This is a genomic window from Mesorhizobium sp. L-2-11 (genome assembly GCF_016756595.1).
In the GTDB taxonomy this organism is placed as follows: Bacteria; Pseudomonadota; Alphaproteobacteria; order Rhizobiales; family Rhizobiaceae; genus Mesorhizobium.
In genome coordinates this window covers 4,133,564-4,191,234 of sequence record NZ_AP023257.1, presented here as the reverse complement: position 1 = coordinate 4,191,234, position 57,671 = coordinate 4,133,564, and the positions used below count along the sequence as shown (strand labels likewise).

The 57,671-nt window shown below is 59.8% G+C and carries 52 protein-coding genes and 1 pseudogene (1 of these 53 cut by a window edge); 36 read left to right on the top strand and 17 right to left on the bottom strand.

Features of this window, described 5'->3' with window-relative positions; genetic code table 11:
* The 5 genes from JG739_RS20085 to JG739_RS20065 form a co-directional block, all read right to left on the bottom strand.
* Positions 1 to 12, bottom strand: partial view of a hypothetical protein gene (locus JG739_RS20085; RefSeq protein WP_202363069.1) — the start only. 1,239 nt of this gene lie to the left of the window's left edge; only the first 12 of its 1,251 coding nucleotides appear in the window; its start codon is at positions 10 to 12; its stop codon lies beyond the left edge, outside the window.
* A 343-nt stretch (positions 13 to 355) separates the two neighbouring features.
* Positions 356 to 559: a hypothetical protein gene (locus JG739_RS20080; RefSeq protein WP_202363068.1), complete on the bottom strand. Its 204-nt coding sequence runs from the start codon at positions 557 to 559 to the stop codon at positions 356 to 358.
* Between the two features lie 118 nt (positions 560 to 677).
* Positions 678 to 911: a hypothetical protein gene (locus JG739_RS20075; RefSeq protein ID WP_202363067.1), complete on the bottom strand. Its 234-nt coding sequence runs from the start codon at positions 909 to 911 to the stop codon at positions 678 to 680.
* 621 nt (positions 912 to 1,532) lie between these two features.
* Complete coding sequence (locus tag JG739_RS20070) at positions 1,533 to 1,757, bottom strand: hypothetical protein (protein ID WP_202363066.1); 225 nt, start codon at positions 1,755 to 1,757, stop codon at positions 1,533 to 1,535.
* A gap of 716 nt (positions 1,758 to 2,473) precedes the next feature.
* Complete coding sequence (locus tag JG739_RS20065; RefSeq protein ID WP_446720570.1) at positions 2,474 to 4,186, bottom strand: hypothetical protein; 1,713 nt, start codon at positions 4,184 to 4,186, stop codon at positions 2,474 to 2,476.
* Between the two features lie 370 nt (positions 4,187 to 4,556).
* Here JG739_RS20065 and JG739_RS20060 point away from each other — a divergent pair, with 370 nt between their 5' ends.
* From JG739_RS20060 to JG739_RS19975, 18 genes and pseudogenes are all read left to right on the top strand, one after another.
* Positions 4,557 to 4,862 (top strand): hypothetical protein, encoded by a 306-nt coding sequence (locus tag JG739_RS20060; protein ID WP_244749491.1) that lies wholly within the window; start codon positions 4,557 to 4,559, stop codon positions 4,860 to 4,862.
* Between the two features lie 201 nt (positions 4,863 to 5,063).
* Positions 5,064 to 5,816, top strand: coding sequence for a hypothetical protein (locus JG739_RS20055; protein ID WP_202363063.1), 753 nt, complete (start codon positions 5,064 to 5,066; stop codon positions 5,814 to 5,816).
* Positions 5,817 to 5,833: 17 nt separating this feature from the next.
* A complete protein-coding gene (locus JG739_RS20050; protein ID WP_202363062.1) occupies positions 5,834 to 7,168 on the top strand; it encodes an alpha/beta hydrolase in 1,335 nt (444 codons plus the stop codon).
* A gap of 198 nt (positions 7,169 to 7,366) precedes the next feature.
* Positions 7,367 to 9,442, top strand: a complete 2,076-nt coding sequence (locus JG739_RS20045) for a mechanosensitive ion channel family protein (RefSeq protein WP_202363061.1) — start codon at positions 7,367 to 7,369, stop codon at positions 9,440 to 9,442.
* Positions 9,443 to 9,569: 127 nt separating this feature from the next.
* Positions 9,570 to 10,064: a hypothetical protein gene (locus tag JG739_RS20040; RefSeq protein WP_202363060.1), complete on the top strand. Its 495-nt coding sequence runs from the start codon at positions 9,570 to 9,572 to the stop codon at positions 10,062 to 10,064.
* A gap of 3 nt (positions 10,065 to 10,067) precedes the next feature.
* On the top strand, positions 10,068 to 11,300 hold the full coding sequence (locus JG739_RS20035) for an HlyD family secretion protein (RefSeq protein WP_202363059.1): 1,233 nt from the start codon (positions 10,068 to 10,070) through the stop codon (positions 11,298 to 11,300).
* Positions 11,301 to 11,857: 557 nt separating this feature from the next.
* Positions 11,858 to 13,495 carry an arylsulfatase gene (locus JG739_RS20030; RefSeq protein WP_202363058.1) on the top strand — a complete coding sequence of 546 codons (1,638 nt, stop codon included), beginning with the start codon at positions 11,858 to 11,860 and terminating at the stop codon, positions 13,493 to 13,495.
* A gap of 72 nt (positions 13,496 to 13,567) precedes the next feature.
* Positions 13,568 to 14,122 (top strand): hypothetical protein, encoded by a 555-nt coding sequence (locus JG739_RS20025; RefSeq protein WP_202363057.1) that lies wholly within the window; start codon positions 13,568 to 13,570, stop codon positions 14,120 to 14,122.
* Positions 14,119 to 15,120, top strand: coding sequence for an HAD family hydrolase (locus JG739_RS20020; RefSeq protein WP_202363056.1), 1,002 nt, complete (start codon positions 14,119 to 14,121; stop codon positions 15,118 to 15,120). The genes JG739_RS20025 and JG739_RS20020 overlap by 4 nt, the downstream gene beginning before the upstream one ends.
* A gap of 77 nt (positions 15,121 to 15,197) precedes the next feature.
* Complete coding sequence (locus JG739_RS20015) at positions 15,198 to 16,106, top strand: formylglycine-generating enzyme family protein (protein ID WP_202367542.1); 909 nt, start codon at positions 15,198 to 15,200, stop codon at positions 16,104 to 16,106.
* Between the two features lie 66 nt (positions 16,107 to 16,172).
* Complete coding sequence (locus tag JG739_RS20010; protein ID WP_244749490.1) at positions 16,173 to 17,531, top strand: DUF3300 domain-containing protein; 1,359 nt, start codon at positions 16,173 to 16,175, stop codon at positions 17,529 to 17,531.
* Between the two features lie 20 nt (positions 17,532 to 17,551).
* Positions 17,552 to 18,538, top strand: a complete 987-nt coding sequence (locus tag JG739_RS20005) for a DUF2950 domain-containing protein (RefSeq protein ID WP_244749489.1) — start codon at positions 17,552 to 17,554, stop codon at positions 18,536 to 18,538.
* 134 nt (positions 18,539 to 18,672) lie between these two features.
* Positions 18,673 to 18,840 carry a hypothetical protein gene (locus JG739_RS20000; protein WP_202363055.1) on the top strand — a complete coding sequence of 56 codons (168 nt, stop codon included), beginning with the start codon at positions 18,673 to 18,675 and terminating at the stop codon, positions 18,838 to 18,840.
* A 182-nt stretch (positions 18,841 to 19,022) separates the two neighbouring features.
* Positions 19,023 to 19,766, top strand: a complete 744-nt coding sequence (locus JG739_RS19995; protein ID WP_202363054.1) for a hypothetical protein — start codon at positions 19,023 to 19,025, stop codon at positions 19,764 to 19,766.
* Entirely contained in the window at positions 19,675 to 21,606 is a 1,932-nt protein-coding gene (locus JG739_RS19990; RefSeq protein WP_202363053.1) for a DUF3604 domain-containing protein, read from the top strand. The genes JG739_RS19995 and JG739_RS19990 overlap by 92 nt, the downstream gene beginning before the upstream one ends.
* A gap of 117 nt (positions 21,607 to 21,723) precedes the next feature.
* On the top strand, positions 21,724 to 22,602 hold the full coding sequence (locus JG739_RS19985; RefSeq protein ID WP_202363052.1) for a peptidylprolyl isomerase: 879 nt from the start codon (positions 21,724 to 21,726) through the stop codon (positions 22,600 to 22,602).
* 98 nt (positions 22,603 to 22,700) lie between these two features.
* The gene (locus JG739_RS19980) at positions 22,701 to 23,621 is read left to right on the top strand and encodes a HupE/UreJ family protein (RefSeq protein WP_244749488.1); all 921 of its coding nucleotides are present in this window, start codon (positions 22,701 to 22,703) and stop codon (positions 23,619 to 23,621) included.
* Positions 23,622 to 23,630: 9 nt separating this feature from the next.
* A pseudogene (locus tag JG739_RS19975) lies at positions 23,631 to 23,966 on the top strand (DUF2950 family protein); the annotation flags it as partial.
* A 91-nt stretch (positions 23,967 to 24,057) separates the two neighbouring features.
* Here the strand turns inward: JG739_RS19975 and JG739_RS19970 are convergent.
* Together JG739_RS19970 and JG739_RS19965 are read right to left on the bottom strand one after the other, a co-directional pair.
* The gene (locus tag JG739_RS19970) at positions 24,058 to 25,707 is read right to left on the bottom strand and encodes an alpha/beta hydrolase (protein ID WP_202367539.1); all 1,650 of its coding nucleotides are present in this window, start codon (positions 25,705 to 25,707) and stop codon (positions 24,058 to 24,060) included.
* A 1,282-nt stretch (positions 25,708 to 26,989) separates the two neighbouring features.
* A complete protein-coding gene (locus JG739_RS19965; protein ID WP_202363049.1) occupies positions 26,990 to 27,292 on the bottom strand; it encodes a hypothetical protein in 303 nt (100 codons plus the stop codon).
* A gap of 229 nt (positions 27,293 to 27,521) precedes the next feature.
* On the opposite strand from JG739_RS19965, the gene JG739_RS19960 reads away from it, so the two are divergent.
* From JG739_RS19960 to JG739_RS19925, 8 genes are all read left to right on the top strand, one after another.
* Positions 27,522 to 28,664, top strand: a complete 1,143-nt coding sequence (locus JG739_RS19960; protein WP_202363048.1) for a helix-turn-helix domain-containing protein — start codon at positions 27,522 to 27,524, stop codon at positions 28,662 to 28,664.
* A 295-nt stretch (positions 28,665 to 28,959) separates the two neighbouring features.
* The gene (locus JG739_RS19955) at positions 28,960 to 30,702 is read left to right on the top strand and encodes a putative bifunctional diguanylate cyclase/phosphodiesterase (RefSeq protein WP_446720505.1); all 1,743 of its coding nucleotides are present in this window, start codon (positions 28,960 to 28,962) and stop codon (positions 30,700 to 30,702) included.
* 176 nt (positions 30,703 to 30,878) lie between these two features.
* Positions 30,879 to 31,400 (top strand): ubiquinone biosynthesis methyltransferase UbiE, encoded by a 522-nt coding sequence (locus tag JG739_RS19950; RefSeq protein WP_202363047.1) that lies wholly within the window; start codon positions 30,879 to 30,881, stop codon positions 31,398 to 31,400.
* Positions 31,397 to 32,575 (top strand): class I SAM-dependent methyltransferase, encoded by a 1,179-nt coding sequence (locus JG739_RS19945; RefSeq protein WP_202363046.1) that lies wholly within the window; start codon positions 31,397 to 31,399, stop codon positions 32,573 to 32,575. Before JG739_RS19950 ends, JG739_RS19945 begins: the two co-directional genes overlap by 4 nt.
* Positions 32,572 to 34,956, top strand: a complete 2,385-nt coding sequence (locus JG739_RS19940) for a SpoIIE family protein phosphatase (protein WP_202363045.1) — start codon at positions 32,572 to 32,574, stop codon at positions 34,954 to 34,956. The genes JG739_RS19945 and JG739_RS19940 overlap by 4 nt, the downstream gene beginning before the upstream one ends.
* 2 nt (positions 34,957 to 34,958) lie before the next feature.
* A complete protein-coding gene (locus JG739_RS19935; RefSeq protein WP_202363044.1) occupies positions 34,959 to 35,519 on the top strand; it encodes a slr1658 superfamily regulator in 561 nt (186 codons plus the stop codon).
* Between the two features lie 18 nt (positions 35,520 to 35,537).
* Positions 35,538 to 35,876, top strand: coding sequence for a slr1659 superfamily regulator (locus JG739_RS19930; RefSeq protein ID WP_202363043.1), 339 nt, complete (start codon positions 35,538 to 35,540; stop codon positions 35,874 to 35,876).
* A 343-nt stretch (positions 35,877 to 36,219) separates the two neighbouring features.
* Positions 36,220 to 37,419, top strand: a complete 1,200-nt coding sequence (locus JG739_RS19925; RefSeq protein WP_202362577.1) for an IS256 family transposase — start codon at positions 36,220 to 36,222, stop codon at positions 37,417 to 37,419.
* Between the two features lie 326 nt (positions 37,420 to 37,745).
* Here the strand turns inward: JG739_RS19925 and JG739_RS19920 are convergent, their stop codons facing one another.
* Positions 37,746 to 39,068, bottom strand: coding sequence for an NAD(P)/FAD-dependent oxidoreductase (locus JG739_RS19920; RefSeq protein WP_202363042.1), 1,323 nt, complete (start codon positions 39,066 to 39,068; stop codon positions 37,746 to 37,748).
* Between the two features lie 1,206 nt (positions 39,069 to 40,274).
* Between JG739_RS19920 and JG739_RS19915 the strand changes: the two genes are divergently transcribed.
* From JG739_RS19915 to JG739_RS19900, 4 genes are all read left to right on the top strand, one after another.
* Entirely contained in the window at positions 40,275 to 40,886 is a 612-nt protein-coding gene (locus JG739_RS19915; protein WP_244749962.1) for an ATP-dependent DNA ligase, read from the top strand.
* Between the two features lie 259 nt (positions 40,887 to 41,145).
* On the top strand, positions 41,146 to 41,364 hold the full coding sequence (locus tag JG739_RS19910) for a DUF3072 domain-containing protein (RefSeq protein ID WP_202363041.1): 219 nt from the start codon (positions 41,146 to 41,148) through the stop codon (positions 41,362 to 41,364).
* A 141-nt stretch (positions 41,365 to 41,505) separates the two neighbouring features.
* Entirely contained in the window at positions 41,506 to 42,966 is a 1,461-nt protein-coding gene (locus tag JG739_RS19905) for a phospholipase D-like domain-containing protein (protein WP_202363040.1), read from the top strand.
* 153 nt (positions 42,967 to 43,119) lie between these two features.
* Complete coding sequence (locus JG739_RS19900; RefSeq protein WP_202367536.1) at positions 43,120 to 43,920, top strand: endonuclease/exonuclease/phosphatase family protein; 801 nt, start codon at positions 43,120 to 43,122, stop codon at positions 43,918 to 43,920.
* 608 nt (positions 43,921 to 44,528) lie between these two features.
* On the opposite strand, the gene JG739_RS19895 is transcribed toward JG739_RS19900, so the two are convergent.
* Both JG739_RS19895 and JG739_RS19890 read right to left on the bottom strand, forming a co-directional pair.
* Positions 44,529 to 45,884 (bottom strand): IS5 family transposase, encoded by a 1,356-nt coding sequence (locus tag JG739_RS19895; RefSeq protein ID WP_199202942.1) that lies wholly within the window; start codon positions 45,882 to 45,884, stop codon positions 44,529 to 44,531.
* 180 nt (positions 45,885 to 46,064) lie between these two features.
* On the bottom strand, positions 46,065 to 46,577 hold the full coding sequence (locus tag JG739_RS19890; protein ID WP_202363039.1) for a PTS sugar transporter subunit IIA: 513 nt from the start codon (positions 46,575 to 46,577) through the stop codon (positions 46,065 to 46,067).
* A 524-nt stretch (positions 46,578 to 47,101) separates the two neighbouring features.
* On the opposite strand from JG739_RS19890, the gene JG739_RS19885 reads away from it, so the two are divergent.
* Positions 47,102 to 47,632 (top strand): hypothetical protein, encoded by a 531-nt coding sequence (locus JG739_RS19885; protein WP_202363038.1) that lies wholly within the window; start codon positions 47,102 to 47,104, stop codon positions 47,630 to 47,632.
* A 4-nt stretch (positions 47,633 to 47,636) separates the two neighbouring features.
* Here JG739_RS19885 and tnpC read toward each other — a convergent pair whose 3' ends face one another.
* From tnpC to JG739_RS19870, 3 genes are all read right to left on the bottom strand, one after another.
* Entirely contained in the window at positions 47,637 to 49,277 is a 1,641-nt protein-coding gene (gene tnpC / locus JG739_RS19880; RefSeq protein WP_183445373.1) for an IS66 family transposase, read from the bottom strand.
* A gap of 76 nt (positions 49,278 to 49,353) precedes the next feature.
* On the bottom strand, positions 49,354 to 49,698 hold the full coding sequence (tnpB, locus tag JG739_RS19875; protein ID WP_183445374.1) for an IS66 family insertion sequence element accessory protein TnpB: 345 nt from the start codon (positions 49,696 to 49,698) through the stop codon (positions 49,354 to 49,356).
* Positions 49,695 to 50,081, bottom strand: a complete 387-nt coding sequence (locus JG739_RS19870) for a transposase (RefSeq protein ID WP_183445375.1) — start codon at positions 50,079 to 50,081, stop codon at positions 49,695 to 49,697. The genes tnpB and JG739_RS19870 overlap by 4 nt, the downstream gene beginning before the upstream one ends.
* A 110-nt stretch (positions 50,082 to 50,191) precedes the next feature.
* On the opposite strand from JG739_RS19870, the gene JG739_RS19865 reads away from it, so the two are divergent.
* Complete coding sequence (locus JG739_RS19865; protein WP_446720504.1) at positions 50,192 to 50,485, top strand: ATP-binding protein; 294 nt, start codon at positions 50,192 to 50,194, stop codon at positions 50,483 to 50,485.
* On the opposite strand, the gene JG739_RS19860 is transcribed toward JG739_RS19865, so the two are convergent.
* A complete protein-coding gene (locus JG739_RS19860) occupies positions 50,475 to 51,362 on the bottom strand; it encodes a LysR family transcriptional regulator (RefSeq protein WP_244749487.1) in 888 nt (295 codons plus the stop codon). The two genes, JG739_RS19865 and JG739_RS19860, sit on opposite strands and share 11 nt — an antisense overlap.
* Before the next feature lie 107 nt (positions 51,363 to 51,469).
* On the opposite strand from JG739_RS19860, the gene JG739_RS19855 reads away from it, so the two are divergent.
* Positions 51,470 to 51,766: a hypothetical protein gene (locus JG739_RS19855; protein ID WP_202363037.1), complete on the top strand. Its 297-nt coding sequence runs from the start codon at positions 51,470 to 51,472 to the stop codon at positions 51,764 to 51,766.
* Between the two features lie 319 nt (positions 51,767 to 52,085).
* On the opposite strand, the gene JG739_RS19850 is transcribed toward JG739_RS19855, so the two are convergent.
* Together JG739_RS19850 and JG739_RS19845 are read right to left on the bottom strand one after the other, a co-directional pair.
* Positions 52,086 to 54,131, bottom strand: a complete 2,046-nt coding sequence (locus JG739_RS19850) for a family 16 glycosylhydrolase (RefSeq protein WP_202363036.1) — start codon at positions 54,129 to 54,131, stop codon at positions 52,086 to 52,088.
* Between the two features lie 743 nt (positions 54,132 to 54,874).
* A complete protein-coding gene (locus tag JG739_RS19845; protein ID WP_202363035.1) occupies positions 54,875 to 55,027 on the bottom strand; it encodes a hypothetical protein in 153 nt (50 codons plus the stop codon).
* Positions 55,028 to 55,140: 113 nt separating this feature from the next.
* On the opposite strand from JG739_RS19845, the gene JG739_RS19840 reads away from it, so the two are divergent.
* Together JG739_RS19840 and JG739_RS36200 are read left to right on the top strand one after the other, a co-directional pair.
* On the top strand, positions 55,141 to 55,320 hold the full coding sequence (locus JG739_RS19840) for a DUF3606 domain-containing protein (RefSeq protein WP_202363034.1): 180 nt from the start codon (positions 55,141 to 55,143) through the stop codon (positions 55,318 to 55,320).
* A 220-nt stretch (positions 55,321 to 55,540) separates the two neighbouring features.
* On the top strand, positions 55,541 to 55,936 hold the full coding sequence (locus JG739_RS36200; RefSeq protein WP_342216416.1) for a hypothetical protein: 396 nt from the start codon (positions 55,541 to 55,543) through the stop codon (positions 55,934 to 55,936).
* A 257-nt stretch (positions 55,937 to 56,193) separates the two neighbouring features.
* Here the strand turns inward: JG739_RS36200 and JG739_RS35420 are convergent, their stop codons facing one another.
* Positions 56,194 to 56,892 carry a hypothetical protein gene (locus JG739_RS35420; protein ID WP_244749486.1) on the bottom strand — a complete coding sequence of 233 codons (699 nt, stop codon included), beginning with the start codon at positions 56,890 to 56,892 and terminating at the stop codon, positions 56,194 to 56,196.
* A gap of 458 nt (positions 56,893 to 57,350) precedes the next feature.
* Here JG739_RS35420 and JG739_RS19825 point away from each other — a divergent pair, with 458 nt between their 5' ends.
* Complete coding sequence (locus JG739_RS19825) at positions 57,351 to 57,650, top strand: DUF1236 domain-containing protein (RefSeq protein ID WP_202363032.1); 300 nt, start codon at positions 57,351 to 57,353, stop codon at positions 57,648 to 57,650.
* Positions 57,651 to 57,671: the final 21 nt, after the last annotated feature.

Below are 57,671 nucleotides of genomic sequence, written 5' to 3'. Positions count from 1 at the left end.
TGCCGTGGTCATCGCGTCGGCTTCGTGCTCCGATCCTGAAACCTAGGAGTTTGTTTCACCAAACGGTCCGCCTTCAGACTGTTGCGATCAAATTCAAACCACCTGGAGTTGAATACGATTGGAGGTAGCGCAAGTTTACCTCATCCGACTTACAGGCGACGAGAGCTGCGGTTCAATCATGGCATCCGGCGTCCGTCAAATCTGTTTCATGGCGCAGCCATGCTCGGCCAAGTTGTTTCCGGGCGATCGCAGCCCCCGTGATCGTCCAAATCAATTCATCAATTCGCCAAAACCCTTTGGAATCACGCGGAAATCGAACCTGGCTCTTAACCGCATGAGCAGCGTTGAGTTACCGTTATGCCCCATGCGAGGTCAATAGCTTGTGCTTTTCGAAGATCGCCAGTTTCTGCGGATAAGTGATCCGCACCTTGGCGTTGCACCCGTCACATCTGAAGTGGGCGATCGTTTTCAGCGCAGAGCCCTTCCTTACCGCCGGATAGGAGCAATCCGGACAAGCGAATGTGAGGGCAACATCAGTGAGGTCTTCGGCTAAACCCATTTCCATCTCCTTCGAAAGCGCTGTGGCTACACTCTCGCGGAAGGCAAAAAGCAATTAAGATGCCAATCCGGCTGTGCCAAAGCGGGACTAGAACGATTCGCATCGGAATGCCGCCAAGCTAGCGCGCCTTTTCTGCGCCCATTGAACGACGAAGCGACGTGACCTCCTCCAGCAGTTCGCGCTCATTGGTGGTAATGTTTCGGAAGACTGCGACAATCATCACCGCCAAGGCTTCGGCATCCCGGCTCAAAGGGTCGATGTGTTCATCTGCGCAAACCTGATCGTACACGCGTTCGCAAATAGCCAAATCGTGAGGGCTGAGGCGGGTGCGACTGAAACGCCGGTGCGGCATTTGCGAACCTTCGAGGCTCGCTGCCCGTGCAAAGGAAGCGGGCCTTCGCAACAAACGCGACTCGTCGAGTGGTTGTTCCCGGCTACAAGCTTTTGTTACGCTCCATGCGACTACGCCAAAGTGCCTTCGTGGGATGGCGCATAAATTCGTCTGTTGTCGTCATTTGACGACTGTTCAAAGCGGTATCCGTTGAGCATTCTCAGCGCCAAGCGCGGGGGCCGAGATGTCTTTCAAGCAGAATCCAATGGATCATATAGCGGACGATCCCATTATCCGCTGCGATATCGCAGATCGGGTATCGAAGGCCGCCGAGAGCGACGGAAATCTGCCGATTGCGTGGCACATTTACAGATCGCCGCAAGTTGCGGAAAAAACCTATCAAACCCGTGCGTCTGTTGGTCCAATGCATGTTGCGCAAAAGCATGCCCTCGGGCCTGACCATGCTCCTGACACGAGGGTGTGCAGCCGAGCGGCCGGCGCCGCTTGGGGGGCGTGGGGTAAGAACGCTTGACGGCGCCGGCCAGGCGGATTGGGGGGTCCGCCGCGTTTCATAGTACCGATTTTGGCAAATCAAGTAATTCCGTTATCGCGGAATGTCACGAGCCGGTCGATCGACAACGCTCAGTGCTTTGCATCCTCGTCGTCTTGGACAGAGCCATCGTTTTCATCTGCCAGGCCTTCAAACCCGGCCAGCTGCCGGTCGGCCACTTCTTTGGCGAGGCCCACCAAGGCGTCGACCTCTTGCATCTGGTCCACATGACCGCCGTTAGCGACGTGTTTCCGGATCCTCTTCAGTTGGTCAGAGGTTCGTCGCAAAGTTTCGGCGATTGACAGCTTCCTGGCCACGCCTGCATCTCCTGCATCTCAACCAACCCTTCAGACGAGCAAGCGTTCCGGCGGGAAGGCTTTTGATGCAAAAAGTTGAGACTCCATCGACCCGCTCGATAGCCCTTCTTCAACTGTGAACGGGCCGTCCTGGCATCAAGGTGCGCCGCAATGGGTCAACACGTCTGGCACTGCAATTGCATGGGCATCAATGGGGGCGAGTGGGGGGCCCCGCCGCTTCGCAAATGGAGCGGCGGGGCTTTTTTGCGTTGTCAGCTACTCACTCTTCAGCGGTGTTCAATGATGCAGCACCTCGCCAAGATGATGCCTCTGGTGCGCTGGTCGGTTCTAGTCCGGATCATCCTGGAAGTCCGCGCCTTCCATTGAGCAAGTTCGAGCGGCCCGGCAGCCCTATGAGGGAGGACTATCAGCAGGCCGCCGGGCCTTGACCGCCAGCGGGCTTAAGAGGAGGCGCAGTGCTGGCTGAGCAGAACATGCGCTCAAGACAACGCAATAGCATCATTCGAACGAACACTTTCGTCCATCCACATCTCATTTTTTTGATGACGCCGGCTTCGCCGCCGGGCAGGTGAGGGGCGGGCGCCGCTGATTTCTGAGTCGCCCCCGGGGACCGCCGCCATAAGCCGCCGGACTGCTTGAGCTTCCTCGAGACGACCCGGAGTCGTTGGGCAGCTCTGTGCGTAACAATTAGTCGGATCCTATCTGCAGAATTATGGTCAGTCTGCGATGCCAAGGCCCGCTTTCCTTAGCGAGCCGAGGAAAAACTCGACATCTTGCGAACGGGCCAACCGCGCCGAAACCACCTGGCGCATGTTCTTCACCAAATCAGGTTGATTTTGGTTCAGCCATGCGACCTCGCGATCAGCCGCGATTTTGTATCCTCCCTCGCCGAAAACGGCAGCGGCAAGCAAATGATAGACCGGATTCGACGGAAATGGCGATTTGTTGATCCACATAGCTGCCTGCGAATAATCCCCGCTGAAATAGGAGCAAAGGGCCAGATCCACGTCATAGTAGCCTGACCCCGGGTTCTTCTGACGCGCCTCCGCTATCAACTGGCATCCGTCATGCCAATTTCCAGAAACCGCCAGGCGCTCTCCATATTCGCCCATAAACTCGGTGTCGTTCGGGTTGATGGTCAAAGTCTGCTTGCCCACTTTCAATGCGGCATCGATCTCCTTGTGGAAATAGAGCGCAACCATTTCCGCCTGGCGTCCCCGGATGTTGACAGGATCAAGCCCCACAGATCGCCTTGCCGCCGCCAAGGCGCGATCGAGCGCAGCGGCGGACTCTGCGGGGTCGCCTGAAAACTCGAATCGGTAGTCATCTATGTAGATTAGCGAGAGAAGACCCCAGGCGGTGGCGTAGGTCGGAAAGCGGTCCACCGCCTTCTCAAGGCACGCGCGTACCGATGACCGGCTTTCTGCATCGACACCGACCCGATATGCGTAGAAAGAAAGCGTGCAAGAGTAGGCGGCCCAATCGTCGGGCGGATTGACGACGTGGAGATTGGCGTCTGCCTGGAAGATGACGCCATATGCCTGGGCCAGGCTCGATGACACATTACGCGCGATGTCCGTCTGGACGTCCATAAGCTGCGCCACTTTCAGCCCGCCATCATAGCTTTCTGCCCACAGAACCGAGTTGTCCGCCCGGTTGAGCAGCCGGACCCGAAGCCGGAAGGCATCGGTCGACAGGTTCACGCTTCCGGCCAGGACAAATCGTGCCGGCGAGATCGATGGATCCTCCCCCTTTGCGGCCGACTCCACGACCACGATATCCTTGAACTTGGAAAGCTGGCTGACGACTTCCTGCCTCAATCCACTCGCGATGGCCGCCGCGGCGTGAGTGCCGTTCAGATCGTCAAACGACTCCACAAGCACCCGAGGCGTTTCCGGCGCGCCCACTCTGACGGAGGTCCACCACCACGCCAATACAGATGCGCCGGCCGCGAGAACGGCCACAAGGACAGACGGCAGCAGCAGCCGCGACGGCGACCGCCGGACCGGAAGTTGAGCGACAACGGCAGAAACAACGGGTGTCGGTGGGTCCGCCAACAACGGTTGCGAACGGAGCGAGAAGGTTGGAACGTAACCGCCTTTCGGGATCGTGATGAGAATAGGATCGTCGTGTCCGGCAGTCAGGTAGTATCGCTCGAGCCCGCGCCGGAGGTGGCCAGCCTCGATGCGGACAATCGGATCCGTCTGCGGGTCGAAGGACATGTCACGGCCGAACACTTCGACTGCGATCGAATAGGCCTTGATACGATCACCGCGACCCGCCAGCGTCTCCTCCACCACATGGCTGAGGAAGCGGCGCTCGCGACCGGTTGCATCGAAGTCCGCGCTGTTGAGGATCCGGGCAAGCTGGGCACGACAAACCTCTGGGGCGAGCCTATGCTCCCTCCCTGCGGCTGGTTCGGCCCGGATCACCTTGGTTCCCTCACCTGACGTTCTGGGGTGACTACTCCCAGTTATATTTTATTTTTCGCCGGTTACCTCTGGTGCGTAATTTATATCCGCGAGCCTGTTCTTGCAATACTCCTAATAGTCTGAACGGATAACATCCGGGTGACGGCGGCGGTTCACGCAATGCAGTGGCGGATGACAACGGATAGATAGGCAGGCGACCTCACCGGCAGCGGAGTTGGAATTTGCGATTTTTTTAGAGCTGGCGCCGATCGAACTCACTACGGGATGTTCAGAAATTACCCTGTTGCCCACGTAACTTACATTCCGCAGCCGCCTCCATGCGATAGGTTACGGTGGTCCAGGGGAAACACGAATCTGCGCCATGAGGATGGACGACGAACCGGCTGATAGACAAAGAGCGGTCTCGGCGGCGGTCCGTCGGTTCCCGCAATTTGAATTGGCGATCCATCGGCTGATGGACCGAAGTGAGAGCTTTCAGGATATGTGCGAGGAACTTGGAGAAGCCGAACTCGCACTCTCGAGGATCGATAAGATCCCGCCGGCATGGCGCGAGTCCAGACGAGCCGAATGGCAGGAACTGGTGGATCGGTTGGTTGGGGAAGTCGGAGCCGTGCTGCACGCGGATGCCGCCCGGAAACCGCATGTCATTCCTTGGCCGCCACGCCAGAACTAAGTGGAGGCTGGCTTGGGATTTCTGTCTGGCAATCGACCTCTGCAAACATTAGCAAAGCAGCGCGAAGACATATAATGTTGTCACGGCGGGCGCGATCGCATCGGGCATGAAGTAAAAGTCGGAATTAGAGGGGACTTCGATATGGGCATCATCCGAACTCTCGTGTTGGCTTCGGCGGGAATAGCGGCAGCGCTGTTTGCGGTGCCGGCGATCGCTGCTGACGCCGCGACGCAACTTCCTGAAGCCGCGCCCGTGCCTGCTGAAGCCGTGCCGGCCTGGACCTTCACCGCAGAACCCTATTTCTGGATGGCAGGAATGAAGGGCAGGGTCGGCGTCAGGGGCCTGTCGCCGGTAGATATCGACGTCGATTTCGGCCAGATCTTCGACCACATCGATTGGTCTCCCCCGCCGGTCATGCTTGCCGGCGAGGCGCGTAATGGCCGTTACGCTCTGTTCACCGACTTCATCTACCTGGGACTCGAGGCCGATGGCACGTCGCCCGGCCCATTGGCTCTTTTTTCGGCCGAAGCGAACATGAATACGGTGGTGTGGACCTTCGGCGGCTCCTATCGGGTCGTCGACAATGGCACCGCGACCTTGGACGTTCTGGCCGGCGGACGGCTTTGGTACCTCGATGCGGATCTGACCGTTACTGGCCCTCTCGCGGTAAGAGAGGCCAGCGGCAGCAAGACTTGGGTCGACCCCATTATTGGTGTGGCCGGCGATATTGCTCTCGGCAGCGGTTTCGGACTCCATGGCGAGGCGGATGTCGGTGGCTTCGGCCTTGGCGCCGACATCGATTGGCAAGTGCAGGGCACGCTTCAATACCGGTACAGTGATTGGGTCACGCTGGAAGCGGGATATCGCTACCTTGCCGTAGATTACGACGACGACCGATTTGTGTTTGACATAGCGATGCAGGGACCAATCATCGGCGCCAGATTTCGGTTCTGATTGGATCTGAGTTGGGGATGACTTCGAAACGGGAGAAGAGTTTGGGAAACTGTTTCGTGAGCCAGCCCAAAGTCAGGCGTATCAGCGACGTTTTGTTGGCGTCGGCGTTGGTTGGCCTGCTGTGGGGGTGCGCGTCCCGTCCGACGAATGTGCTGCTGCCCGTGGCCGATAGCTCGCCTTCCTCAAGCAAGGTGGAGATGCTGGTCACAACGACACGCAGTCGTTCCTCCAATCCCGCACAAATGTATACGGGCGAGCGCGGACTGGCCCCCTCGTTCGCCGAAATTACGGTGTCAATCCCTCCGGCATCGGTCCGCAAGGTTGGAGAGGTCGCATGGCCCAAGAAGCTGCCGTCAAACCCGGCGACCGATTTTGCAGTCGTGCAGGCCCAGGAATTGACGCTCGAGACAGCGAAGGGGTGGCTTAGCGCCTCTGTCAGGAAGAGCCCGGATCACAGCGTCCTCGTCTTCATTCACGGATTCAACAATCGCTTTGAAGACGCGGTCTATCGATTTGCGCAGATCGCAAAGGATACCGGCACGCAGAGCGTCCCGATCCTGGTCACATGGCCCTCCCGAGGCAGTGCGCTGGCGTATGGCTACGATCGTGAAAGCACCAACTACACACGAAATGCGCTTGAACTGCTGTTCCAATATCTCGCACGCGATCCCCAGATAAAGGAAGTTTCGATCCTCGCCCATTCGATGGGCAACTGGCTTGCGTTGGAAGGCTTGCGCCAGATGGCCATCCGCAACGGCGGTCTTCCGGCGAAGTTCAAAAACGTCATGCTGGCCGCGCCTGACGTCGACGTCGACGTGTTTCGCACTCAGATTGCCGACATGGGCAAACAGCACCCGCAGTTCACCCTCTTTGTCTCGCAGGACGATCGCGCGCTCAAAGTTTCGCGACGGGTCTGGGGCGATATCCCCCGGCTCGGATCGATTGATCCGGAACAAGCTCCATACAAGGAAGAACTCGCCAACAACAACATAACCGTCATCGATCTGACGAAAATCAAATCCGGAGACCGTTTGCATCACGGCAAGTTCGCCTCGTCACCGCAGATCGTGCAATTGATTGGGGCGCGTATGGCCGGCGGCCAGACGCTGACCGACAACAGGATAGGCCTGGGCGACACGATCATTCATGCAACGACCGGTGCGGCGGCAGCGGCGGGCAGCGCGGCAGGGTTGGTGATTGCCGCACCTGTTGCAGCGGTCGATCAAAACAGCAGAGAAAATTTAGGCAATCACATCGGCGCATTGACGGGTTCCCAGACCACCAGCCAGAAATCGAGTGCTGGCAAGGAATGCGTTGGCTCCGCTCCGTTCACAAAAGATTGCAAGAAGTAGTTCTTGGTTGGCCTGCGGAGTTGGCGAAGCGGACCTTCAAGTTTAGCAAGGTGCTGTATTTATGCACCTTATCGTTTGACGAAACATCCTTGCTGACGTCTCCCCGGAGACGTAGCATGCAGCCGGCACAGTTGTCCTTAGAAGGGGAGGAGCCGCTATGTGCGGAAGCAGATGCGGCATTCAAAACTCGGGGGACTCATGAAGAAAATGCTGCGCCTTGGGTTCTTGCCGGCTGTCGTTGTGCTCTTGCTGGCGCTCTTGCCGGGAACTTCGCTAGCTCAACAGCCTTCCCCCGACCTTCCGCCTGAAAAGGCAAAGCAGTTCCTCGAGCTTTTGTCCGATCCAGAACTAAAGGCATGGCTCGAAGGAAAGATTCCAGCGGCCACGGACGAGCCCGGCCTGTCCATTTCAGAGGACATCTTGAGCCTGGAGGCGGGTATTCGTGCCCGTATCGGTGCGCTCGGCGCCGCGATCCCGCGCCTGCCGGAAGAACTGTCGCGCGCTGCCGAAATTGTCTCGCGTGACGTGAACTCTGGCAGGCCAGGGCTGGTTATGGGCATCCTGGCGATCTTGATCGCGGTCGGTTTCGGAGCCGAGTGGGCGGTCCGACGAGCGCTCGCCAGGACGAGGAGCGCGGTTGTTCAGGAAGACGCCGGACAAGCGATCCTCTTCGAGACTGTCGCCCTGCTGACTTTTGCGCTCGCCAGCGCCGGTTCGTTCTTGGCATTCGGATGGCCACCCTTACTCCGCAGGATCATTCTGACCCTACTTCTTGCGTTCATCGCGTTCCGTATCGTTCGCGCGGCAGCCCGATTGCTGTTTGCGTTCGGCGGTGCGACGAGCGATCCCTCGGACAAGCCGACTCCGCTTTTCGAAAGCGAAGCTTCGACCCGTTTCTGGCGTTGGCGAGTGAGCCTTGTGGCCGGGTTCCTGTTGTTCGGCTGGGCGATCGCCAACCTCATGCCTGGCCTGGGCTTCTCTCGAGAGGTTGCAGAGCTCGCCGCCTTCCTGTTCGGGCTTGGCATTCTGGCGACCGCAATCGACGTCGTCTGGCAACGGCCCGACGGGCGAGGCTCTCTGGTCAAGCAATCGTTTCTCACCTTGTTCCTGATCGTGCTCTGGGGGGCTTGGGTCGCCGGCCTGCTCGGCATCCTGTGGCTTGGGATTTTCGCCCTGGTGCTGCCGACAGCCTTGCGCGGGGTCGGCGCCGCGGCTCAGGCCTTCGCCGGCAGGTCGAAACGCAGCGGCGCGATGGGCGTCGCACTCAACGTGCTCATTGTCAGGGGCGCCAGGGCGGCGGTCATTGCCGCGGCGGTCGCATGGCTCGCCTATATCTGGCGGATCAGGGCCGCGAGCCTTGCCGGCAGCGAAACCGGCGGCTTCCTGATAACCGGGCTGCTCAACGGCATCATCATTTTGCTGATCGCCGACCTGCTCTGGCAACTGTCGAAGGCCTTGATCGAATATCGGATGAACCTCGCGCCGGCGGATGGAAGCGGCGCGGATGAGCTGGCTCGCAGCGGCCGGCTGCGCACGCTGTTGCCGATATTCCGCAACGCCCTTGCCGTGTTCATAGCCGCGGTCACCGTGCTAACGATCCTCGCTGGGCTCGGCGTGCAGATACTCCCGCTGATTGCCGGCGCCGGCATCTTCGGCATCGCCATCGGCTTCGGCTCGCAGACCCTGGTCAAGGACGTGCTGAGCGGCGTGTTCTACATGATGGACGACGCCTTTCGGGTCGGTGAATACATCCAGAGCGGCAGCTACAAAGGCACGGTCGAATCCTTCAGCCTGCGGTCGGTGCGTCTGCGTCATCATCGCGGCCCCGTCTATATCGTCCCGTTCGGTGAGCTCGGGGCGGTCCAGAACATGAGCAGGGATTGGGTGCTCGACAAGATCACGATCGGCGTGACCTATGATTCCGACGTGGACCTGGCGCGCAAGCTGATCAAGAAGATAGGCCAGGAACTGGCAGCCGATCCTGAATTTGCGGCTGACACGATCGAGCCGCTCAAGATGCAGGGCATCGACAACTTCGGGGACTATGCGATCGTTCTCAGGATGAAGCTGATGACGAAGCCCGGGACCCAATTCGGCATCAAGCGGCGCGCACTCATGATGATCAAGAAGGCCTTCTCGGAAAACGGTATCAAGATCGCGGTTCCCACCGTTCACGTCGAGAGTGGCGGGGAAACTGCGGCCGCTGCTCATCAGGCCTACGAGGCCTCGAAAAAGAGCAACGCCGCTTTGGAGGTGGTGAGGGACACGCCGTAGCGCTGGGCGTTATTGTCACCGGTGAGTACTGATGAACGGGAGTGACAGCGTCGACCCGAGGGTTTAGATTGGATTATACTTCCCGGGCTGTCGAGAGCGCCGCAATCCGGCGCGCAGGGGTTGGGCGATGGAAGAGATACATCCCGCTGCGGTGAAGCATCTGCCGCCGTTCATTACGCCTCCCGGTCAGACTGACATTCTGTTCGTCGTGATGACAGTCTTCCTCATCGGCATCGTCCTTATCATCGGCAGCCTTTACCTGCGCCTCCATGCGCTTCCCGAGCAGGTGGCGCATCGAACCCATAAAGTGCAGATGGACATTGTGGCGATCCTGGCGGTGATTTCGCTCTTTACCCACAATCACCTGTACTGGATCGCGGCCCTGCTTCTCGCCTTCGTTCAGTTGCCGGACTTCACGACGCCGATCTCCTCAATGGCCAAATCCCTCGAGAAGCTCGCCCATGGCGGCGACCGCCGCAGGGAAGAACTGACGGTGGTCCCGGAGGCGGCAATGGCCCAGTCCCTCGAAATGCCCATCCACGACGCCCGCCGCAGCGAGGAGACGCTAAAGGTGGTTCCGGGGACACCTCCCTTGACCGATAAGCTGGAAGCGCGGAGCTGAGCGATGTTGGAATTGCTGCTATGCTCCATGCTCACCATCTTCCCGGACTATCTTTTTCGCCGCTACGTCCAGGATAAACGGATCGGCCGGGAGATCACCTTCTACTCGGTGTGGTTCGAGCTCCGGTGGGGGATCACCGCTTGCCTGATCCTCACCGTCTCCCTCATCACGCTCATCTTCTACTTCCATCCCGCCACGACGGCTGTCACGGCGGTATTCCGGACCGTCACCATTCTCCCAGAGACCGGTGGCCGCGTCGCCGAGGTCTTTGTGGGCTTGAACGACAAGGTCGAGGCCGGCCAGCCGCTGTTCCGCCTGGACAGCTCGCAGCAGGAAGCGGCCCACGAGTCGGCTCGCCGAACCATCGCCGAAGTCGATGCTGCTACCGAAGTGGCCCGGAGCGAACTGGCGGTGGCGGACGGGCAGATCCGGCAGGCCGAGAGCGCCCATCGTGACGCGCTGGCGGAGCTCGAAACCAAAACCGAACTCCGGGGCCGCAACCCGAATACCGTTCCCTTACGGGAACTCGAGCGGCTGCGGGACGTCGCGGAAGGTCAGCAGGGTGCGGCTGAAGCCGCGCTGGCGAACAAGCAGGCGCTGCAGACCAAGATCGCTTCGCTGCTGCCGGCGCAGAAGGCAAGCGCCGAGGCGGCACTCGCCCAGGCACAGGTCGAAATCGACAAGACACTCGTTCGGGCCGGCGTTACCGGAACGGTTCAGCAGTTCACGCTTAGGCCTGGCGACGTGGTCAATCCGATGCTGCGGCCCGCCGGCATCCTGGTCCCCGCCGAGGCGGGCCGACTGGCGCTCGTCGCCGGTTTCGGGCAGATCGAGGCTCAGGTGATCAAGACCGGCATGATCACCGAGGTCATATGCATCGGCAAACCCTTCACCGTTATCCCGATGGTGGTGACCCAGGTTCAGGACGCGATCGCGTCCGGTCAGTTCCGGCCCACCGACCAACTGATCGACGTGACGCAGACGGCCCGGCCCGGAACCATCACCGCATTCCTGGAGCCCCTCTACGCGGGTGGGCTCGAAGGCGTCCCGCCGGGCGGCAGTTGCATTGCCAACGCCTACACGAACAACCATGACGAACTCGAGTCGGATAACCTGGGTACCCCGCGATGGCTGTTTCTGCACATGGTAGACACGCTCGGAATCGTGCACGCCGCGATCCTGCGGATCCAGGCGCTGCTGCTTCCAGTGCAGACCCTGGTCTTGACGGGCCACTGACGCGGAGGAACGCGTGCAAGGAGGTCGGCTAGGTCTCGTGGCCAATGGTGATCGCGCCATGCTGGGAGGTGGCGAGGACATCGAGATCTCGGGCGGACGGAACACCGCTAGACAGGATGGTCCCCGAAGAAAGCTGTGGCCACCGATGTAACGGGGGTGTTGGCAGAACATTCCTGTCGGGTCGCGCGGATGAACACGGTATCCATCGAGACAGGATCTCCGCGGTCGAGAGTCGGCCTGACCGAGAAAGGTATCGATGATGACCGTACGTGGCCCAGAACGAAGGGGCTTCCTTGGCTCATCGAAAAAAGCCGAACTTACCGCAAGGACCGACTCTTGCGCAGGCCGAGCCGATTCTGCCCGTAGGTTACCGTTAATTACCTTCCGTCCCGAGCGGCAATAGGCAAACCTCACGAAGGACGATTTTGAAGAAGGCATGGCTGAAGCGTCCTGCCACGAGTTTCGTCTCGTCGATAGAACGCGGAGCATTGCTTTCTCGCCAGGGAACCGAAAACTCGGCTCATCTTGGGCAAAGCGGTACAACGGGAGGACGTCAGATGAGTGACAAGCACGCGAATCCAGACCGACAACCGAACCGGCGCGACATTTTGCTGACCGGAGGATCTGTGCTCGCCATTTCGGCCGTCGCATCCGGAATCGCCCCGAGCGCGAAAGCTCAAGCGGCCGGCGCAAAGCCCAACATCCTCGTCATTTTCGGCGATGACGTCGGTTATTGGAACCTCAGCGCCTACAACCGGGGCATGATGGGCTATCGCACGCCGAACATCGATCGGATCGCCAGCGAGGGGGCGATCTTCACCGACCACTACGCCCAGCAGTCCTGCACCGCAGGTCGTGCGGCGTTCATCACAGGGCAGTCGTGCTTCCGTACAGGCTTGCTGAAAGTCGGCCTCCCGGGTGCCAAGGAAGGGCTGTCGGAGAAAGACCCGACGCTCGCGGAACTGCTCAAGCCGCAAGGGTATGTGACCGGCCAGTTTGGCAAGAATCATCTCGGCGACCGCAACGAGCATCTGCCCACCGTTCACGGCTTCGACGAATTTTTCGGCAATCTCTATCACCTCAATGCCGAGGATGAGCCGGAGCATCCCGACTACCCGAAGAATCCCGAGTTCAAGGCCAGGTTCGGTCCGCGCGGCGTGATGAAATGCAAGGCCAGTGCAACTGACGATCCAACGGAGGATCCGCGCTTCGGGCGGGTGGGCAAACAAGAGATCGAGGACACCGGCCCGCTGACGAAGAAGCGCATGGAAACCGTAGACGAGGAGTTCCTCGGCAGCGCGCTCAACTTCATCGACCGCTCGAACGCCGACGGCAAGCCGTTCTTCTGTTGGTTCAACACCACCCGCACACACATCTACACGTTTCTCAAGGAGGCCTCGAAGGGCAAGACCGGCTTGGGCATCTATGCGGACGCCATGGTGGAGATGGACGGCATGGTCGGCCAGCTTCTGGGCAAGCTCGATGACCTCGGCATCGCCGACAACACCATCGTCCTGTGGACGACCGACAACGGCGCGGAGGTTTTCTCGTGGCCGGACGGCGGCACCACGCCCTTCAAAGGCGAGAAGAACACAAACTGGGAAGGCGGTTACCGGGTGCCGTGCATGATGCGCTGGCCGGGCGTCATCAAGCCGGGAACGGAGATCAACCATATAACGTCACACGAAGATTTCGTTCCGACGCTCGTCGCCGCCGCAGGCGAACCAGACGTGACGGCTAAGCTGTTGAAGGGATACGATGCCGCCGGCAAGAGCTTCAAAGTGCATCTGGATGGCTACGACCAACGCGACGTGCTGGCCGGCGAAGGCGAAGGCAAGCGCCACGAATACTTCTACTGGACCGATGACGGCAACCTCGCCGGCTTGCGTTACGAACGCTGGAAGATGGTGTTCCTCGAGCAGCGCGAGGAGGGGCTTGCCGTGTGGGAGAACCCGCTGATTCCGCTGCGGTTCCCGAAGCTCTTCGACATCAAGGGTGACCCGTTCGAACGGGCGCAGACGGACGCCGGGGAATACGCCAGATGGCGTGTCGAGCACGCCTTCGCGCTCGTGCCGGCACAGGCTTATGTCGCCAAACACCTGCAGACCTATGTCGAGTTCCCGCCGCGGCAGAGGCCCGGCAGCTTCGCGCTCGACCAGGTCCTGGCAAAACTGCAAGAGGGTGGCAGAAACTGAGTCTTCGCTCTGAATAGGCCGCGCTCGCACTGCCGGCAGGCGCGGCCTCCAAGCCAACTCGGAAGCAGGTCAATGGCAGTCGCGAACAACAATCCTTCGACCGAGACAATTGCTCAGAGGGCAAAGAACGAGCTGCGCGAGTACGCGCTCCTGTCCTTGTATCTATTCGTCTGCTTTGGTGCGCTCATTCTCTACAAGGCAGCGATCCTTGGCGAGGAGGGCATCAGCTATCTGCCATCAGGGCTGGCGGCCATCAAGGCACTGATCCTGGCGAAATTCATAATGCTCGGGCAGATGATCCGACTGGGCGACCGGCGTCGAAACAGGATTGTCTACGTCATAGCCTACAAGGCCCTGCTATACCTGATCCTGCTTCTCGTCCTCTCGGTCGTTGAGGAAGTCATCGTCGGACTGGTTCACGGACGAACGAGCGCCGCTTCGCTCGCTGAATTCGGAGGAGACAAGCTGCCGCAGACGCTCGCGACAAGCCTGATCATGCTGCTGATATTGATCCCCTATCTGGCGTCCAGGGAAGTCAATGTTGCGCTTGGGGAAGGCAGGCTTTGGACGCTGCTGTTCGAACGCCGTCCCGCTCAATTTTCAGAAAGCAAAGGCGTCAAGCCATGACCGTTCTCGCTCGCGTCGCCAGTCGCTATTTGCTGCCCCTTTTTCTGTTGATGGCGATTGCGCCTTCCGCGCAAGGCGCGGAAGTACTCGCGTCATGGAACGAAGGCGAGGCGAAGCAATCCATCGTGCGGTTCGTCGAAAGCGTGACCGAGGAAGGGTCGGCGGATTTCGTGCCTGTCCCCGAACGCATCGCGGTGTTCGACAATGACGGGACCCTGTGGGGTGAACAGCCTATGTATTTTCAGCTTCTGTTCGCGCTCGATCGGATCAAAGCGCTCGCCCCGCAACATCCGGAGTGGAAGGACAAGGAGCCGTTCGCATCATTGCTCAAAGGCAATGTGAAAGCTGCACTCGCTGGCGGCGAGCCGGCCATCATGCAGATCGTCATGGCCACGCATTCCGGCATGACAACCGACGAATTCGACCAGATCGTCAGCGACTGGATTGCCAGCGCCAAGCATCCGAAGACCGGCCGGCTCTACACCGAGATGGCCTACCAGCCGATGCTGGAGTTGCTGAGCTATCTGCGGGCTAACGGCTTCAAGACTTTCATCGTGTCCGGCGGCGGGATCGATTTCATGCGCGTCTTCAGCGAAGACGTTTACGGCATTCCCCCCGAGCAGATCGTTGGCAGCAGTGGCAAGACCAGTTTCGAGATGCGCGACGGGGTGCCACTGCTCATGAAGTCGCCCGAAATCAACTTCATCGACGACAAGGCCGGCAAGCCTGTCGGCATCCACCAGCATATCGGTCGCCGACCGATCGCGGCGTTCGGCAACTCCGACGGCGATCTGCAGATGCTGCAGTGGACCTGCTCGGGACCCGGCCCGCACTTCTGCCTTTACGTCCACCACACCGACGCGGATCGGGAATGGGCCTACGACCGGCAGTCAAGCATCGGCCGTCTGGACAAGGGTCTCGACGCCGCAGCCGATTCTGGGTGGACGGTTGTCGATATGAAGAAGGATTGGAACCGGGTGTTCGCCTTCGAGAAGTAAGGATTCGGAGCAAAATGACGAGTCGAGTTGTGGAACGTCAGGCTCAATCTACACAGGTCGAAGAGCCATTCCTGAACATGGTCTGGATTCCCGGCGGTACATTCCTCATGGGATCGGACAAGCACTATCCCGAAGAGGCGCCGGCGCATAGGGTGACAGTGGGCGGCTTCTGGATGGACGTCTGCACCGTCACCAACCGCGAGTTCGCTCGCTTCGTCGACGCGACTGGTTACGTCACCTCGGCCGAACGTCCCGTAAATCCCGATGATTATCCCGGAGCGAAGCCGGACATGCTGGCGCCATCGTCCGTGGTGTTCAGCAAGGCCAAACAGCGTGTCGACCTTCGCGATCACTACAATTGGTGGGTCTACGTCCGCGGCGCCAATTGGCGCCATCCGCGCGGGCCGGCGAGTTCGATCAAGCGGCTGGCCGACCATCCGGTCGTGCATGTGAACTTTGAGGATGCCGAAGCCTACGCATCGTGGGCGGGCAAGCAATTGCCCACCGAGGCCGAGTGGGAATTCGCGGCGCGTGGCGGGCTCGACGCGGCCGAATTTGTCTGGGGCGATGAAATGGCGCCCGATGGCCGACAAATGGCCAACACGTGGCAGGGCGAATTCCCGTGGCGGAATCTCTGCGAGGACGGTTACGAGGGGACGTCACCCGTCGCCTCCTTTGCCGCCAACGGCTACGGCCTCTACGACATGTCTGGCAATGTCTGGCAGTGGACCACGGACTGGTACCAGGAACACGGCAAGATCGACAGCCCGTGCTGCACGATTGACAACCCCCGCGGTGCCAAACGGGAGGACAGCCTCGATCCACGGCAGCCGCAGATCAGCATCCCGCGCAAGGTGATGAAAGGCGGATCGCATCTTTGCGCGCCCAACTATTGCCGGCGCTACCGCCCGGCCGCCCGAATGGCGCAGCCGATCGACACGTCGACGTGCCATTTAGGTTTCCGCTGCATTGCACGCAGAACGTGACAAACACTACCAAAAAGGCCCGGCGCAAAGCCTGCCCGGACAGAGACAGACACGGAGGATCAAAGCATGATGGGCAACGACATGTTGAAGGCGGGCGCTGCGGCGCTGGCGCTGCTGCTTGCCGGGTTTGGTTCGGCGCATCCTGTCCTTGCACAAGAACAGGTCGCGGCGGCTGACGCTTCGGGTGATGCGACGACTTCGCCGGAGCCATTGAGCGCCGACGAGATGGAGGTCCTGGTTGCGCGGATTGCGCTCTATCCGGACGAACTGATCGCGGTGATCACTGCGGCAGCGCTTTATCCGCTGCAGATCGTCGAGGCGGCGCGCTTCCTCGAGCGGTACGAGAAAGACAAGAGCCTGAAGCCCAAGGACAGCTGGGACGGCTCCGTGGTGTCGCTGCTCAATTACCCCGGCATCGTCAAGATGATGAGCGACGACCTCGAATGGACGCAGACGCTCGGTGATGCCATCGCCTACCAGCAGAAGGACGTGCTGCTCGCCATCCAGCAGCTGCGCGACGAGGCGGTCGCCAAGGGCGTCATCAAGACCGACGACAAGATCCAGGTGGTCAAGGAGAACGACAATTTCGTCATCAAGTCGGCGAGCCCCGAAGTGATCTACGTCCCGCAATATCCGCCGCAGATGTTTTATGAGCCGGATTACGTGTGGGAACCGATCCGCTATTATCCCGACCCCTATCCCTATTACTGGTATCCCGGAGCGACCTTTTTCGCCGGGGCGGTGACCGGCGCCATCTGGGCCGCCGCCGTCGACTGGAACGACTGGGGCGTATGGGGCGGCCGCTGGAACGGCAACGACATCAACATCGATTGCAACAACTGCTTCAACAACCGCGACTTCAACGGCAAAATCAATTTCAACGACGTCGACTGGAAGAACATCGACCGCGGCAAGATCAATATCGACCGCAACCAGTTCAACAAGTTCGACCAGACCAACATCAAGAACCGGATCGAGAAGAATGGCGACAACGCCATCCGCGACCGCGCCCGCGACATCAAGAAGAACGACAAACTCGCCAACAGGGTGCCTGGCAAGACGGCTGCAACGAGAGACATCCGCAAGAGCACGCTCGACGGGCTGAAGAGCCAGGGCGGTCAGGCGGCAAACAGGCCGGGCAACAGGCCGAACGTCAACCGCCCAGAAGCCAGGCCCGCCGTCGCCGACCGCCCCACCGCCAACCGCCCAACCGCCAAACCGGCAAAGGCCAACCGCCCGGCTGGCAAGCCGAAACCCGCGGCAAGGGTCGACAACCGGCCGAAGAAGCCTTCGGGGCTTGGCAACGTCGATCGCGGCAAGGTGACCAAGGTCAGCTCCAACCGCGGCCACCAATCAATGGGTGGCGGCAGCCGTGGCGGCAGCCACAAGCAGATCAAGCGCGGCGGCGGCGGACGCCGGCGTTAACGGAACGGGAGGACAGGACCATGACACAGATGTTCAGCACCACCCGTCACACGGGACTGTTGCATACGATCCTTCTCCCCACTGTCTGCGCCGTGGCGCTTGCAGCGGCCAGCGTTGTCTCGCAGCCAGCCGCCGCACAGGATGCGCCGGAGGCGCCGGAGATCACCGCCTTCGTGGCTGCTGCCGAGCCGCCGGTCTTCGACACGCCGGAAGCAGCTGTCGAGGCGTTCAAGAAGGCGCTGAACGACGCCGGCAACGGTGCGGTTGCGGCCCTTCTCGGCCTCGATGCGGAGAAGCTGAAGGCCGACGAGAACGCGGACGAGACGCTGGCGGCGATCAAGGAGGGTGTGGCCAAGCAGCTTGTCCTCGATGGCGAGGGCGACCGCCGCACGCTGCAGATCGGCGACAAGCTGTGGCCGCTGCCTTTTCCGATCGTCAAGGGCGAGGACGGCAAGTGGGCTTTCGACACCTATGCCGGGCTCGAAGAGATCGTGAACCGGTATGTCGGCGAGAACGAGCTCACCGCCATCGAGACGATGCGCGCCTATGTCGACGCGCAGGAGGACTATGCGTCGCAGGACCGCGACGAGGATGGCGTGGAGGAGTTCGCGCAGAAACTGATCAGCTCGGACGGCGCGACCGACGGGCTCTACTGGCCCACCGACGACATCAACGGTGAGAGCCCGGCTGGCACCAATATCGATCAAGCCGAACTTCAGGTCGCGGCCAAGGGCGAAGGCTATTTCGGCTACAAGTACAAGATCCTGACCGGCCAGGGCGACCATATCGCCGGCGGCGCCTATGACTACGTCATCAACGGCAACATGATCGCCGGCTTCGGCCTCATCGCCTGGCCGGCCAAATATGGCGAGACAGGCGTAAAAACCTTCGCCGTCAACCAGCACGGCGTCGTCTACGAGGCCGATCTCGGGCCAGCCACCGAGCAGATCGTCAAATACATCGACCGCTTCAACCCGGACGATACCTGGCAGGTCGTGGCCGACTGAGAGGAAAGCGTTCTAGTTGTCTGCGGATAACTGGGCTGACAGTCGCCCGCGTAACCGGCGTCGCGCTGCTCGCTCTGGCAGTAAGTAGTTGGATGGGCCGGCAGGATCAGGGAAGGAGCTCGCCGCTGGCGGGAATGCTGACCTACAACGTCCTTGCCGCCATCTATCTCGCCTATCTCGGGATGGAAGATGCCCAGGTCGGAAAACTATTGTGGCTGACGGTTGTTCTCCATGCCGCACTGGGCCTGCTTTTTGTTCACGCCTGGTTTTCCTTCCAACCTGGATCAACGCGGAAATTCTGAGGGTGTGGCCTATGAGATCCCACCCCAACGAATTCCGCCTGTAGGATACAGTTAATTACGTTCCTTGCCGCCGAACAATGCGCGAACCTCACCCAAAGGGCAGGCAAAGCCCCTCGAAGCGGCCAGCCCGGCTGGACGACGCGACCTTCCTATTAGGTGGGAGCACTATGAGAGTTCTAGCGTTGAGAAACTCCGGCGTTGTCTGGCTAACCCTGATGGCGGGGGTGGTGGCCCCCTCTTCGGAAGCAGTCGCGTGCGGCTATGACAGCCCGCAGTCGGTTTCGCGCGGCGTTTTGAACTGGGCCTATCCGGATTCGCTTCATGTCATCGGTGCCATATCGCGGGAAGTCGCGGCGCGGCGGTTGCCCCTGGCGAATTTCAATCGGGCCGGACCGGATTTATTCGGAAAGCGATTTCGCGCGACGAAGACGGCGCTGGAAAAGTTCGGCGAATTGCTCCGCGCCGCGTCATCCGATCCATCGCAGCTAGCCTTTTCCCTTGTCCTTGCCGAGCCGGTGCTGTGGACCCGCTTCGAGCCGAGCGCCGATGGCTTGCATGCCAAGGTCCATGTTGCCTCCGCCGAACCGGGCGATCTGGTTCTGGTAACCGGCGAGGCTGTCATCAGCGAGATCGCGCTCGGCCGGCTGGCTGTCGGCGAGGCCAGCGAGCGCGGCCTCATTCGCTTCTACGGATCCGAGAAGCAGAAGTCGGACTTCATCGGCACCTATCGACACGCCGGAGGCCAACCTATTGCCAAGTGGGCGCGAGCCATGCGGCGATGCCGCCTGCCGCCCAGCTTATCACTGACGCAGTTCAACCTTCAGGAGGGAATCCATGACCAAGACATTGCTGTACGGGACGGCACTGGCAAGCCTGATGGGCTTTGCGCTTCCGGCGATTGCGCAGGACGCCGGGGCCCTGGATAAGGGAAAGGCCGACGCCGCGCACCAGCACCCGCCGGCCTACTCGCCATACGCGGAGCGCGACTTCCCGACGCGCCCATTCTTCGGCGATACGCATCTGCACACCGCGTTTTCCATGGACGCAGGCGCATTCGGCGCCAAGCTGACACCGCGGGACGCTTACCGCTTCGCCAGGGGCGAGGAGGTTACCTCGTCCACCGGCCAGCCGGTGAAGCTTTCCCGCCCGCTCGACTTTCTCGTGGTCGCCGATCACTCCGACAATATGGGCTTCTTCCCGGATCTGTTCGCCGCCAAGCCTGAGGTGCTGGCTGACCCTACCGGCAAGAAATGGTACGACATGATACAGTCCGGCAAAGGCGCGGATGCGGCGATCGAGATCATCGTCGCCTTCTCGCACGGGACGTTCCCGAAGGATATCATGTATTTCCCGGGCACGCCCGCCTACAAGGGCGCGTGGCAGGAAACGATCGCCGCCGCGGAGGACTACAACAATCCCGGCCTTTTCACCGCCTTCATCGGCTTCGAGTGGACGTCGAACACCGGCGGCAACAATCTGCACCGCAACGTCATCTTCCGCGACAATGGCGACAAGGCGAGCCAGGTCGAGCCGTTCACCGTCTATCCGCCCTTCGGCAGCGACAACCCGGTCGATTTGTGGAAATGGATGGGCGCTTACGAAGAGAAGACCGGCGGCGATGTGCTCGCGATCGCGCATAATGGCAATCTCAGCAGCGGCCTGATGTTCCCCACCGTCGAGCAGTTCGGCAAGCCGGTCGACCGCGAATATGTCGAGCAGCGGGCGAAATGGGAGCGGCTCTACGAGACCTCGCAGACCAAGGGCACCGGCGAGGCGCATCCGTTCCTGTCGCCGAACGACGAGTTCGCCAGTTTCGAGATCTGGGACAAAGGCAACCTCGATGGCAGCGTTCCCAAGACGAAGGAGATGCTCGAGTTCGAATACGCGCGCTCGGCCTACAAGAACGGACTGAAGCTCGAGCGGGAGCTCGGCACCAACCCCTACAAGTTCGGCCTCGTCGCCAGCAGCGATGCGCACACCGGTCTCGCGGCGATGGAGGAGGACAATTTCTTCGGCAAGACCGTGCCGCAGGAGCCGAGCCCGGAACGCATTGGCGCGACCTTTGTCAACAACGCCCAGACCGGTGTCAAAATCATGGACTGGGAGGTCGGCGCCTCCGGCTACGCAGCCGTCTGGGCCAAGGACAACACCCGCGCATCGATCTGGGATGCCATGCAGCGCAAGGAGACCTACGCCACCACCGGCCCGCGCATGGCGGTTCGGTTCTTCGGCGGTTGGGAGTTTGCAAGTGAGGATGCGCAAAATCGGCTACCGGGGCAGATCGGCTACACCAAGGGCGTGCCGATGGGCGGCGATCTTCGCGCAGCCCCTGAAGGCAAGAAACCGACCTTCCTGGTCGCCGCCTTGAAAGATCCGCTCGGCGCCAACCTCGACCGCTATCAGATCGTCAAGGGCTGGCTCGAGGCGGACGGCAAGCTGAACGAGAAGGTCTACGACGTGGCGTGGTCCGGCGACCGGAAGCCGGGGGTGGATGGGAAACTGCCGCCGGTCGGCGACACCGTGGACCAGGCGAACGCCACTTGGACGAACACAATCGGCGCGCCGGAGCTCAGCGCAGTGTGGGAGGATCCGGATTTCGACGCGAGCCAGCCGGCCTTCTACTATGGACGGGTGATCGAGATCCCGACCCCGCGCTGGACCGCCTACGACGTCAAGCGGTTCGGCGTAAAGGCCCTGCCAGGCACTGCGATGACCATCACCGAACGCGCCTACACCTCGCCGATCTGGTACACGCCAGGCACTTGAGGAAGGAAGCGACGCATCAAGACAAGGCAGACGCCCAGAGGCGTCTGCCTGCCGCTCGCCACTCGCCAAGGCGCACCAAACTCATCGACACCGCCTAGCTAGCAAGGACGCCGCCCAATGAAACTTTTTCATGAACCATTGCTGCATTTTGTCGTGGCGGGCACCGTGCTGTTCGCTGCCTTTGCATGGCTTGGCGACAGCGAAGAGCAGACGAAAAGCATCGAGCCGGTGCGTGTCGGCGACGGCGAGCTGAAGTGGCTCACCGAAACTTTCAAGGGCCAGTGGCGGCGTCCCCCGAATGGCCAGGAGCTGCAAGCCTTGATTACTGAGCTGATAAAAGAGGAACTATTCGCTCGCGAGGCGCGGGAAATGGGTCTCGAAGAGCACGACACGATCGTCAGGCGCCGGCTGGCCCAGAAACTGGAGTTCCTGCTCAAGGACACTGCCAAGGTCGTCGAGCCGACGGTAGCCGATCTTAGAAAATACTATGAAGCCAATCTCGACCTTTTCCGCGTCGCAGGCAAGGCAAGTTTCCGACAGGTCTATTTCAATCCGGACGGCCGCAAGGACGCCGCCGCCGATGCCGCCGATATGCTCGAACGGCTCCAGGCCGGCGATGCCGGCGACGTGGCGGAATTCGGCGACAGATTTCTGCTCGGCACCGAGTTCGAGGATCTCGGCGAACAGGAGGCGACCGGCATGCTCGGCGAGGAGCTTTCGCGCGAGATCTACGCCGCGAGAACGGGAAGCTGGGCCGGCCCGTTCAAGTCCGGCTATGGCTACCACCTGATCAATGTCTCCGAGCGGAACGAACAGGGTTCGCGTCCTTTCGAAGAGGCGCGTGAGGCCGTGTCAGCCGAATGGCTCAGAGATCGCCAGGACGAAGTAAGCCGCGACTACATTGCACGGCTGCGCGAGAAATACGGTGTCGTCTATGGTGACGAGGTGGCGAAGCTGCTTTCTCCTGGCCCGAAAGCCGATGTGGCGTCGCGATGAGCCCGGTCCATTTCCTAGCCTTACTCCTCCGGTTCGGGCGCGCTGCATTGCTTTTGGTTGCGGCATGCGTTGGGGCCGCCCCGGCCCTGACACACGAGATGCGCCCGGCGTTTCTAGAGCTTCGAGAGGAAAACCCGGGTGAGTTCAGCGTAACCTTCAAGACACCGATGCAGGGCGACTTCAGGCTCGCGCTTTCGCCGCGCTTTTCTGGCGCGGTCGAGAATCTGACGCCGGTGGTGTCGCGCGCGACGGGCGACGCCATGGTCCAGACGTGGCGGATTGCAGCGATCGAACCGCTCGCCGGCCAGAAAGTGAGCATCGAGGGCCTATCGCAGACCATGACCGACGCGCTGGTGCGCATCGAGTTCGCCGATGGCGGCACATGGGTCGAGCGGCTCACCCCCAGCGCGCCCGACATGGCGATCCCCGCGACGCAGAACCCTTGGGAGGTGGCCGCGACCTATTTTCGCCACGGCATCGAGCACATCGCCTCCGGCATCGACCACCTCCTGTTCGTCGCCGCGCTGATGTTGATCGTGCGCGGCTGGCGACGGATAGTCGAGACGATCACCGCGTTCACCGTCGCCCATTCGATCACGCTGACTCTCGCCACCATCGGTTGGATCACTTTGCCGTCGGCGCCGGTGGAGGCAATGATCGCCCTCAGCATTCTGCTTGTCGCGACCGAAATCGTTAGGATGGAGCGCGGGCAGTCGAGCCTGACCATCCGATGGCCTTGGGTCGTCGCCTTCGCTTTCGGCCTGCTGCACGGCTTCGGCTTCGCTGGCGCCCTGGTTGATCTTGGGCTGCCGCGCGGCGATGTTCCGCTCGCTTTGCTGTCGTTCAATATCGGCGTTGAAATCGGGCAGCTCCTGTTCATCGCGGCGATCCTGCTGGCCGTTCATTCGATACGGCGCATCATCACGATACCGCGGCGGGCTATCGTCGCTTCGGCCTATGTGATCGGAACCGTCGCGGCGTTCTGGAGCATCGAGCGGCTGGACGCGATGTTTCTATGAGGGGGCATGAACGGCGAGAGCCCGGCCGGTGGCAATATCGATCAGGCCGAGCTCGAGGTCGCGGCCAAGGGCGAAGGCTATTTCGGCTACAAGTACAAGATCCTGACCGGCCAGGGCGACCATATCGCCGGCGGCGCCTACGACTACGTCATCAACGGCAACATGATCGCCGGCTTCGGCCTCATCGCCTGGCCGGCCAAATATGGCGAGACCGGCGTAAAAACCTTCGCCGTCAACCAGCACGGCGTCGTCTACGAGGCTGATCTCGGGCCAACCACCGAGCAGATCGTCAAATACATCGAACGCTTCAATCCGGACGATACGTGGAAGTTCGTAGCCGACTGAGAGAAATGGATCAAAAGCCGGGTTATTTTCGAGTCGATCGGCAAAACCCTGCGCTGTGGCAGAAGAGGTGGCATGGACCTGAGCTTCGCCTTCACCGCCGTCGCAGAAATTCCAGCTTCAGCCGGTTGATCTGCTCCGCGGTCCATCCCCGAACGTCCGTCACTTCGATCCAAGCATCGATGTAATGCTCCGGCGCATATACATGCCCGTACCCCATCGGGGCCGTTGTGGCCATCGCCATGTCGACGGTGAGCTGGAGAAGCGTCACGACCGGATACCATTTGAGCTCGGGAGACACGTCGGAACCGCGCGGCCCCGCCATCCATTCCGGCTGTCGGTACAGGGACCGGTAGTCGAAGAACGTCACCGGGTCGCTCGCATATTGAAGATAGACGATCCGCATCGGTCCCCAATGTGCGTCCGGGATCGCCAGGCCGTTCTCCTGGCTCGTGAACCGCACATACGACCCGTCCCTGAAGCGTGGCAGCCAGGCTGGCGATCCTCGCTCGCGGTCATCGGTGACGGAACGCCAGATCCTGCTCGGAAATGGCGGGCCGCTCCAAAGTGCCCCCTGATACGGGTCGCCGATCACTTCGAACAACTCGGCGGATTGCTCGGAGCTCAAGGCGCCAAGGCTCAGCCCGTGCAAATAGAGTCTTGGGCGGCTTTCCTTCGGGAGCTTGGCCCAATGGCTGTAGATTTCCGCAAAAAGGGTACGAGCGGCCTCGGCGCCGTAGCCGGGCTCGACCAGGAGGGACAGCCAGCTTGTGAGATACGAATACTGCATGGCGACGCTCGCGACGTCGCCGCCGTGGAGATATTCGACGGTGTCCATTGCAGCAGGGTCTATCCAACCGGTGCCTGTCGGCATCACCACGATCAGCACCGAGCGATCGAATCCGCCGACGCGCTTGAGCTCCTCGAGGGCGAGCTTTGCGCGGTCCTCGGCTGTCTCCGCAGACCGCAATCCGACATAGACGCGGATCGGCTCACGCGCATCCATCCCCAGGAACGAGCGTAAATCCTTGCTCGTCGGTCCGGTCGCGATGAACTCCCGTCCCGCCCTTCCTAGCTCGTCCCACTCGATCAGCGAGGTGTCGCTTCCGGTCTTGCTGGGGTCGGCCGGCTGTTGGGTCTCGGGCTCGATCAGCTCATCGAATGCCTGGAAGGACGAATCCGCGGCATGGAGCGCAAACCTGAAGAAAACGCCGTTGACCACCGTCCAGAATAACGCAGCCGCAGCGGCAATGCCGATCACGTATGACACGCGTTTCGGCACGATCCGGCCAAGCATTCGCGAGATAAACAGGAACGTGACCTGAAACAATCGCGCCAAGAGGATCAAGAGCACGAAGGTCAGCAACGCGATCAGACCGATCTTCAGGGGGTGCGCAGTGTCTACCGGCTCGAGCCTCATGAGCTGCCGGATCGAATTTTGCCATTCCGAAGCCTGCCAGAGAAACGCGACGGCAACCAGGATGCAGGTGGCCGCAGCGACGAGTTTGATGGCCCGCAAGATGCGGCCCGTGGGCTTGGGCAACTCCAGGTAGTCGGCCAGCCAGCGCCCGAACACGCCAAGCCCATATCCGGCCGCGAAAGAGCATCCGGATAGAAGCCCTTGCGTTACAAACGTGCGTGGCAGCAGCGTAGGGGTGAGCGAGGCCGCAAAGAAGAGTGTTCCGATCAGCAGGCCAGCGGCTGAGAAGGAATGCCAGAACCTGAAGATCCAGAATAGCCTCATTGGAGCGGCCACGTGCGATCGTTGGAGTGCTTCGAGGCAGCTTGCCGTGCAAGATATGTCGGCGCAACCCGCAACTGCGCGGAACCACGGCGACGCTTTCCGCCGGCCTTTCCTTTGCCCAGACGACAGCGGAATTTCGGGCGAGACCTCCACGACCACGCCCAGCACCGATCAGGGGACTGACACCACCACCGGCGGCCCGAACCCGAACTCGGCCAAGGATTGCACGCCTGGTCAGCAGGGCACGGACGCCAAGACCGCCGCCCTCGGGCAAATGAAGAAGACCACCGAAGATTGCTGGTTGGCAACGCCATACAAGGGGAGGGCCGGCGCCGCTTGGGGGGCGTTGGGGTAGAATGCCTGTAGGGCGCCGGCCCGGCGGATTGGGGTCCGCCGTTGGATAGTATCAAATTTGGCGATTCGAGTAATTCCGTGATCGCGGAAATGTGAGGAGGCGGTCGACGACGCTCAGTCTTTGCATCATCACCGTCTTGCACAGAGCCATCGTTTTTATCTGGCGGGCTTTCTAACCCGGCCAGTTGCCGGTCGGCCATTTCTTTTGCGAGGCCCACCGGGGCATCGACCTTTTGCATCTGGTCTGCGTCACCGCTATTGGCAAACGCGCGTTTCCGGATGGTCTTATCGCAATGCCCCTTCGGCGGCTAATAGCCTGTACTTTTCGAAGATCGCCAGCTTCTGCGGATAAGTGATCCGCACCTTGGCGTTGCACCCGTCGCATCTGAAGTGGGCGATCGTTTTCAGCGCAGAGCCCTTCCTTACCGCCGGATGCGAGCAATCCGGACAAGCGAATGTGAGCGCAACATCAGACAAGTCTTGGGCTAAACCCATTTCCATCTCCTTCGCAAGCGCTGTGGCTACACTCTGTCGGGACTCAATGGGCAATGCAGATGCCAATCCGGCTGCGCCAACGCGGGACTAGAACAATTCGCCTCGGAACGCCGCCAAGCTAGTGCGCCTTCTCTGCGCTTGAAAGACGAAGAGACCTAACTTCATCCAGCAGTTCGCGCTCCTTGGTCGTAATGTTTCGGAAGATTGCGACAATCGCCACCGCCAAGGCCTCGGCATCCCGGCTTGAAGAGTCGATGTGTTCATCTGCGCAAACCTGATCGAACACGCGTTCGCAAAGAGCCAGATCATGAGGGCTGAGGCAGGTGCGATTGGAACGCCGACGCAGCATCTGTGCGAACCTTTAAGGGCCGTTGCCCATGTTTGCGGCGGACTTTTTTTGCCGATGAACCGCTGAGGCGTGTATTGGATAGGTTTACTCGCTGACTGATGATTGGTCTTTCAATAGTCCCAAAATCAGCGCGCACTCGCGAGCTCTATACTGTCCAGCAATCATAAGTTGTCGGTAATCTCGCAGTTTTTGTTCTGGGACATGAAATCCTCGCCGAAATTCCGCCGCCTCTTTCGGAGTTCGAGTGCAACCGAGTTTACTGGCGGTGACTTTCAAACTTGCCAGTGAGCATCCGACCTTTGCTGAAATATCTTTCAAAGGTTCGTTATTAAAATATCCATCAAGAATTATCTTGCGACGAGCTTCAGCTTTGAGCTTCGCGTTCATTTCGTTGTCTCCTCAACTACGCTTTCACCGTGCCAGACTCTATACGCGCCAAGTTGAAGAGTGTCGTTATCGTCGCATCCAGAAACTTATCTCGGAATGCATTTCTTGCTGTAACCCAGCGTGATGGCGCTCTGTGGACTCGCGTTCCGCTGGCCTTGCCAGATGCCTGTGATACACCACATGATTGCGGTGGAGATGGGCATACCGGAATCGGATAAAGCACCACGCGATGGACGCTAAGAGGCAGGACAAGGCGCTTGCGAGGCAGGCGATTGAGCGCGATCGACGTCGTTGGCCGCGCGAAGCTCAACCTGACGATGAGGCTGCCCCGTCACTTGCGCCGGCGCTCGAACCTTTGCCCTTTTCGACGCTCGAACTGGCGCCAGAGGATCAATTCGTCGCCTGGCAGGCGCATATGGCTCCGCTTGTCGAGGTCAAGTTGCCGGATGACAAATCGCTCGACGATGGCTTTCCCGCCGACCACACGGCTTGGAACCTCGGCGGCATGCTGATCGTTCAACAGCGCGCACCGGCACATAGTTATATGCGTTCTACTGCGAAGCTTCGATCCAGCTCGATCGATCACTGGTATATCGCTTTGCCATATACTGGCCGGTCGTGGACGGAGGTCGATCGCCGCGTAGCGGAAAACCGGCCGGGCAAACTGGAGCTTAGATCGCTTGGCTACCCGTTTCGCGGGAGGGCAACGGATTCCCAAAGTCTCCTTCTCTATTTGCCGCGTGATTTGTTCGCCGATGCGGCGGCAACCCTGGACGCAAAGAATAATTCAATTCTGTCCGGCAACTTTGCCGACCTTTTGCTCGACTACCTCAACAACATCCAAGCAAGACTGCGCAGTCTCACGGCTGACGATCTGCCCCGCATCGTGCACGCAACACGCAGCATGATCATTGCCTGCCTCTCGCCGCCGGCAGAACATGCCGCGGCCACCGAACAATTGGCGAGTGTCGCGCTGATGGAGCGAGCCCGTCGATATGTCCACAACAATCTGGATGCGGCTCATCTGACACCGGATTCAATGTGCCGGGCGCTCGGCGTCTCGCGCACTCGTCTTTATCAGTTGTTCGAACCGAGCGGTGGTGTTCTCCACTACATACAAAGTCGCCGACTCCTGGCAGCCCATGTTGCGCTTAGCGATCCGGCGGACAGCCGGCGCATTGTTGATATTGCCGAAGCCGTCGGATTTAGTTCAGCGGCTAATTTCAGCCGAGCATTTAGCAAGGAATTCGGTTACAGCCCCCGCGAAGTCCGAAGTTCCGTGGTGTTGCCGCGCCCCGCCCACTCTGTTTCGCATGCCGGACACGAGGGGGCCTCTTCCTTTGAAGATTGGCTCAAAGCGCTCGGAAGCTGAGTACAAGATCGGGGATGGTTGAAGTGGGGCGGGCTTAAAACAGGGCGGGGAAGATCAGCCGCCTCATGGACCAGAATACTTCGTGTCGCGTCCACCGCGCCAACAATTATAGCCAATCCCGGATTTTATTAACCGACTGTTCATCGATGTCGGCGCCCATCACAGCCGAGCATACATTGCAACTACGCAGCATGAGACACTTGTTGAGACTGCGAGTCGTATGTTTGCCAAGCTTGGCGGTTATGCTATTTCTGGGCCGGGGGACGTGGATTCTCACCGCCCATGGAGGTGGCTATTGCACCCGGAGGCATCAGCCGTCGGCACGGAGAGTGAGGGGCCTTCCTCAAGCGATGCACCACGTCCCGGCGAAGCGCTGCTCGCTGACCTTTTGGCGAACACGACCGAACTTTTGTCGTTCTATGATCGCGACTTCTGTCTGACGCACTACGCAACCAAGCTCAAAGCCGTATACGGAGGCGCGGTGGTGCCGGGTGCCGCCGTTTGGGAGATCTACCCGAGCTTCCTCGATGCGAAATATCGCGACGAATTTCTTCGTGTGTTCCACGGCGGCTCACCGGCAAGCATCGATTTGCCGCGATCATCGGGCGAAGCGCCGCGGTCCGCTTTCGTTTTCGCCACAGCAAATGGTGTGGGAATCATTGAATCAAGGGAGCGCGATGGGCGGAGCGTAGCGGAGGAGCAAGAGCATGTAATTCTGCTCCATCAGGCGACGCACGACATGCTGACCGGACTGCAGAATCGGCGGCGATTCGGTGAGCGGCTGCAGCAAGCGATGGCAGCCCTCGGCGGATCAAAGCCGAAAGCCGCCCTTCTGCAAATCGACCTTGACGATTTCAAAGCGGTCAACGACACGCTCGGCCATGGAGCAGGCGACACTCTTCTTCAACTCGCTGCGGGTCGTATTCGCGACGCGCTGCAGGACGGCGAATCCGCATACCGGTATGCCGGCGATGAGTTCGCTGTCATCCAATTGGGCAAGGAGCAGCCGGCAGAGGCTGAGCGCCTCGCCGGATCGCTAGTCGACGCGTTCAAGAACCCGTTCGTCATTAACGGCATTCCCGTCTTCGTTGGTTCGAGTATCGGAATTGCTTTCGGGCCGGAGCACGGGACCGATGGCGAACAGTTGATGAAAGCCGCTGACATTGCTCTTTATGCGGCCAAGACAGATGGACGCGGCTGCGCTCGAACATTCAACCGTTCGATGCTGCTCTTGCTCGAGCAACGCGAGAATCTGAGGCGCAGCCTTCGAACCGCGCTGAAGCGGGGCGAGCTTTATCTGGAGTATCAACCGCTCATCCGCCCCCCCTCGTCGGTGATGGGTTTCGAAGCGCTGCTGCGGTGGCGGCACCCCGAGTTCGGAACCATTCCACCCAACGTGTTCATACCGATCGCCGAAGCCGACGGCCTGATGGACGAGATTGGGCGATGGGTGCTCGAGGAAGCCTGTCGCCAGGCATTGACGTGGCCTTCCTCGCTGACAGTCGCAGTGAACCTGTCGCCGGCTCAGTTCCTTAGCGGTTCGCTGACGGACACAGTCGCTCAGATCATCGACGCAGTTGGAATCGAAGCCGACAGACTTGAACTTGAAATAACCGAGACGGTCCTGCTTGAAAAGACGATCGACAATATCGACACGTTGAACACTCTGAACGTTTTGGGAATCCGAATTTCGCTCGACGATTTTGGGACATACTATTCATCGCTAAGCTACCTTAAAAACTTTCCCTTCGATACTTTGAAGATAGATCGGTACTTTATTGCGGACCTGGAGACCGATCTCAAAAGCCAAACGATCGTGCGATCGATCATGACTCTGGCGCACGGCCTGGGGATAAATGTCACTGCCGAGGGGGTCGAGACGTCGGCACAGGCACGGTGGCTGATCAAGGAGAATTGCGATTGCCTGCAAGGCAACTTCCTGGGAAAGCCGCTTGGAGCCGAGGCGATCGGCGATTTTATCGGGCGGTCCCCGCTGAGGGTGGTACGGGCGATGGAGGAATCAAATCGGGCGCACTAGCGCCTTGCACCCTTTGTTAACGATAAAGTGGAGATTTGTAGAACGATCGAGGCAGATACCGCGCAATTCTTCGAGTCGGTGCGAGACTGACTCGTCACGGGCGCGATGAAATTTTTCGTTGCGGAGGCCATCACCCCGCGGGGGGCTCAATACTGATGGAACAAGTGAGGATACCGATGGAAACTGTTCATCATGAGCCGGCTGGCGAGCCGACTTTTGAGCCGATGATTCAGATCGACATGGAAATCAAAGCTTTTGTCTCCGCTTGGAAACATTGCGATTATATCTCGACATACATGGCCCGGATGATCAGTCAAAACAGGTCAGACTCGGTCCATCATTCAAATCTCTTTTCCTCTGCCTTCAACGAATTGCTGGAAGTCGCCTTTCGTACGCGCCATGCCGACGGCGAACTGGCATGCAGGGTGTCACGCCATGGCGCGACGGACAGGATCGAGTTGACACTTCCTTGCGTGCCGGAGGAGCGCCAATTCTACGAAGAAGCCGTGGCGCACGTCGCAGGAACAGAAGCCAGAGAGCGGTACCTCAATTCGGTGTCTGGGGATCTCGCGCCCAGCCGCGAGGTCGTACTCCTGGAACTGGCTGTCGACTACAACGCGACGCTCCGGATCGAGGAAGCCGACGGCGATGCAATCAAGCTTGTCGTCGATCTTCCGCTCGAGGGCTTGCAAAATTGAGTCCCTACGACCTTCTCCCGCACTTCAGGGCGCAATACGACGCCAACAGCCAGGAGTTCTCCATATCGGGAGTGGTCCGGCCTCAGGCAATCGATGAGCTTGGGCCCAGCATAGCATTGCTTCGTGATGCGATCGGCCGTGTGCGCGGCGTTCTCTACGTCAATGTCAGGCGCCTGACGCAGATGAACAATGCTGCGTTTCACAGCTTTTCGAGGACTATCATTGACGCCTGTCGCGCTCGACCCGACCTCAAATTCGTCATCATCACGTCAAGCGTCGTCGGATGGACCTCGCGAAAATTCGGTCGCCTGAGCGGAATCGAACCGAACATCACGGTCGAGGAGTATGACAGCGAATTCTATCCGGGGCAGGGCTTCCTCGAGGAAGGCGGCTTCGTGCCGATCCTGCGCACACAAACAAAGATGACCTGGCGCCACGAGCGCGCAATCTTGCCGCGGCACGGCATGAGGCCCGGGATCGTGATGGCCGACATCTGCTGCGGCATAGGTGATTTCGCCGTGCTCGTGCAGAAGGAGTTCCAGCCATCGCGGATCGTCGCCCTCGACCACTCGAGGTCGAGCCTCGCCTATGCGCGAAACGTGGCGGCGGAGTTCGATATCAAGGGCATCGAGTACACTTATGGCGATGCATCAGAAATGCTGCTCGAGGAAAATCAGTTCGACCTCGTCACGTGCCGCCATTCGCTGCAGGTGTTCAACAAGCCCGAACTGATCCTCAGGGAACTGTTTCGCATCTGCAAGCCGGGCGGACGTGTCTACATCACCAATGAAAAAAATTCGCACTGCCTGGGCGAACCACGCGCCGACAGCATCCAGTGGACCTATAACGAGGTCGCCAAGCTGTGGGCGCACTTCCAGATGGATATTGAGCTCGGCCCGAAGAGCAAACGCTACCTGATCGAAGCGGGGCTCGAAGACATTCGGGTCGAGTCCTTCATGGTCACCAACCACGACGGCGATCCACAGGACTTCGCGGACGTCATAGCGGCATGGGAGAATGTTTATGCAGGCGAGATGGCTACCAAGCGAGGTGACACACCGGCGTTTATCAGGCGGTTCCGACAGGGCTTCCAGGACCACATCTTCGCTGCGCTCCACTCCAAGGGCTATGCCGGCTGGCCGATCTGGGTTGCATCGGGACGCAAGCCGCTATGACCGATTTGGATGCAACACCGCCCAGAGCGTGGCCTATCCTCCGGCTTAACAGCTTCCGCGCCAAATTCTTGATCGTTGTGGGTGGGGCGGTGCTGTTCGACCTCCTCGTCGGCGGCGGCGTCGCGCTGTGGAATGTGAACCGGCTTTCCCGGGACGCGACGCACCAGATCGAGAGCGGCCTCACCAAGGCAAGCCAGGAATACCTCCAGAACTATATCGAGACGACGGCGCTGCGCGCCGATCTCCTGTTCGGCCGCATGCACTCCGAGGTGACCGCACTTGCAGCGTCCATGCAGCAACTAATTGATTATCCGGAAGCAAAAGATGCGATCGGCAAGGCGTTGGCGAAGAACCCCTATTTTAATGCGCCGCTTGCATATGACGCCACGGGAAACTGGTTGCAGACCCGGCAAGGATCGCCTTCGGTCATGAGTGTCTGGGGATATCTCCTCTCCGCTGATCACCAACCGAAGCCCGAAATTCTCCGCGACATTCAGGAGAGTGCGATCTTCGATATTTTTGGCACAAGCCAGATGTCAACTGGCGCCAAGAAGCTGCAGGTCTACTACGTAGGGCCGAAGGCAGGACCGATCATGCGCACGGTTCCTTATTCCGATCAGGCACAGACCTTCGACAAGCTTTATCCAGGCCACGACAAAGCAAATTTCTGGGATTTCTTCTTTCCTGGCGTCTATGAGGGCTGGGAAGGCTGGATCAGGAAGCCCGATTCGCGCCCCGTAAAAGGCGATGACATCACTGCGACTGCTCCTTATATCGACGCGATTACCGGCAAGCTCATAGTGAGCTTCTTCCACCCACTCTGGACAAAAGACCGCAGTAATGTCGCCGGCATGGTCGCTGCCGACGTTACGCTCGATCAACTCGCTGACATCGTCGAAAGCGTGAAGGTCGCCGATACGGGCTTCGGTTTTCTCACCATGTCGAACGGCAATGTGCTCGCGATCAAGCCCGAAGGCGAGAAAATGCTCGGGCTCAAGATCGCAAGTGGCGCGGCAGGTCAAGGCGTTACCGGCCTCGATCGCTCGCTCAAAAAGAGTACGCACGCGACCGTCGCAGCGCTCGAACTTCCCGCTGACGACAAGACAGTCATTAAGCACATTTCGATTGAGGAAAACGGCAAAGCCCAACCGTACATCGTCGCACTTCGCCGACTAAGCCCAGTCAATCTCTGGAATAGTACGGGCTCCATCACGGCCGAAACTCTGATGCTTGGCTTCGTCGTCCCCGAACGGGAAATTTATGCTTCCCTCCTTGCAGCGCAGCAGAGCATTTCCAGCGCAACCAACCGGATCCTGATCACCCAGGTCATCGCAGTTATCGTTTCGCTCCTGATCGTCTTTGCGGCTGTCTTCGGAGTTTCAAAGCGGATCACTGCAGGCCTCAGTGCGCTTGCCGGGGCCGCCAAGCGGTTGCAGGCGAAAGACTATTCCGTCCGGGTAAGCATTCCGACGCGCGACGAGGTTGGAGCGGTGGGGGTCGCTTTCAACCGGATGGCTGAGCAGATCAGCTTCCACACGGAAAACCTCGAGCAGCTCGTCGACGAACGAACCAGAGAGCTCGGGGACGCCAACCAGGAGATTTCGGCGCTCAACGAAAAGCTGCGAGACGAGAACGTACGCCTCGGTGCCGAGCTTGCGGTTGCCAGGCAGATTCAGACGATGGTCCTGCCGAAACAATTCGAACTCGAAGCGATTCCTGGGCTGGAGATCGCAGCCTACATGCGCCCGGCTGACGAGGTTGGCGGCGACTACTATGACGTCCTGCAGAACGGGTCGCGGGTCAAGATCGGCATCGGCGACGTGACCGGTCATGGTCTTGAGAGCGGCGTGCTGATGCTGATGGTCCAATCCGTTGCACGCGCGCTGCAGGAGAGCGACGAAGCGAATCCGCACCAGTTTCTGGATCGGCTGAACAGAGCGATCTACAAGAACATTGAGCGGACGAACACCGACAAGCATCTCTCTTTGGCCTTTCTTGACTTCGAAGATGAGCGGGTAACGCTGTCCGGCCAGCATGAGGACGTTCTTGTCGTGCGTGCAGATGGGGAAGTCGAACGTATCGATACGATTGATCTGGGTCTGCCGGTTGGCCTGGAGAATGACATCTCGAAGTTCATTGCCACGCGTGACATCCTGTTCGAAAGCGGCGACGTGATCGTGCTGCACACCGACGGTGTGACCGAGGCGGAAAACCACGAAAGAAAGTTGTTCGGGTTCGAGCGCCTCAGCCAGAGCGTACAAAGACGTCACGGCAGCAGCGCCGAAGACATCAAGACTGGGATCATCGACGATCTGATGGCCCATATCGGGATCCAGAAGATCCACGATGACATCACCCTCGTGATCATAAGGCACACATAGGCATGACAACGCTGTTCGGTACGCCTGACATTGCAATCGGGATCAAGGAGAGCGTCAGTCGCGTACGGCTGTTCGACGGACCTCTCGATTTGAGTTGGCGTCATTGTGCCACGACCTCGGACTTCATCGCCGATGTTTTCGCGTTACGCTTCCGGTCGTCCCGCAATGATTACATGGAAGTGCGGCACAGCATCGGATATCTGGTCAACGAGCTCATCGAAAATGCCGTCAAGTTTCGTGCACCGGGCGAGATTCTGATCGAGGCGTCGATGGATTCGGAGTGCTTCAAGATCAAGGTGTCGAATGACGTTGAGGGTAAAATTGCGTCTGGGTTCCAAGACCTCCTGGCGGACATCACGGCTGGCGACCCAGAGGACCTGCTGATACAGCGAATTGAGCTGAATGCCGCGAACCCCGAGGTGACAGGCTCCGGACTCGGATTGCTGACGTTGATGAGCGATTACGGCGCACGCCTGGCTTGGATATTCAGCGCCGCCGACGAAAGCGATCGGATTTGCGTGGAGACATATGCGTCCATTCCGATCTCGCAAATTCACAACTAAATGAAACGAAGCCAGGCTATGGAAATCAAGACAGACGACTACCGCGTGTGGACTGAAGGAAGCGAAATTTTTTTCGACGGTGCAATGCGGCTTGCCAGTTCCGACGCCGGTGCGCCTATCACGGCGTTGGCGGCCAGTGTTCTTGCCTCGAATCCCGCTTCCATTACGCTCAATCTGAAGGACCTTCACTTTCTGAACTCTTCCGGCATCAACCTGCTGGCGAAATTTACCATCGAGGTGCGCAAGCATCCCGATGTTCAACTCGTCGTGCGTGGAACGCCCGACATACCCTGGCAGTCGAAATCATTGCCGAATCTAAAGAAGCTGCATCCCGCAGTGGTGCTTTTGTTGGACTGACCAAGGTAGTTCCTCTGCACAGTGATTTTGACAGATCGGCCATCGGCAGCGAACGTGGAGCCAGTGGTGAATCGTCGTCCGTGAAGAAAGCGATTTCGCGCCAACCGTGAAAATGATCTGGGTTGGATCGCTTTGTCCCAACTGAGGGGCAGAATTCAGGCTGATCGCGGCCGGAGTGGTGGCGTTAGGGCGGTTGTGAGCATTGCCAGGAACAAGGCAAGATAGTGTTCTGAAGGTTCTGCAAAAAGCTCTGGAGAGAGAACAGCCCTTACTCTGAGGCGAGGGGCGGCCATGGCACGCTGGTGACGTTGCGATCACCGATTCCCGTGGAAGGGTAAGTGCCATGACCAAGCGAGAGGTTAGACTGAGCAGAGGCGAGTTGAAAGCGTTGCTGTTGTCGGATGAGGACGGCTTCCGCAGAGTTTTGCAGACTGTGGTGCAGGAGGCTTTGGAAGCCGAGATGACGGAGGCGATCGGGGCCGAGAAAGGCGAGCGGACGACGGAGCGGGTTGGTTACCGGTCCGGCTATTACGAACGCAAGCTTGTGACGCGGGTTGGCGTGCTGGAACTTCGGGTTCCGCAAGATCGGGCCGGCCGGTTCTCGACGGAGTTGTTTGAGCGTTACCAGCGCTCGGAGAAGGCACTGGTATCGGCGCTGGTCGAGATGTACGTGCAAGGCGTGTCGACGCGCAAGGTGAAGGCGATCACCGAGGATCTGTGCGGCCATTCCTTCTCGGCCTCGACGGTAAGCCAGGCGACGGCGCGGCTGGATGAGGCGCTGAAGGCGTTCTTTGAGCAGCGGCTTGCCGAACCTTACCCGTACCTCATTCTGGACGCGCGCTACGAGCGGGCGCGCGAGGCCGGCGTGATCGCCAGCCAGGCCGTCTTGGTGGCGATCGGCGTCGACTGGGAAGGCCGGCGCCAGGTGCTCGGTGTCGAGCTGGCCAACCGTGAAAGCCATTCGAGCTGGCGCGCGTTCGTGGCAGGGCTCAAGCAGCGCGGGCTCGCCGGCGTCGAGTTTGTCGTCTCCGACGACCATCCGGGGCTCAGGGCAGCGATCCGCGAAGTCCTGCCCGAGGCAGTCTGGCAGCGCTGTTACGTGCACTTCCTCAGAAACGCGCTCGATTATGTGCCGCGCAAGGTCGATGACGACTGCCTGATGGAGCTCAGATGGTTCTATGACCGGCGCGACCTCGCCGAGGTCAAGCGCGACCTGGCGCAGTGGATCGCCAAATGGCAGGCCAAATACCCGAAGCTGGTGGATTGGGTGGAGAACAACATCGAGGAGACGCTGAGCTTCTATCGGCTGCCGCTGCCGCATCACAAGCACATGAAGTCGACGAACATGCTGGAGCGGCTGAACCAGGAGATCAAGCGGCGCACCCTGGTCGTTCGCATCTTCCCCAACCCGCAGAGCTGTTTGCGGCTGGTTCGGGCATTGGCGGTGGAGATCCACGAGAACTGGCTCGAGGCGACCCGCTACCTCAACATGGATCATCTGCGCGAGCACAAGAAGGAGAACCTGAGGGCACTGGCCGCCTGACGCGGCCGCCATGTCCGCCGCTCCGCTAAACACGGGGGCTGCGCGGCGGACACGCCAACGTCACCGCTGAATGCCACGCCATTTTTGCAGAACTTGACGCACACAACTCAAGGCACAGCGCCCGACCGTAGCGCCAACCTTTCCTCCCAGGCTGGGGGATGCTGCCGACCGGAAAGTTCGACTGAGCGGATTCTGTACAACTCCTACCACGTTGCGCCCATGCACCCGGAGACTTGACTGCGAGGGAACGCGGGGGATTCCGCTCACCCGTCTGGTAATACCTTGACTTCGCTTGGTGCGCGTCAGGCCTGACTTCCGGCTGATCTTCAGATAGCGGCGATGTCCAGCTTCGAGCCGTCGACCAGACGCGACAGGCGGAACGGTTTAGGATCGACGCAAGGCGTGTCGTTTACGACCAGCTCTGCGGCCAGATAGCCAAGCCCCGGGCCCAAACCGAAGCCGTGGCCCGAGCAGCCCGCCGCGAGGACGAGGCCTTTCACCCCGTCCACCTGCGACACCACAGGCACTGCGTCCGGCGTGCAATCGACGAAGCCGCCCCAGGCGCTATCGATCTCTATATCGCCAAGTTGGGGGAAGGTCTTCCGGACACTCTCCACCACTTGGCTTACCAGCCATTTCAAGGGTGGAGGATCCAGCACGCGATTCTGTTCGAAGATCCGATCGTTGCTGGTCAGCAGCGCCGGCATTGAATCCGGCCCCGAAAGGAACGATTGGCCGATGCCGAGCCTGACGTTCTTCAAGCGACGCAAGAACTGCGGCATGAATTCCCGGCTGTACCGGATGGCCTGCGGCGTGATTTCGAGGTTCGCCTTGCCGCTGATCGCAAGCGTATAGCTGCCGTCCAGTCGGCGCGTGATCGTGCAGTAGGGCGTGGAGAGCGCCTCGCCTATGTTGATTGTCGGGGTGGAACGCAGCGCGGTCTGCCGGATGCTCGCTTGGGGGAAACTGATCCCGAGCGGCCTAAGGAAGCGCGAGGACCAGGCGCCAGCGGCGCACAGCACCGCGCTGGTTCTGATGTAGCCCTTCTCCGTGTGCACGCCCGCAATCTTGCCATTGGCCAAATCGAGCGCTCGCGCGGCGCATTCCTGGTGGATCGTGGCGCCCAGAGCTCTGGCCCCATCGGCGATAGCCGGCGCGGCGAGCGCAGGTTCGGCCTTACCGTCCCGGTCCGAATAGGTCCCGCCGACCCACTTGTCGCGCGCTTCGGGGATGCGCTCGGCCACCTCCGCCCGGCTCAGCACGCGGGTGTCGACCTCGTACTCCCTGGCGACCTCGCGCCACCTTTCCCAGCCGGCGAGCACAGCCTCGTCATGCGTCGCATAGACGAGACCGCAGCGTCGAAATCCAAGGTCCCGATTGATATCGCGCGTCAGCTCGTCCCACAGTCGCATGGAGATCACCGAGAGCGGCAGTTCGCGCCGATCGCGGTTCTGCTGGCGGCACCAACCCCAGTTTCGGCTCGATTGTTCACAGGCGACGTGGCCCTTCTCGAGCAGAGCCACAGAGAGGCCACGCTTCGCCAGGAAATAGGCGGCCGTAGAGCCGAGGATGCCGCCGCCGACGATGACGACGTCGACCTCGGCCGGGATCCGCTCATCGCTGTGAATGCGTTCGACTCGGGGCGACATGTTCCAACCAACCTCGGCTGCCAAGAATGCGGAAGCAAAGTTCCGATCAGCCCTTCATCGCATCGTGCGTTCGAAAGAATGTGCCGAAATCATCCAGGATTTCGCCAGATATGCGGGTTTTGATCGCTTGATCGATACGAGCTGCTCAAGCCCGATCGAGTGCCAGTTTGACGCAGGGCGGCACCTGCTCGCGACTCCGTTGGATCGCGCTTGAGGGTCTTGAGCCTGCGAGCGAAGTTGTAAGCGGCAACGAAATCGGCGAGGTGTTACCTGAACTGATCGTGGCCCTCATAGCAGAAGCGTTTGACCGTGGTGTCCTTGATCGTGCGGTTCATCCTCTCGACCTGTCCATTATCCGGTATGTGATCTGCGGTGCCTGGAGGTCCCGCCGTTCTTCCCTGGAACGGCCTTATGGTGAGCCCTTCCGGGACGTGGGGCACCGGGAGCACGAACGTGCGGGCAGGCCGTCCTTAGACCGTGGGCTGAGAGCCCGACCTCGTTACATGGCCGCCCCTAGCGACTTTCCCGGATGCGCTGCGAGCGCGGATCAGTAGATGTTGTGTTGCCCGTTAGCTCCCGTCTTCAAACGAGCCATGATCGCGTGAAACACATGCTCACGATCAAATGAAATGAGCGCTCACCATCGCGTGAAATGGCTGCTCACAATCAGCGAAATGCGCAAGCCGGGACCGCAACAGGTCCGCCTGGCCACTGTCTCGCCGTTCCCAGCGAATGCATTCCCTCGCTTCGTCATCCTAGGGCAAGCAAGGAGCGAAGCGACGCGCCGCAGACCCTGGGATGACGAAGGTGTGGTGGTCTGTGACGTTGGATCGGCGGCTGCAGGCCGGTTGGCAGCGACCGACAGTCAAAGAACCAAATCCCCTGAGCTGAGGAACTGGTCCGCAACGGTTTTCGTGAAATGACCAACCGCTCTAGCCGGATATCTCGCTAGCCAAGGGCTGCGTAGGCTGGCGGCGGACAGCAATAAGCCGGTCGGAAACGATGCAAGAGCGCCGCGCCGAGCAAGATATGTACGCCAGGATAAGTATTAGGATGCAAAGCTAACGACAGATCGGCCTCGTGCGTAGATGCTTGCATGGCTTGGCGGGGGCTTGGCGGCTTGGCGGGGGCTCGGCACAGGTGGCAGGCATCACGTTGGGGGATGTCGTGCTGCCTGTGTCGACAGCCGCCGCTGCGCGGTCAAAGGTGGCGTCATTGAGTAAGCGTGCCAAGGTCAATGGCGGCCGGGTCAATGGCGGCCGGCTGGAGTTTCTTCCGCCGCAGATCCCAACTCGGGTCGAGCGGCCGCCTGAAGATGAGGGCTGGGTCCACGAGGCCAATCTCGACGGCTATCGAACCCAGATCATCGTCGATAATGGCGGCGTGCGTCTTTACAGCAAGAACGGCCGTGACTGGACCACGAAATACTGGCCCATCGCACTAGCCGTCGATGTGCCATGCCGGACTGCCATTCTCGACGGCGAGGTCATTGTTCCCGGCGAGCAGGGCGCTGCCGATTGCCCTGCGCTGGAAGCCGCGATCTGGAACGAGCCGAGCCGGCTGGTGTTCGTCGCTTTCGATATCCTCCATCTCGACGGCCGCGCTCTAGGCTCCTTGCCGCTGCTGCAGCGCAAGCAGGCGCTATGGCAACTGGTCGAGCCTGGCCTCGGCAAGATCCGATACAGTGAGCATTTCGAGGGCAGTGCGCTGGCGCTCTTCCGCACCGTCGAGAAGATCGGGCTCAATGGAATTGTCTCGAAGCGAGCCGACAGCCGCTACAGGAGCGGACTGTCGAACACATGGCTGAAGGCCAAATAATTCGAAGAAGCCGACTCCCGAGCAGGGGGTCGTTTATGAGCCAGGTCCGGCTCCAATGGCGCTGATGGCTGCTCACGGGGCGTCCTCACCGATTTGAGGATCGTGCAAGACCATAGGTATCCACGCTATGAGATGCCAAGAAGAGATTCGCTCCGCTTGCGCGTAACCGGCCTGCGCGGGCGAACGCGACACGCATACCAATCCCGGCGGAACAAATCATGATCATTCTCATTGTGGTGATCAGCAAGGGAGATTGATCATGGGCGACCGGCACAACCCAAAAACCGAGGCACCGGCAAATGTCGAAAAGGACCCGGAAGATTGGATCAGCGGAGATGACCCCATGACCCCCGCACAAGCCTCCTATTTGAAAACTTTGGCCGAACAGGCCGACGACCCTGACGCCTATGCTGACGGCCTCAGCAAGGCGGAAGCCTCTAAACGCATTGATGCACTCCGGGGAAAGTTAGGCCTGTAGTGCCCGCTCGTGGCTCCTGGTCTCCAGCGACCAGGGCCGTTCCATCGAACCAGGCAGCGGCTCTGTCCAGTTTGTTTCCGTGGTCTCACGCCGGGAATGAGCTGCATTGCGTTCTGCAACCGCTCGCTGGATAGTCCTGCGATGTTGCAGACCTTGATGACGCATTGGCCCCAGATCCTCGCGATCATTTCGGTGGTGATAGCAGCCATCGGCATCGTCCACGCCATAATGACGAAGGAAGACGTCCGCGCCGCCACAGGTTGGGTCGGCGTGATGTTCCTGTCGCCATTCCTTGGCACCATCATCTACGCCGTTGCCGGCATAAACCGCATCCGTCGTGCAACGATCAGCGCCATGCGGCCCCTTTCCAGCGAGGCGGCTTCCGCAAAACATGAGCGCAACATTGTCGCCGAGGAATTGATCGCCGAACGGTACGGCCAACGCTTCAGCGGCCTGAAGACATTGGGCGACAGGGTGGCCCGGCGTGCCCTGACCTCGGGAAACGCGATTGCGATACTGGAGACAGGTGCCGAGGCCTATGCCGCAATGTGCCGAGCGATTGACGGCGCTCAACGCAGTATCCTTCTCGAGACCTACATCTTCGACAATGACGATGTCGGGCGGCTTTTCGTGGACTCTCTCGCCGGGGCCGTCCAGCGGGGTGTCAGCGTTCGCGTGCTGATCGATGCCGTCGGGGCGCGTTACTCCGTCCCCAGCATTCTTGGGCGTCTGCGAGAGGCAGGAATCACAGCAGACCTCTTCAACGGCAACATTGTCATGGGCCTGCGTCTTCCCTACGCCAACCTCAGAACGCACCGGAAGATCCTGGTCGTCGATGGCACGATTGCGTTCACCGGAGGGATGAACATCCGAAAGGGATTCTCAGCCGAATTCGCCGGCCCCTCCAGCGCGAGGGACACGCACTTTCAGGTCACCGGGCCGGTCGTAGCCGACCTTTTTTCGGTTGCCGCCGAAGATTGGCGCTTCGTGAGCGGCGAGCTTCTGAAAGGCGACGCCTGGCAAGTGGCCACGCCTGCCGCGGCTCCCGGTCAACCGATGTTGGCGCGGGCGGTTGCATCCGGGCCGGATGCCAGCATCGAAACGAACCACAACTTGCTGATCGGGGCATTTTCCGTCGCCCGCAAATCGATCCGCGTCATGTCGCCCTATTTCCTGCCGGATCGGGAACTGATCAGCGCGCTGACGACCGCGGCCAGGCGAGGCGTCGAGATCGACATCGTGGTACCGGCGGTGAACAATCTCTTCCTTGTCGACCGGGCGATGACGGCGCAATTCGATCAGGTCCTGAAGCACTATTGCCGCGTATGGCGCACGCAGGGCTCGTTCGATCATTCGAAGCTGCTGTCGGTCGATGGACTTTGGGCTTATATAGGATCCTCCAATCTTGATGCCCGGTCCCTGCGGTTGAATTTTGAGATTGATATAGAGGTTCTTGATGCAGGCTTTGCCGCGGAGATTGAAGCGCGGATCGGATCGGCAATCGCCTCCGCCGCGGCTGTAACGATCGAAACCTTGAGAGCCCGGCCATTTATCGTCCGACTGGTCGACCGAGTGTTGTGGCTGGGATCGCCTTACCTTTAGAGGCTTTCTCGGCCTGCCGGGGGAATTCGGGTGACGCAGCCATCGCTCCTTTTAAGCGTCGGTTTTCGTCAGGGCAGGGAAGCAGTGATTGCAGATCCTATTTGAGTGAGACAAAGCTAAGTCTTGAAGGTAGTGAGGACGAGCAGCAGACTGATGCAAAGAACTGGACATAGCTTTCCTGCAAATGTGCTCAAATCCATTCGCGACAGAAAAAAGCAGAAGGCGAAGGCTGCGCCGTCCGAAGGAACACGCCCCGCGGGGACTCTGGTCGCATCTTACAACGTTCACAAATGCGTGGGCGTCGACAGAAAGTTCGATCCCGAACGAATCGGCCGCGTCATCCGGGAAATCGCCCCGGATGTCATTGCGTTGCAGGAAGCGGACAATCGCTTTGGAGATCGTGCCGGCCTTCTGGATCTCATGCGTCTCGAATTGGAAACGGGCCTGGTGCCGGTGCCGGTGTCCGGAAACGGCAAAGGGCACGGCTGGCACGGCAACGTTCTGCTTTTCAAACGGGGCATCGTTCGCAATGTCCATCAGATAAAGCTCCCGGGGCTGGAGCCGCGCGGAGCCCTGGTTGCCGAAATCGATCTCGACGAGAAACGAACTCTGCGCGTTATCGCAGCCCATCTCGGCTTGCTGCGCCGATCGCGCTCCGAACAGGCCCGTGTCGTGCTCGAAATCATGAACCGACCGGACGAAAAACCAACACTGCTGCTCGGCGATTTGAACGAATGGCGACTCGGAAACCGTTCCGCACTGAATACGCTGCACACGACTTTCGGTCCCGCGCCGCCGGCGGTCCCCACCTTTCCATCGCGTCTGCCGCTGCTGTCACTCGACCGGATCATGGCAAATCGACACGGAATGATCTCAACCGTCGAAGCCCATGACACGCCGCTTTCGCGGGTCGCCTCCGATCATCTGCCGCTTATAGGATTCGTTCGCCTATGATGTAGCTGCCCAGCCCCATGGATGGAGATCGGTTCAAACGGAACCTCTAGTCTAGACTAGCGGAGCGCCGGCCCAGCGGCTTTGGTTGCGGGGGAGACCGCTGGGCCTGACCAGCGAGCGTTCGGGTGGCGTGCTCACCTGCCTGGTGAATACGTGAGTTAAAGCAAATGCAATCGAAACATGCGAACGAAGTACGTGTCGGTAATGGGTGGATCGTGGAGCGGGGAGGGCTGGTTTCGAGGACCATCTCTCGTAACACCGATTAACTGATCGTTGCCGCCGTCGCTTCGCGTGATTGGCTGCATAGCCATCAAGGGACTAAGATCATCGAAGCTCGAAAACTTCGCGAAAGTGGGGGCCGGTTGCATTTCGTAGAAGAATTTACTTTCCGGAAGGCATTGGGTCTTTGATCGGATAGCAGCTTTTTCACTGCGAACGCGCACAATGCCGTCTGGCGGAGGGAGAGGACCTGGAATCCAACCTTCTTCAACTCGCACGGGTTCGCGCACGCTGGCAAATGGGATCTAGTCGTCTGTGAAGAAGGTTGATTTCGGGATCGGAGGCGAAGCGGGAGCATTCCCACCCGCCATATCAGAGCTGATATGGCGTCAGGCTGATCGCGGCCGGATTGGTGGCACTGCAGCGGACGTGAGCAGTACCAGGAAGAAGGCACACAAAAGCCTCAGCCAGTTGAGCAGGAGGCTGAAGTTATAGCCGACGGCTGCAAGGACAGCGTTGTTGGCATCGCCCTCGGAGAAGGCCAGGAAGTTGCGGCCCATGCGGTGGTCGTTCTTGAGATGGCCGATGACGGGTTCTACGGCGGCCCGGCGTCGCAGCGCCCGTTTGACGGCCTGGGTGAGGCCGCGCTTGTAGCCGGCGACATGGACCTTGAACATCTTGTCCTTCGGCGCGTTGTGGCCGCGGTAGCCGGCATCGGTGACGATCTTGCCGAGGCTGACGCCGATGGTGTCCTCGATCGCCGGGATGATGGTCGCCAGCGTGTGGCCGTCATACGGATTGCCGGGCAGCGCCTTGACATGGGCGACGAACTGGCCGCCGCGGCTGCGCTGCAGCGGGGTGGCGACGGAGACCTTGACGCCGAACTCGTAGGGCTTGTGGGCCTTGCCCTTGCCAATGCACTCGATCTCCGGAGCGTGCAGGGAATACACCTTCTTGCCCCGCTCGCGCTGGCGCTGGTCCCTGACGCGCCGGGCCAGCGACAGCGGCAGGGCAAAGACCTGCATCAGCTCTGGCCGCATGGCGAGCTTGCGGACGATGTCGCGGATCACCGCTCCCAGCATGGTGCGCAGGCGCTTGAGTTGCCGGTTGGCCCGCTTGAATTGCTTGGCATGGGCATAGCGCTGATGCTTGATCAGCGCGATCTTGCCGACCCGCGCATAGGACTGGCGCAGGGCAATGCCATGCTTCCTGGCCAGCTTGACCAGCCGCTCGCGGGCGCGATGCATCAGCTTGGCGTCGGTCGGGAAGGTGATGGCCTTTTCCTGCACGGTAGTGTCGACGATTACCGCGCGGAAGTCCGACGGCTTGGCCGCCCCCAACCTGGTCGCCGCCGCAAGGCTCTCCTGGAGCAGAGCCGTGAGCCGTTCTTCGCCCATGCGCAGGCGCCAGCGCGTCAATGACGTGCGGTCGAAGGGCAAGCGGTGCTGGAAGAACTCCTCGCCGCAGAACAGCTGGTAGTAGGGGTTCTCCAGCCAGCGTTCGCACAGGCTTTCGTCGGACAGGTTGTGCATCGACTTGAGGATGGCCAATCCCGCCATCAGCCGGGTCGGCAAAGGCGGCCGGCCAGGATCGTCGTCATAGACCTCGCCCAGCCGTTCTTCGAGGAAACGCCAGTCGATCGTCTTGGCCAGCTTCACCAGCGCATGATCCATATTGAGAATGTGGTCGAGCCGGGATCGCAACAGGTCCGTCTGGCCGCTCTCGCGCCGTTCCTTCGGTCGCATCGCTCGCTTCCCTCGCTGCTTCGTCATCGTCTCGAATCACGCAGAACAAGCGCATCCAATTTGCCGGAAACCGCAGCCCAAAGCCACGAAATTCGGCAATCTGAAAACCGAAATCAGGGGAAATTGTTAAACGGAATCAAAGCATTCCGAGTTTTTCACGGACGACGATCTAGGCATTGCTCAAGTGCCTGGACACCAGAACACCAGGCCCGACGCGGGAAGTATGCAAATTGATGGAAATTTCGGAAGCGGCTCAGTTTCGAGAATCGCCAACGCCTCATCGGATGACCGCGCCTGTCGGATTCGCTCCCGAACCTGAGATGCCCGAAACAGTCGGCATATTTGGGAGAGGGCAGGGAGGAAGGCGGAAGTGGAAGAGCGCGGCCAGAGTACAGTGTAAATGAGGTCGACGGGGTCGTCGTCGGGGCCCTCGAAATTGATAGGCTGGGCCAAGCGTGTCAACGACGCGACAGGCGAAGAGATTGTGCCAAGTAGAGCGTGGGGGATCGCGACGCCATGACCGATGCCCGTTGAGCCGAGACGCTCGCGGTCGAAAAGACCACGCAGAACCATCTGCTCGTCAAGCCCAGTTCTCCGCGCGATCCTGACCGCGATTTTTGACAAGGCTGATTGCTTTCCCTTTGTCACAAGGTCGAGCGAAACGTCTTCTTCTGAAAGGATGGGGGAGATCATCAGGGTCAACCTCCGTGTCGATCCAAACGCGATCGCAAATGAGCGTTCAGCCGCACTGGTTAAGCAGGACAGAGTTCTCAGTGGACTGAGGTGTGGAGATGAGGCTGGTTGTCCCGGACGCGAAGCCAGGGCTCTTCTCGCGTCCGGGCTAATGGCCCGTTTTGACGCGTTTAGGCTCCCGCCGGAAATCGAGGCTGAAAATATTCATAGCAATTAAGAGGTAGTGAAAGATTTTTCGAAATCAAGCAAAACAGGTACGCACCTGACTAGCAGAAATAATGCATTTAAATGCCAGTTATTTTCGTTTGACGAACAGAATAGTCTCCTGCTTGCTGGCTGAGCGGGCCGTGTCAGAAAATCGAATGTTTAGACGGGCCTCCAAATTTTCAGCCGTCGCGATTTTCATTTCAACCAGGAGGTGTCGTGATGAAAAAACTCGTCCTCGCAGTTGCCCATGACAGGGGGCAGTTCGCTTTGCGCGCAAGTTTCCTGTTTGTCGTCAATGATCGATAGGGGCTACCATTATGAGCGGCAGTGCGTTTCCATACGATAATAAAACACGAGCGAAGCGCGACGAGCGCTCTCAGGTAGATATGCCTCTCGGTGCTTGGGCGGCAGCCCAACAACGTGAGCGTGCCACACATCGGCTTGCCGCCTTAGGCGAGATGACTGGGGGTATTGCCCATGATTTCAGAAACCTCCTAGGAGTCATCGGATCCGGCCTGAGGCTTGCCGAAAAAAGAGCCGAGGAGCCCGAAAGCGTGAGGACCTACATTGCGGCAGCGCAGCAGGGAATCGATCGAGGTATCGAACTAACGTCACTGGTACTGGCCTTCGCAAAACATCAGGAACTCGATATCCACGCTGGCAATTTGAATGACTTCCTCAGGTCTTTTGAGCCTTTCCTGAGATATGGCGCAGGCCCCGATGTCCGCGTCAAGCTGGAGCTTGGTTCCGATATCCCGAACTGCTTGATCGACCCGGCGCTGTTCGACTCTGCAGTGCTTAATCTCGTAATGAACGCACGAGATGCGATGCCAAGTGGCGGGGAGTAAGCGGTCAGCCGATAACGTCAGGCCTAAAGTTCCAAGGCATGAGCATTTCGATTTCGGATGCCGGCCAGCCTTGAGCGATGCGGGTCAAGGTCTGCGAGAGCCAGTCGAGCGGATCGACGCTGTTCATTTTGCAGGTTTGCAGCAAGGTGGCTACCGTCGCCCAGGTTCGTCCACCGCCGTGGCTGCCGGCGAATAGACTATTCTTTCGCGTGATCGTCTGGGGCCTGATTGCACGCTCGACGATATTGGAGTCGATTTCGATGCGACCGTCCATCAGAAAGCGTTCCAGCGCCTCCCGCCGGGTGAGCGCGTAGCGGATCGCCTCGGCGGTCTTGGATTTTCCGGAGACCTTGCCCAGTTCCGCTTCCCATAGATCGAAGAGGCTCGCGACAATGGCCACGGACTTTTCCTGACGTAGCGCGGCGCGGCTTCCGGCATCCTTGCCGCGGACCTCGTCCTCGACCTTCCACAATTCGGTCATGGCGATGATCGAATCCGTCGCGGCCTGCGAGACCCCGCTGATGTGCAGGTCGTAGAATTTGCGCCGCAGGTGAGCCCAGCACCCGGCGAGCCGGATTGTTTCATTGCTGCCGGCTTTGGCCCGTGCCTTGACCAGGTTGGTATAGGCCGAGTAGCCATCCACTTGCAGGATACCGCTGAATCCGGCGAGGTGGCGCGCCACGCAATCCGCACCTCTGCTGTCTTCAAAACGATAGGCAACCATTGGCGGACTGGTTCCGCCATAGGGTCGGTCATCCCGTGCGTAGGCCCACAACCAGGCTTTCGTGGTTTTCCCGGAACCAGGGGCAAGGGTGGGCAAGGTCGTCTCGTCGGCGAAGACCCTTTCGCCCTCCTTGATGCGCTCCAGTATGTAATCAGCAAGCATCTGCAGCTCGAAGCCCAGATGCCCCATCCACTGCGCCATCAACGACCGGCTGATCTCGACGCCGTCGCGCAGATAGATCGCCTCCTGCCGATAAAGCGGGAGGCCGTCGGCGTATTTGGAGACGGCGATATAGGCGAGCAGCCGCTCCGTCGGCAGCCCGCTTTCGATGATGTGCGCCGGCGCCAGAGCCTGGACCACGCCGTCACGGCCCCGGAAGGCGTATTTGGGACGGCGCGTGACGATGACCTGGAACTTCGGCGGCACGACGTCCAGCCGCTCGGATCGATCCTCGCCGATCAGAACCTTTTCAAGCCCCTCGCAGTCGGCCGGGATTTCCGGCTCGACGACCTCCTCGATGCGTTCGAGGTGGGCAGCAAAGCCCTTGCGCGGACGCGGGGCGCGCTTCGGCTTGTTCCCGACCGCGCGGTCGAGTTCGCTCCGGATTTCCGAAAGGCCGGTCTCGACCTCTTCGAAGGCAAAGGAGGCCTGCTCGTCGTCGATGGCCAGGCGTAGCCGCTCGGAACGCGTGCCATGTTGCGTGCGCTGTAAAACTTTCAGGATTGACGTGAGATTGGCGATCCGCTCGCTGGCGCTTTTCTCGACAGCTTTCAGCCGGGCGACCTCCGCCTCAGATGCTGCGATCCGAGCGTCGGCGACTGCGATCCGGGCCTCGCTTGCAGCCTGCTCGCGAGCCATGGAAAGGATCATCGCCTTCAGCGCATCAACGTCGTCGGGAAGGGCAAGACCCGGTAGAACCATGGCAAGCAACAGAGCACAAAAACAGCCGCTTTCCCAACCGTTCCAGCCGCATGATTCATCTTGCCGCAGGCCGGTTTCAGCCCGTCGATAACGGCCGCCTGACCCTGGCCGGACGAATCTTTTTCCAGTCCAGTCCGGCCAGAAGCGCCATCAACTGGGCGTGGTCGAGACGCATGCGCGCGGCCGATATCCCCGGCCAGCAGAAGCTGTGATCTTCCAGAGTCTTCGAATAAAGACAAACCCCGCTGCCGTCCCACCACACGATGCGAACCCGGTCCGCACGCTTCGAACGGAATACGTGAAGTGCCCCCGAGAATGGGTCCAGGCCGCCATCCCTGACCAGCGCCATCAAAGATGCCGCGCCCTTGCGGAAGTCGACCGGCTGGCACGACACGTAAACCACCACACCGGAAGCGATCATGCCTTACGAACCGCGCGGATGATCCTCGCCAGGCGATCGGGATCGACATCGCCGCCGGCGCGCACCACTGCGTCGCCAATGACGATTTCCACCGTGTCGCTGCCCACCGCTTCAAAGCGCGTGAACTTCGCCGGCTTGCTCGCTCCCTCCGTCAGTGGCGCAACCATGCCCGACGAAAGCGCCTTGCGGCGCCACGCATAGAGCTGCGAGGGGTCCAGCCCCTCGGAACGCGCAACCGCCGAGACATTGCCCCCTGGCGAGAACGCTTCGGCGACAAGCCGTGCCTTCTCTTCGTCCGACCGATGGCGCGGCTTGCGTCGGGACGGCACAGGCTCCGCCGTCAAAATCTCGAATGTTCGATGATGGCTCATACTGTCGCTCATAGGATTCTCCGCATGATTCATGCTGAAAATGAGCGATCAACCGCCTGCACGCTACGTGGGGACGCCTACGCGCTTACGGCGGGGAGATCCGCGTCACCACTGAGCGATTGGTGCAGACGGCCCCGACTCCTGACCTGCCAGGGCCCGAAACCTACGCATGCGTTCGCGTCAAAGACGATGGTTGCGGCATGGCTCCGGAAGTCCTGCGAAAGGTGTTCGATCCATTCTTCACGACAAAGGGTGAGAAGGGCACCGGGATTGGGATGTTGCAAGTGCAGGCATTGGCGCAAATGGTTGGTGGTCGGATCCGGATAAAGAGTGAACGAGGGATTGGAACAACGGTCGACCTTCTGTTCCCGTCAATCCAAGCGGACCTTGGACGCCCGACAACTCCTACAATTTGATGTCGGCGCTCGCGACGGAATGCAATCCTGCCAGGGCAGGACCTACCACGCTCTCGTCCGCACTTGCGGATTGCACCGCGTAAACCGGATAGGAGAACTGCGGCATTTCAGGCACAAGGTGCAGCCGGCCGGCCTCTATGTGAGGCTGCACGGAACTCATCCTGAAATATCCGGAGCCGCCAGTCGCAAGAACATAGCTCAGTGCGAGCGGACCGAGATCGAAAGAAAGGTGCGGCGCAGCACTCGGGAAATTCATCCCGTGGTGAAGTCCAAAATCCGGCCCCCAATCCATATAAACATAATCGGATTCATCCAGGAGGCGCGCTTCGGAATTGGTAGTCACGAGGACGAGTTTTTCCTCCAGAAGCAGATCGATCTTCAAACCCGGTCTGTGGGGGGGCGCGTACATGATAGCTAAGTCGACCATTCCTGACGCGACCTGATTGATCAGATCCTGCGGCACATCGACGTGTACTCGAAGTGCAACATCCTGAAGCGAGCCGCGCATCCATCGGACCCAATCGAGCAGAAGAGGTTGCGCAAGGCTGACTTCGCTGCCGACAGTCAGAACAGCTCGACGTCCCGGGGGCACGGCAACCTGGTGAAGGGTGCGTTGCCATAGTTGGACGAACATCGGGGCGTGGCGCAGAAATTGCTCACCGGCCGGGGTAAGGGAAGCTCCGCCTTTGTGGCGAACAAAAAGCGCCCGGCCCAATTGCTGCTCGAGGTTGCGAATTCGTGCGCTTACGGTCGTCTGGGCGACATTCAAGCGCTCCGATGCCCGAATGAAACTGCCTGTCGAAACGATCTCGATGAAAGTCCGGGCGAGCTCAATGTCCATAAAGAAGATAGCATAAAAATTGCGTTTAAATGTCAATCAATTTCGTTTGCTAGATAGCTAGCCATAGCAATAGGCTTCGAGAATTATCCACCCAGCTCAGCGCTGGATGCTGCGCAGCAGAAATGACCGAAAGGAATTCGACCATGTCCACAGTGCAGCGGGAACTTAACGTCACCAGTGGTTCGCGCATGGTTGCACCCGCCCGGTACTATTCAAAGGTCGTGAAATTCATCGACGCGGTCGCCAAGGAGGCGGCCAACCATGCACCGACCTCGGTTGAAATCTTCTCTGACAGCGGCCACTGGTACTGCCGGGTTCGTCGCGGCGATGAAAAGACCCGGCCGATGGGTCCCTATACCAAGCAACAGGCTGAGCGGATCCAGGAAGCCCGGAGAATATTGATCGCAGAAAGTGGAACCTCTCGGATCATGTTCGAGTAGCCGGTTCTCTCGTCAAGGCCGCTGCCGTTGCCAAGGCGGGCAAGGTTGCCGGCGGTGCGCTCCATTGCCTTCGGGATTGCGACGTCAGGCGAGCGAGCCAAGTTCGGCGATGACGTATCGTGCTGGCGACGGATTCGCAGATCGCCACGGCTGCCCTGATCGGTTCGGCCTTTCGCGATTCCGTGACATCGCTGATGGTGGCCGACTTTGTGATCGGTGCGGCTCCGGGGTGAACGCGGAGTTTCTCGCCACGTCGCCGGCAATTCTAGAAATGGGCCCCGTCGCGTTCGGCGAAAGCCTGATTTTCACGCGCACCGGATCAGATCACGAAAAAATCGTCGGCCAGCAGCGTCGGCCTGTTCGTCAGCGTCGCGAGCTGTGTCACGCCGCCTGCGACGTTTCCGTTGGAATCGTAAAACAACTCACCGGTAACGTTGTCATAGACGATGTGATCGTTGGCGTCGTGCGCGCTAGTCCCAGCGAAGAAATACCTTGGATCGAGGGCTCCGGTGGCTCCAAGCCCCTGCATTACCGAATTCTCGAGCCTGAATGCATCGGCCGTGTGGTTGAAATCCGTGATGATGTCGCGGTTGGCCACTGAGAGCGGTGCGCTGAAAACGAAGAAATCGTTGCCGGCGCCACCGGTAAGCCGATCAATGCCCAGGCCGCCCGTTAGTGTATCGTTGCCACCCCACCCAAGCACGGTGTCATTGCCTCGGCCGCCGTCCAGTTTGTTGTCGCTGTCGTTGCCGTCGAGCACGTTGTCGAGGGAATTCCCCTTGGCCCCGACGTTGGCGCTTCCGGTCAGACGCAGATTTTCTACCTCCCGGTTAGCGACCGCCAGCGAGTACGTGACCAGGCTGAAAATCTGGTCGACGCCCGCTTCGTCGATGACGTTGTCCAGTATATTGTCCACATAATACGTATCGTTGCCGGTACCGCCATTCATCAGGTCGGCCCCGGTCCCGCCATCGAGAAGGTCGGCGCCATCATAGCCCGCTAACCGGTCGCTACCCGCCCCGCCCCTTATGGTGTCGTTGCCGGCAAGGCCGTCCAGCGTGTTGTTCCCATTGTTCCCGGTCAGCTCATTGTCGGAAGAATTGCCGCGACCATTGATAGCGCCAAGGCCGACGAGAGTCAGATTCTCGACATAGCGTGGCAGTGAATAGGTGATCGAGCTGAACACCCAATCGTTGCCCGCCGCATCGCCCTCGACCACGCGGTCGAGCGCATTGTCGAGATAGTAGGTATCGTCGCCCGCGCCGCCCTCCATCTTGTCGATTCCGACCCCGCCGTCGAGCAGGTTGCTGCCAGCGTTGCCGACCAGCGTGTTGTCGAGTTCGTTACCCTTCGCGTCGATGTCGGCAACGCCGGTGAGCGTGAGCTGCTCTATTCGCTGGCCGGACAGCGAATACGTCATCGAGGTGATAACCAGATCGATGCCGGCGCCGTCAGCCTCGATGACTACGTCGGACGCGTTGTCGACGCGGTAGGTATCGTTGCCGGCACCGCCGGACATTTTGTCAGCACCAGCTCCGCCGTCCAGAACGTCATCAAAGCTGCCGCCGTTCAGGATATCCGCCGCATCCGTCCCGGTCAGGTGCTGCTCCATCACGTCCGGCGCGGCATAGGCGCGCACGTAGTCGATGACCATCTTGTAGGTGCCGGACGCCCGCTCGACCTCAAGGGGATTCATGGCAAGCGAGGCCAACATATAGAGCGGCGTGCGGAAGGACTCGCTCATTGGAAAGCGGCTCAGCTCCTTGCCGTCATAGTACACGGTGATCCAGTCCGTCGTGATCCTCGCGCCGTAGGTGTGAAACGCCCCGTCGAACATCGAAGCGGGGAGGCCCGTATAGTTACTTTCCCAAGCGTGGCTTTCCTTATTGCTCAAGTGCACCGCCTGGTGATGACCATCGGGATCGCCGCCATACGCTTCAACGATGTCGACCTCGACGCGCGGCACAGTCTGATTGGGCGACAGCATCCAGAAAGCCGGCCAGGCTCCAGCCCCGCCGTGAAAGGCTGCGCGCATCTCGAAGTACCCGTACTGTTGCGCGAAACCCTGGCCGGCGCTGTTAACCGTTTGCATCGTTCCAGACTGCCAGGCGCCGTCCACCTGCTTCATGGTAATGGTCAGCTTCCCGTCAGAGACGGAGAACGGGTTCGTTGCCCCCACCGGCGACATGAACGTGGCGGCCCCATAGGGGGCATGCACAGGCGCGAACCACTTGCCGGTGCCGTTGTTCGGCACCACATCAAGCGTGTTGAACTCGTCAGAAAAGGAGAGCTTGAACCCGGAGAGGTTCAGCGTCGATCCCTTGTACTGTCCAGTCCAATCGCCAGGAAGAGCAATCGCAGCCATTGATAGGCCCCTCGTTTTCGCAACATTTTCGCGGTTGACCCCCACCGAGATTTAATCGTCCATTTGTTAACGGAAGGGTAACGGACAGCCAATCCGCCGCAAATGGGGTCAGTGCGGTTATCCCCAACGCTTCACGAGAAATTTGGGAGACGTCGCAAATCGCTTGACGTAGCCGGCATACGATATTGCGTATCCTCCGATACCGTGACGCGGGGCTCGACCGTCGCCGCAACCAGCCGCTCCTTCTCCGCCCGCGACCAGCGCCGCGGCGCTGCCCCGAGGTATCACTTCCACGCGGGCAATCGTCATAGGACCTCCTCCCAGGATTATTTCCCGGACTTGCAATGTTCGTCCTCAGGCGACATGGCGGCCTTCAGCCCGGGAGGCCGACAGCGCCGTTGGCAGCTTAAATTGAAAAGCCCCGCGGTTCTGCGCGGTTCGTGGGCCATCGAGCCGAGGTAGAGAATGTTGGGGCAGGGTGCTCTGGCGGAGGGAGAGGACCTGAAATTCAACCTTCTCCACGGATCTGCGGTCACCTTCGTAGTGGGGTGTTCGGCTGATGCTGTTCAGTCGCCGGACCTGGGTCGACCGGCGGAGCCAGCGTGCAATCTTGCCCCTTGCATTCCTCGACAGGGTTATCGGCTGGTGGAAGGCAGTTTTGGCCATCGCAATGAACTGCCGGCTCCGTTTGCTCGCGCCAATGTCGCGTAGATAGCGCAAGCTTGAGGGAGCTACCAGAACCCCTAGGTACGCTCGCCGAACTCTGCCCCGTTTTCAGGCGTCGGGCGAAGATCGTCGGGTGGAATCTGGATGACCTCCGCCTCGGTGCGGCCGAACTCACGGCCGATTTGAAATGCCGCGTACAGCGCGCCAAGACCGATTAAGAATCGAAGCATTTGGGATCTCCTTCGGCGGTAGAACTACACGGCCGGCAGTTAGTTCCACATGGGCGGAACCGCAACGTTCAACATCCGTTGCGACTGACCGTGTGCCAAGGAGGACGTAACAGATGGCGGTCAAGAGGACGAGCGACACGAGCCGAATTAAGAAGGGTGCAGAACTTGAAGTTGAGCACCTGGCGGAGGTGACAGACGTGACGCCCAAACAGGCGCGAGCATTGCTTCGCAAGCACGGCGCAGACTGGCAGAGGCTGAAGGACGAAGCTGAAGATTTGAAGAAAGACGACTAGTCGGGTTTCGATCTCCGGCAGGCGCGATTCAGGAGTAGCCTCGCCTGACTGGGGACCTACTTGCGCACAAGGCAGTCCAGCGCATCTGAATCGACACGCTCAAGGTCTGCCTCACGAGTATGGCTGACGAACAGGATAGAGGGCCAAACACCGGCCAAACACCCCTGAGATCGTCGTTCGACGAACAGGCCCGAGAGCTTATCTTGTTCCTCGGGCTCCAATGGGCATTGATGCTCCGGCAAGCAAAGTCCCTCGCCGCCAAGCGGTAGGCGGCTTTGTCAGATATAGCCGCCTGGTGCACCATGGCGTCTCGCCCGCCGTGCCGAAGGTGCGGCGGGCTTTTTTGTTGTTCGAGATGTCATTAATCGTATTGTTTGCGAAAAATGTTTTAGCCGGAGGAGGCGGTATGCCGATTTATCGAAAAGCTAAAGAAGCTGGCGTCTTCAGTGCATCCGAAGTGGCTACGCTGGGCCGTGTGTTCGACCGGCTCAAGACGGAGGGCGACTCCGAACATCTACGTGAGGCTCTCGCGTCCCGGATCCTTGCAAATTATACGACCGGTATCACTGATGAGAACGAACTTGTCTCAGCGTCGAAACTGCCGTTGGGTCGTTAGATGCAACGCAAATAGGTCCTGCTTTCACCGCTCTTTTTCGACTGGAACTTCGATCTTCGCTGGAACATAGCTATAGGCCGCAAGTTCGGCACGTGCAGCATGTCTTTTCCTCTCAAGATTGCTGCCGGTCGGGCGATGCTCCGATCAGCCCGCGCCCTCCCTCCGTGAGCCGCGGGCTTCTTCGTTCGGGAGATCGAAACTATCAATGCTCTTCGGACGTCCAGCCCCTGGCGCCGACGTGTCCTGGGCCCGGCGAATTAGAGCACCACTGCCCGACGACATCCATGCAACCACCGCCATGTCTTCGCGTTTAGCCACTTCAATTCTGGAGAGCGATAAAGATGCCGGCGTTTATTCCGATTACGATCTACCTGAATCACAGATCTATGCTGGTTGCGTCGATCGCTGATGCTGAGACGGCGCTTCAGCAACCATGGCCATTCATGGACAAGCCGTCCCGACTTGAGGCAATCCGAATGATCGAGGAATGCCTGGCCGGACATTGCAGTCACCAAGCTGCGTTCGCTGCCTTTAAGGCGGCCGCAAGTGAACAGGGGCTTCTTAAGCGAAATCCTCCAAGCGTAGGCCTCAGGAAATTCGACGGGGTTGCCGAAGACCTGCTGTGAGGTGAAGACCTGCTGTGAGGTGATGCCGCCCTCACGACCTTGCGCGCGGACCGACTCGCCTGGGCGGCAATCGCAGGCTAACGGTTCCACGTCTACCAGAGAACACCGCGCGTTGCATCGGCTCTCAGGAATCGTACTCCAGTCGAGTGTGGCTATCTGGAGACCAATGGGTTTACGCCCCAAGCTCAGCAGATCGGCCAGCAAATCCGATCGGCCCGCGCTCTGAGGAGTGAGCGCATGCGCTATGACCGGCTCAGATCCGACCTTCTCAATTGCCGCCGCAAGCGCGGCGCCCTCAAAATGGTTCTGGTTGTCGGCGTCGATATTCACGACGCGACCAACATAAGCTTTGGGAAGATCAAGGATCTGAAGTGCTTCTCAGTCGCGCACGGACCACCCGCCAAATTGAGGAATGGCCGGTGGTCCCTTATCAGCGCCGGAAGGGACTTAGCTGCTCAGATGTCAAATTGGTTGGCCCCTAGCTAACGATGATTCCTATCGCCAGGAACGTGATCGATACGGCGAACACCGGAGCGAGTAACCAGCGAGCTTGGTGGACACTATTTTCCATGGGCTCCTTCCCGTGAACTTGCAGGGATCAACGACCATGCGCAGCGGCGGTTCCGGGTGGCGCTATATCCGGCCTATAACGCCAAAACAGGCGAGACCAGTCCTGTCGCGCATCAGACCAAAGTCCCTCAAAGGGAACAAATGCAGCTGCCTGAGATTTGGTGCCTGGCGCTAAGGCGATCCCGTTCAGCGCATCATCCCTCACGAAGGAGACAGCTATGAGAATGCATCTTTCCACTGCAGCCGCGGGTTTTTTGCTGTTGGCGGGTATCGGCGCCGCTGCCGCTCAGGACGTAGTTATCGAGCCTGAACAGGAGACGGTCATCAGGGAATACGTCAAAAAGCAGCCACTCGCATCGGTGAAGGTCCCTGGGGTAGAGCTCAATATCGGCTCAACCCTGCCCGAGACGGTCGAGCTCCACGAAGTCCCGAACACCAAATACCGCACCGTTGTCGTCGACAACCGAACCGTTGTCGTTGACCCAGGCACGCGTAAGATCATCAAGATCATCGAATGACGTAAGCGACTGGGAGCACAG

Bases quoted from the DNA above. Each gene is read 5' to 3' on its own strand.
- JG739_RS19840 (WP_202363034.1), top strand. From the start codon at position 55,141: ATGGCGGTCAAGAGGACGAGCGACACGAGCCGAATTAAGAAGGGTGCA.
- JG739_RS20060 (WP_244749491.1), top strand. From the start codon at position 4,557: ATGGACGACGAACCGGCTGATAGACAAAGAGCGGTCTCGGCGGCGGTC.
- JG739_RS20010 (WP_244749490.1), top strand. From the start codon at position 16,173: ATGATGGGCAACGACATGTTGAAGGCGGGCGCTGCGGCGCTGGCGCTG.
- tnpC (WP_183445373.1), bottom strand. From the start codon at position 49,277: ATGGTTCTACCGGGTCTTGCCCTTCCCGACGACGTTGATGCGCTGAAG.
- JG739_RS20040 (WP_202363060.1), top strand. From the start codon at position 9,570: ATGGAAGAGATACATCCCGCTGCGGTGAAGCATCTGCCGCCGTTCATT.
- JG739_RS19940 (WP_202363045.1), top strand. From the start codon at position 32,572: ATGACCGATTTGGATGCAACACCGCCCAGAGCGTGGCCTATCCTCCGG.
- JG739_RS20005 (WP_244749489.1), top strand. From the start codon at position 17,552: ATGACACAGATGTTCAGCACCACCCGTCACACGGGACTGTTGCATACG.
- JG739_RS19900 (WP_202367536.1), top strand. From the start codon at position 43,120: ATGCAAAGAACTGGACATAGCTTTCCTGCAAATGTGCTCAAATCCATT.
- JG739_RS19895 (WP_199202942.1), bottom strand. From the start codon at position 45,884: ATGCGACCGAAGGAACGGCGCGAGAGCGGCCAGACGGACCTGTTGCGA.
- JG739_RS19965 (WP_202363049.1), bottom strand. From the start codon at position 27,292: ATGAACGCGAAGCTCAAAGCTGAAGCTCGTCGCAAGATAATTCTTGAT.
- JG739_RS19950 (WP_202363047.1), top strand. From the start codon at position 30,879: ATGGAAACTGTTCATCATGAGCCGGCTGGCGAGCCGACTTTTGAGCCG.
- JG739_RS19890 (WP_202363039.1), bottom strand. From the start codon at position 46,577: ATGATCTCCCCCATCCTTTCAGAAGAAGACGTTTCGCTCGACCTTGTG.
- JG739_RS19920 (WP_202363042.1), bottom strand. From the start codon at position 39,068: ATGTCGCCCCGAGTCGAACGCATTCACAGCGATGAGCGGATCCCGGCC.
- JG739_RS19970 (WP_202367539.1), bottom strand. From the start codon at position 25,707: ATGAGGCTATTCTGGATCTTCAGGTTCTGGCATTCCTTCTCAGCCGCT.
- JG739_RS19935 (WP_202363044.1), top strand. From the start codon at position 34,959: ATGACAACGCTGTTCGGTACGCCTGACATTGCAATCGGGATCAAGGAG.
- JG739_RS20075 (WP_202363067.1), bottom strand. From the start codon at position 911: ATGCCGCACCGGCGTTTCAGTCGCACCCGCCTCAGCCCTCACGATTTG.
- JG739_RS19905 (WP_202363040.1), top strand. From the start codon at position 41,506: ATGTTGCAGACCTTGATGACGCATTGGCCCCAGATCCTCGCGATCATT.
- JG739_RS20015 (WP_202367542.1), top strand. From the start codon at position 15,198: ATGGTCTGGATTCCCGGCGGTACATTCCTCATGGGATCGGACAAGCAC.
- JG739_RS19885 (WP_202363038.1), top strand. From the start codon at position 47,102: ATGAGCGGCAGTGCGTTTCCATACGATAATAAAACACGAGCGAAGCGC.
- JG739_RS19850 (WP_202363036.1), bottom strand. From the start codon at position 54,131: ATGGCTGCGATTGCTCTTCCTGGCGATTGGACTGGACAGTACAAGGGA.
- JG739_RS19985 (WP_202363052.1), top strand. From the start codon at position 21,724: ATGAAACTTTTTCATGAACCATTGCTGCATTTTGTCGTGGCGGGCACC.
- JG739_RS19980 (WP_244749488.1), top strand. From the start codon at position 22,701: ATGCGCCCGGCGTTTCTAGAGCTTCGAGAGGAAAACCCGGGTGAGTTC.
- JG739_RS19930 (WP_202363043.1), top strand. From the start codon at position 35,538: ATGGAAATCAAGACAGACGACTACCGCGTGTGGACTGAAGGAAGCGAA.
- JG739_RS36200 (WP_342216416.1), top strand. From the start codon at position 55,541: ATGGGCATTGATGCTCCGGCAAGCAAAGTCCCTCGCCGCCAAGCGGTA.
- JG739_RS20045 (WP_202363061.1), top strand. From the start codon at position 7,367: ATGAAGAAAATGCTGCGCCTTGGGTTCTTGCCGGCTGTCGTTGTGCTC.
- JG739_RS19870 (WP_183445375.1), bottom strand. From the start codon at position 50,081: ATGAGCGACAGTATGAGCCATCATCGAACATTCGAGATTTTGACGGCG.
- JG739_RS20020 (WP_202363056.1), top strand. From the start codon at position 14,119: ATGACCGTTCTCGCTCGCGTCGCCAGTCGCTATTTGCTGCCCCTTTTT.
- JG739_RS19855 (WP_202363037.1), top strand. From the start codon at position 51,470: ATGTCCACAGTGCAGCGGGAACTTAACGTCACCAGTGGTTCGCGCATG.
- JG739_RS19845 (WP_202363035.1), bottom strand. From the start codon at position 55,027: ATGCTTCGATTCTTAATCGGTCTTGGCGCGCTGTACGCGGCATTTCAA.
- JG739_RS20030 (WP_202363058.1), top strand. From the start codon at position 11,858: ATGAGTGACAAGCACGCGAATCCAGACCGACAACCGAACCGGCGCGAC.
- JG739_RS20025 (WP_202363057.1), top strand. From the start codon at position 13,568: ATGGCAGTCGCGAACAACAATCCTTCGACCGAGACAATTGCTCAGAGG.
- JG739_RS19960 (WP_202363048.1), top strand. From the start codon at position 27,522: ATGGACGCTAAGAGGCAGGACAAGGCGCTTGCGAGGCAGGCGATTGAG.
- JG739_RS19910 (WP_202363041.1), top strand. From the start codon at position 41,146: ATGGGCGACCGGCACAACCCAAAAACCGAGGCACCGGCAAATGTCGAA.
- JG739_RS20080 (WP_202363068.1), bottom strand. From the start codon at position 559: ATGGGTTTAGCCGAAGACCTCACTGATGTTGCCCTCACATTCGCTTGT.
- JG739_RS20035 (WP_202363059.1), top strand. From the start codon at position 10,068: ATGTTGGAATTGCTGCTATGCTCCATGCTCACCATCTTCCCGGACTAT.
- tnpB (WP_183445374.1), bottom strand. From the start codon at position 49,698: ATGATCGCTTCCGGTGTGGTGGTTTACGTGTCGTGCCAGCCGGTCGAC.
- JG739_RS19990 (WP_202363053.1), top strand. From the start codon at position 19,675: ATGACCAAGACATTGCTGTACGGGACGGCACTGGCAAGCCTGATGGGC.
- JG739_RS19825 (WP_202363032.1), top strand. From the start codon at position 57,351: ATGAGAATGCATCTTTCCACTGCAGCCGCGGGTTTTTTGCTGTTGGCG.
- JG739_RS20050 (WP_202363062.1), top strand. From the start codon at position 5,834: ATGACTTCGAAACGGGAGAAGAGTTTGGGAAACTGTTTCGTGAGCCAG.
- JG739_RS19925 (WP_202362577.1), top strand. From the start codon at position 36,220: ATGACCAAGCGAGAGGTTAGACTGAGCAGAGGCGAGTTGAAAGCGTTG.
- JG739_RS20000 (WP_202363055.1), top strand. From the start codon at position 18,673: ATGCTGACCTACAACGTCCTTGCCGCCATCTATCTCGCCTATCTCGGG.